Below are 56,298 nucleotides of genomic sequence, written 5' to 3'. Positions count from 1 at the left end.
CTTCGCCTCGACGCCCCCGGCCGGTCGCGGCGGGTGGGCCCGCGCGCTGGTCGACTCGGTCGGGTCCACGCACATCTCGCTGCGCAACCTGGTGGTGCCGACGCTGGTGATCGGCAGCCGCAAGGACCGGCTGCTGCCGATCAAGGCGTCGCGCCGGATCGCCGCCGACGCACCGAATCTCGCTGCCTTCGTGGAGCTTTCGGGTGGCCACTGCGCGAACTTGGAACGGCCGGGCGAGGTCAACGCCCAGCTGCGGTCGCTCGTCGAATCAGTCCGCGGCGAGAACCGCAGCATCTCCTAGGACTTGAGGAAGTCGGCGACCTCGCCCGCCGCGCGCTGCCCCGATCGGACCGCGCCGTCGAGGAAGCCCGTCCACGCGTCGGCGGTTTCGGTGCCGGCCCAGAAGATGCCGTCGATCGGCGTGCGCAACCAGCGCCCGTAGCGCGTCCAGGACCCCGGCGGCACCGCGGCCGTCGGCCCGCCGGGCGCGAATTCCTCAGCGCCCCAGCAGTGGTCGACGTAGTCGATCGGCTCCCGCGCGCGCTCGCCGAACAGGCCGGCGAAGCTCTCCAGCGCCTTGGTCCGGCGTTCGGCGGGTGGTAGCGGATCGAACGTCCGCGAATCGGTGAAGCCCAGCAGCACGCCCGGTCCGTCGTCGGGACTGACGTCGAACGTGATGAACACCGGGCCCTCGTCGGACAGCGCCTCGCCCGAACACCCGGCGGCGCGCCAGAACGGCGTGTCGTAGGCCGCGTACGCCTTGCTCAGATTGCCCAGCGGCCAGTGCTCGGCCAGCCGGCGGTAGTCGTCGGGCAGGCCGGGTTCGAACGTGATGGCGCTGCGGTGCTGCGGCGGTATCGCGATGACGGCGGCGCGGGCCCGCACCGCGCCGGCGTCGGTGTGCGCGGTGACGCCGCCGTCGCCGTGGGTGACGCGGGTGACGATCCGGCCGAGCCGAACCCGATCGCCGAGCGCGTCGGCCACGCGCAGCGCGATCGGCTGGGTGCCGTCGGGGAAGCGATCCTGCTGCGCCCCGCCCTTGACGTCGAGCATCGGCCCGATGCCGCCTGCGGCCTTCACGTAACGCACCGCGTGCAGCATCGACACCTCGTCGGGCTCGCAGCCCCATGTCACCCGCGCCATGATCGCCATCAGGTCGCGGGTCGAGGCGCCCGCGTGCACCGAGCGCAGCCACCCGTCCAGCGTGATCGCGTCGAGCTTGGGCGCGACCGACGCCGTCCACGGGTCGGCGAGCGGGACGTGCTTGCTCAGCCGCTCGAATCGCCACTGGATGCGGGACACGTCGACCAGTTCGATCATCGAGAGCTTGGGAATGGTGCTGCGGTACGCGCGCACCCGGCCGCGCCAGCGGATCAGGTTCCTGCCCTGGGTGTACGTCGGGACGGTCGGGCATCCGACGTCGGCCGCGAGCTTGTTCACCTCGGTCTGGGTGGGGCCGACGAACGTGGCCCCGAGGTCGATCGGCGCGCCGGCGATGGTCGTCGTGTGCGAGCGGCCGCCGACGCGGTCGCGGCCCTCGAGGACGACGACGTCGTGGCCCCTGCGGTCCAGTTCGCGGGCCGCGGTCAGACCGGCGAAACCCGCACCCACGACTACGACGTCCACAGACTCCACCCCACTAGGCTCTCACGCTGTGAAGGTCATGACAGCGTTGTTCGGCCCTGTGGATGCGATCGATCGGACCCGCGCCCTGCGCGATGCGGGTGCCAGCGGGGTGTTCACCTTCGAGGGCCCGCACGACGTGTTCGCGCCACTGACCCTGGCGTCGACGGTCGGCGGCCTGGATCTGATGACCAATGTGGCGATCGCGTTCCCACGCAACCCGATTCAGCTCGCGCACCAGGCGATCGACCACCAGATCCTGTCGCAGGGTCGCTTCACGCTCGGCCTCGGCACGCAGATCCGCACCCAGATCGAGAAGCGGTACGGCACCGACTTCGACAGGCCCGTCGCCCGGATGGTCGAGCTCGTCGGTGCGCTGCGGGCGATCTTCGCGACGTGGGAGAGCAACGGACTGGACCGCTTGAACTTCAAAGGTGAGTTCTACCGGCACACCCTGATGACCCCGACGTTCACGCCTCGCGACAACCCGTACGGGCCGCCGCCGATCTACGTCGGAGCGCTCGGGCCGCGGCTCACCCGCGCGACCGCCGAGGTGGCCGACGGGCTGCTGATCATGCCGTTCGGCTCGAAGCGCTTCCTGCAGGAGGCCACGCTGCCGATCGTCGACGAGGGGCTGGCCGCGTCGGGCCGGGATCGCGACTCGTTCGCGATCGTCCCGGAGATCATCGTGTCGGTCGGAGACGACCACACGGCCACTCGACAGCTGCTCGCGTTCTACGGCTCGACACCGGCGTATCGCCCGGTGCTCGAGGTGCACGGCTGGGGTGACCTGCAACCCGAGCTCAACGCGCTGTCGAAGCAGGGCCGCTGGCAGGAGATGGGGTCGCTCATCGACGACGACGTGCTGCACACCATCGCCGCCTGCGGCACACCCGCCGAGGTGGCCGACCACATCCGGGACCGGGTCGCCGACGTCGCCGATCAGGTGTGTGTCTACCAGCCCGGACCCATCGCGATCGATTCGCTCGCGCAGATCGTTGACGCACTGCGGACCTGAGCGCTTAGGGTGGGGCGGTACGCGACGGGACCAAGGAGCTTGCGGATTGGTCCGAGCGCTCAGCCAAGGAGGTTTCCATGGGCGAGTTTGAGCCCGAATTCACCGACGTCATCATCATCGGAGCGGGCATCTCGGGACTGGGTGCGGCGTACCGCATCCACGAGCGCAATCCGCGGCTGACCTACGCCATCCTGGAGCGTCGAGAGCGTATCGGCGGCACCTGGGACCTCTTCCGCTACCCCGGCATCCGCTCCGACAGCGACATCTTCACGCTGAGCTTCCCGTACGAACCGTGGACGCGGTCGGAGAACGTCGCGGAGGGCGCGAACATCCGCGAGTACCTCGACGCGACGGCGAGTAAGTACGGTCTCGACCGGCACATCCGGTTCGGCACGCACGTGACGTCCGCGGAGTGGGATTCGAGCACCGACACCTGGACCGTGCACACCGAGCAGGACGGTGCCCCGAAGTCGTATCGGAGCCGCTTCCTGTTCTTCGGCACCGGTTACTACAACTACGACGACGCGTACACCCCGGAGTTCCCCGGCATCGAGAACTTCACCGGCGACGTCGTCCACCCGCAGTTCTGGCCCGAGGAACTGGACTACGCCGGCAAGAAGATGGTGGTGATCGGCAGCGGCGCGACCGCCATCAGCCTGATCCCCGCGCTGGCGAAGACCGCGTCGAAGGTCACCATGCTGCAGCGCTCGCCGACGTACATGATGTCGATGCCGCAGCACGACCCGATGGTTCAGTTCATCCGGAAGATCATGCCGCGCAAGCTGTCTCACGCGGTGGTGCGCTTCCGCAACGCGTTCATCCACATCCTGACCTACGTGATGTTCCGTAAGCTGCCGAAGTTCGGCCGCTGGCTGGTGCGCAACCGCACGATCGCGGCGCTGCCCAGGGGCTACGACGTCGACGTGCACTTCAAGCCGAAGTACAACCCGTGGGATCAGCGCATGTGCCTGGTGCTCGACGGGGACATCTTCGCCGAGATCAGCTCCGGTCGCGCCGAGGTGGTGACGGGCCACATCGACCACGTCGACGCGACGGGCGTCGTGCTGACCTCGGGTGAACGCGTCGATGCCGACGTGATCGTCACGGCCACCGGGTTGCAGCTGCAGGCGCTCGGGGGGATCAAGATCGTCGTGGACGGTGAGGACGTCGATCCGACCGACCGGTTCGTCTACAAGGAGTTCCTCATCGAGGACGTGCCGAACATGGCGTGGTGCATCGGCTACACCAATGCGTCGTGGACGTTGCGCGCCGATATGACGGCCCGTGCGTTCGCGAAGTTGCTGGCGCACATGGACGCTCACGGCTACACGCACGCCTACCCGCATCTCGGTGGCGCGCCGATGAAGGAGAAGCCGACCTTCAACCTGGAGTCCGGATACGTGAAGCGGGCACCGCACGCGTTGCCGAAGTCCGGTGTGCACCGGCCGTGGCACGTCCGGCACAACTACGTGCTGGACGTCATCGATCACCGCTTCGACCGCATCGAGGAGTCCATGGTCTTCGGCCGGGTGAAGGCGCCCCTCGCCGAGGCGCCGCAGGAGCAGACCCAGACCGCCTAGTTGTAGTCGGTCAGCGGAATCCGCGCGACCTCCACCAGTTCACCCGACCCGCGCGGCTGTTCGAACACGACCTCGGCGCGGCGGCCCTGGAGGTTCAGCGCGGCGATGGTGTTCCCGAACAGCGGCCCGTTGAGGTTGCGCCAGCTGATCGGCAGCTCGGGGGAGCCGCGTCGCCGGGCCCACCGACGGGTCAGCCGCGCCGCCCGGGGTGACCACCCGAGCTTGAACACCGGTTTGACGAAACCCGGCACGTAGTTGTGCACCGGTGAGCAGACGAGTTGGTGGATGCGCGCGGTGTGGCGTCCGGGCACCTCGGCGCGCGCCGCGTAGCTGTGGTGCACGTCGCCGGACAACACGGTCACGGTCGCGGGGCCGTTGGCCGGCTCCGACGCGACGGCGACGATGAGCTCGGTCAGCCGCAGAAACGACTTCATGAACGCCGCCCAGTGCTCGAGATCGGCGGCCTGGCGCACCTTCTCGGCCAACGAGCCGCGCAGCCCCGATCGGTTGGCGGCGATCTCGTTGACCGTCTGGACGTCCCCGATCGCGGGTGGCAGCAGCCACGGCAGGCTGGAACCGAGGACGACGTGATCCAACTCGGTCACGTCACCGAGTTGATCCTCCAGCCAGCCGAACTCGCGCTCGCCGAGCATCATCCGTTCACCGCTGTCCAGGATGCGCGCGTTGCGCGAGTCGACCATGATGAACCGGCTGCGGCCCAGATCCCAGCGGAAGCTGAACCGCAGGCCCTTGTCGCCGTCGACCTCGCTGTCGGCGCGATCGGCCAGTTCGGCGAGGTGCGGCCAGCTGTCCCCGCCGGCGTCTCTGACCCGCCGGTAGTCGGGATCGTCAGCGAGTTCGGTCGGGCTGAGGTTGCCCAGGTGCTGGTAGACCCAGTAGGAGGCGAGCCCCGCCCGGATGCGGTCCCGCCACCACGGCTTCTCGTTGATCTCGGCGCGCCACACCGCCGAGGTGTTCCAGTCGTCGCGGATGTCGTGGTCGTCGAAGATCATCGCCGTCGGCAGCGTCGACAGGATCCAGCGAATCTCGGGGTCGCCCCAGGAGTGCCGGTAGAGCCCCTCGTACTCGGAGAAGCTGACGACCTCGTCGGGTGGACGCTGGCCGTGGCGGTTGCGGCGGCGGCCCGCGAGATGGCGGCGTACCTCCGGGGTCAACTCGTCGGCGTACACCTGGTCGCCGAGCAGGATGAGCGCGTCGGGCCACTCGGCGACGGGCAGATGGGTGAGACGGTCGGCGTAACAGTCGAGCGCGTCGAGGCCCAGCTTGTCGTCGATCTTCGCGTCGCCGGTCTTGGGGTAGCGGCAGGAGCCGAAGATGACGCGGTGCCGGTCGACCGAGGACGGCCCGCGGGTCTTGATGACGCTCGGCGGAAACGGCGAATCCGGTTCGGGCCACGCCCTGACGCCGTCGAGGTGAACCTGGTACTCGGTTGCGGTGTCCGGCTCGAGTCCGGCGACGGCGACGATCGCGTAGTGAAAGCCCTGCACCTCGAATGTCGTTGCCGAGCAGCCGAGGATCTCGACGGTGCCCGCGCTCTCGGTCTGCACCCAGACCTGTGCCGTTGTATCGCCGACGTGCCGCAGGACGGGACCGAGAACCAGACTCACCTTGTCGAGCCTAGGTCCGGGGGTGCCGGACCGCCCGACCGTTCACGGAATGCGGACGGTCACGCCGGTCGCCAGTAGCCGCGACGCGGTCAGCCCGAATGTCGCCTTGAACGAGTCCGACAGGTGGCTGGGGCTGGCGAAACCCGCATCGGCGGCCGCGGTGGTGAGGCTCTCGCCCGCACCGATCGCCGAGCCGGCGTGGATGAGCCGTACCCACAGGCGATAGCGGCGCAGGCTGGTCCCGACCTCGTGCCGGAACAGATGCAGGAAGCGGGATTCCGAGAGTCCGGCGTGCCCGGCCAGGACCGACGCCGGCACGCCGGCGGCTGGATCCGCGCGAATCAGCGTGGTCGCCCCGGCGATCCGCGGGTCGATCAGGTGCGAGGAGGCGGGCGCCGCCAGATTCAACCAGGCCTGCGCGGATTCGTCGTCGACGGGCGGCGTCGTCAGCGCGGCCCGGTGGTCGACGAGCAGTTCGCTGCGGGTCTCCCGGCACGCGTCGCGGCAGTTCGCCGCCCGGTCCGAGGTGGGGTCCAGGTAGCAGGAGACCAGCCGGCCGCCGTGCGTCGTCAGGTGGTGGGTCAGCCGCGGCGGGATCAGGACGCTGCGCGCCTCGACGCGGTCGGTGCCCGCGGTCACGGTCAGCGGCCCGTCGACGCCGACGGCCAGACACCACACCGAACCCGAGTGCGGCTCGAGCTCGAGGGCAGGCCCGCTGTACATCGCCTGGCCCGGCCACAGCCAGACCGCGGGGTAGCAGGTTCGTGGAAGCGCGGCGGCCGCGGACCGTGTCATGGTGACCTCCTACGTCGCCGAACTGGAGGTTAGCGTGCTCGTCATCATCGTCGCCGCGGTGTTCTTCGCGGCTATGGGGCTCTACGGCCTGGCCGCGCCCGCCCGGCTGGTCGCGCCGTTCGGCACCAGGCTCGACGGCGCCGCGGGCCGATCCGAGGTGCGTGCCGTGTACGGCGGCTTCGGCCTGGCCATCGCCGCGGTGCTGGGGTACGCGGCCGTCGACCCCGAGGTGCGCGCGGGCGTGCTGCTCACCGTCGCAGCGGCGCTCGCGGGGATGGCGGCCGGACGTCTGGCGTCGGCGTTCGACGGTCCGACGGCCTTCTACCCCAACTGGTTCTACTTCCTGGTCGAGGCGGTCGCGGCGGCGGCGCTGTTCGCTACGGCGCGACTGTGAGCCAGTCGGCGAAGCCCGACGGGTCGTGTCTACCGAGCGCACCGTGTTCGAACAGGCCCCAGCCCTCCGACGTCGTCGCGCCCTCGGTGCAGACCGCCCGGCCGACGTGGTCGATGACGCCGAAGGCCGCCCGCCCGATGATGGCCGGATCGGTCATGTCGTAGGTGAGCCGCTCGGTGAACTTCTCGCCCTTCCACATGCCGTGGATCCAGTCGGAGTCGCCACCGTAGCCGCCGCCGACGTGAATCGGCACGGGCAGTTTGGATTCCACGTCGAACCTGACGGGGGTGCCGTCCTGGGCGGTCGCCTCGATCGTCGCGCCGGTGGGGATGCGGGTGCCCGACGTGTAGTGGATCTTGACGCGCGGCCAGCCCATCTGCTCGACGCGACCGTCCTTCCAGATGCGCGTCACGTCGTTGAGCGAGCGGAAGCCGCTGGGCTCCTCCTGGATGATGAGCACGATCGAGAAGTCGTCGAACGCCATCGGGACGTACAGCCACCACATGCCCTCGAAGGGCGGATCCGCAGGCCGCCCTGCGGGTTCCGCCTCGCCGATGGGCCGGATCCCCCAGGACCGGTCACGCGATCCGATCCACACCGAGGGGTCGACGGTGATCTCCTCGCCGTCGATGCCGATGTGCCCGCTCCACGAACCGAGTTGCGCGAATCGCTGGGCGTCGAGCGTGATTCGGGTGCCGGTGCGCAGGAAGTGCCGCTGCTCCTGTACCACGTCGAACAGCCCGTTCCACGTGAGATCAAGTGCCACACCGTCGGTTTCGTCCATCATGATGCGCAGCGAGTGCAACGGATGGATGACCTCGACCCGGTAGTTCAGCACGTTCTGGTTGAGCCGGTCCTGATCGATGGCGTCCGACAGGTGCACGGCCGTCTGCACGTCTCCGCGCCGGACCAGGACGAAGGCGTCCTTGACGCCGAGGTTCGGGTAGTAGCCGATCCCCGAGATCAGGAAGATGTTCCCGGTGCGGTCGTGCGCGTTGAAGTAGGACCGGTCGTAGAAGTTGCGGTCCGACGATCCCGGCCACGCGATCGGGTGGGGGAGTTGGTGAACGGGGAACTCGTCCATCGGTCCGAGCATCAGCTGTCCTCTCCGAGCAGTCTCTTCAACAGGGTGGCGTGATAGAACAGCGTCTCGACGTCGTCGGGCTGCTCGACTTCGCCGAAGCGCACGCGGCGGGCCCCGGTGCGCATGAACACGCAGCACCAGATCACGCCGGAGTAGACGTAGAACCACCTCAGGTCGCCGAGGCGGACCCCGCTGAGCCGCTCGTAGGTCGCCCTGACGTCCTCTTCACGCATGACGTCGGGTAACCCCGGCATTCCGGCCAGGCCGGCCAGTTCCTGGAACACCATGTGAGCGAACACGATCCACGCGACGTCGAGTTCGCGGGGTCCGACGGTGGCCATCTCCCAGTCGAGCACCGCGACCGGCCGGAAATCTCGATACAGCACGTTGCCGATGCGCGAGTCGCCCCACGCCAGTACCGGTTCTCCTGCCGCGACGTCCTCGGGGAAGTTGTCCTCCAACCAGGCCAGCGCCCGTTCCACCAGGGGAGACCGGCCGATGTCGGGCACCGCGAAGTCGTACCAGTTCTTCAGCCAGCCGAAGTGCCTGTGCAGCGGGGTGGGCCCCTCCGGATCGATCTCCGAGAGGAATCCGAAGGTCTGCTGCGCGTTGGGGATCGCATGAAGTCGGGCCAGTATCTCGACGGTGGCGTCCTGCAGTTCGCGCTGCTTCTCCGCGGGAGCGTCGGCGAACCAGTTGTCGCCGAAGGTGTACGGCATGACATCGGGCGGCACGATGCCGTCGACGTGGTCCATGAGGAAGAACGGGGTGCCGAGCACCGTGCCGTCGTTGTCGATCCAGCGGACCAGGGGTACGGGCACCTCGGTCATCTCACCGACGAGGCGGATGACCTCGAACTGGTGGTCCAGTCGGTAGTGGTCGAAGACCGGCACGTCGGCTTCGGTGGGGGCGACTCGGGCCACCCACTTCTGCTCGACGGCCTCACCGTCCTGCTGCCAGCGGCCCGTGAGAACGATGGTCTCCGAGGACATTCCGTTGGAGTCGATACCGCTCTCCACCGTGATCTCAGGGGCGACGCCGCCCGGCATCACGGTCGACAGCCACGCCGAGATGGCCGCGGGCACGCTGGCCATGTCCCGGCTCGACCGCTGCATGTGGTCGACACTCTCGACGGCGGCTTCTCCTACGGATTCGTTCGCCAATGAACCGTTCCTTCCAGCGACGATTACGCTACTGTCGGTAGCGTTATGAAAGCAGACCGGCGCGACGAGCACAAGGGCACCTCCGGTGCCGGCCGGCCACGTGATCCACGCATCGACGCTGCCATAGTGGAGGCGGTCGCGGATCTGCTTGTCGGAATCGGGTATTCGAACCTGACGATGGCGGCCGTGGCCGAACGCGCGGGCACCACCAAGACCGCGCTCTACCGACGCTGGTCCAGCAAGGCCGAACTCGTCCACGAGGCGGCGTTTCCGGCCGCGCCCACCGCACTCGCGGCGCCGGAGGGTGACATCGGCGGCGATGTCCGGGCGATGATCGCGGCCGCACGCGACGTCTTCACCAGCCCCGTCGTCCGTGCCGCCCTACCGGGGCTGCTTGCCGACATGGCCGCCGACGCCGACCTCAACGCGCGGGTGATGGGCCGCTTCGCCGACGTGTTCGCTGCGCTGCGCGTACGACTCGAGCACGCGGTCGCGCGCGGTGAGGTGCACGCCGACGTCGACCCGGAACGGCTCATCGAGATCATCGGCGGCGCTACGCTGCTGAGGATGCTGCTGGCGCCGGACTCCGAACTCGACGAGACGTGGGTCGACCAGACCACGGCGATCATCGTGCACGGGGTGCGGGCGTGACACTGCAGCCGTTCCCCGACGACTGGGCGACCGCGCTGGTGCTGGTGCCCCACCCCGACGACCCCGAGTACGGTGTCGCCGCCGCCGTCGCGAAGTGGACGGCGGCGGGTCGCACCGTGGTCTACGCGCTCGCGAGCAGCGGTGAGCGCGGCATCGAGGGGATGGATCCGGAGCGGGCCGGACCACTTCGCGAGAGTGAACAGCGCCGGTCGGCTGTCATCGTCGGCGTCGACGACGTCCGATTCTGGGGCTTCCCCGACAGCGACATCCGCAATACCCCCGAACTGCGCGCCAGCATCGTCGCAACGCTCACCGAGTTGGCGCCCGATGTGGTCGTGTGCATCTACGGCGGGCCGGAATGGTCTCCGGGACAACCGAATCAGCGTGACCACGTGGAGTTCGCGGCGGCCGTGCTCGAGGCGTACGACGGTATGCCCGACCGCCGTGGTGGCTGTTCGAGTTCGGTCCCGACGCCACGCACGGCGAGCCGGTCGACGGGTTCGTCGACGCCGCGGTCGCGTCGCTGTCGGCGCACCGGGTGTACCTCGAAGTGCTCGATCCCGACACCCCGGTGCAGAAGCAGGCGCGAGCTCAGGTCGACGCGTCCACGGAGCCGCATCCCGACTTCGGCGGGCGGCGCACCGTCCAGTTCACCCTGTTACGCGCACGCTAGGTCAGCTGACTCCTGTTGCGCGCCGACACCTCGCCGAAGCGGGCGCCCAGGCCGGCCAGGTCGTGGGGCTGGTTGCCTGCGATGTCGTCCTCCGCGGCCAGTGCCGGATCGACCACCGTCGCCGAGCCGCGCACGTAGATCTCCTTGAGCCCCAGCATGATCGGGCCCGGTACCTCGGCGATCGCCGTCGCCAACTCCAGCGCGCGATGGTGCAGCCGGTCGTGCGGCACCACCTCGGTCACCAGCCCGATCCGTTCGGCGCGGGCGGCGTCGACGACCTCACCGGTCATGGACAGCCGGCGTGCCATGGCGGCGCCTACGACGTGCGGCAGCCGGGCCGTCATTCCGCCACCGGGCAGGATGCCCACGCGGGCGTGGGTGTCGGCGAACACGGCGCGCTCGGACGCGATCAGGAAGTCGCAGCCCAGTGCGATCTCCAGGCCGCCGGTGAACGTGGCACCGTTTATCGCGCCGATGATCGGCGTCCTCATCTCCGCGACGGCGGCGATGCAGCTGCCGTCTGTGAACTCCGCGAAGTACTTCAGCCCGTCGCGGGCCGCCTCCTTGAGGTCGACGCCCGCGCAGAACGCGGGATCGGCACCGGTCAGCACGACGGCGCGCACGGCTTCGTCGGCGTCGGCTTCCTTGAGGGCAGCGTAGAGGGCGCGAATCAAACTGCGGTTGAGGGCATTCCGCGACTCCGGTCGATTGAGCGTCAGCACCCGAACCGACCCGAGATCAGCTGTCAACACCACGTCGTCGCTCATGACCGCACGTTAGCGTACGAACACGTCGGCGTGATTCGCCAGGTCGAGCAGCGGTTGCGGCAGCGCGCCGAGTGCGAGCGTGATCGCCGCGGTCAGCGTGACGGTGGCCGTGCTCAACGCGGTCGGCACGATGACGGTCGGCGCGTCCTCCGGTGGATCGGTGAAGAACATCAGCACGATGACCCGCACGTAGAAGTACGCCGCCACGGCACTGGCGATCACGCCGACGATCACCAGTGGCGTGGCACCGCCCTCGGCCGCGGCCTTGAACACCGCGAACTTGCTCACGAACCCACTCGTCAGCGGAATGCCCGCGAAGGCGAGCAGGAACAGTGCGAACACCACTCCCACGAGGGGATGCCTGCGGCCCAGACCCGCCCAGCGCCGCATGTCGGTTTCCTCGTCGCCGTCGGCGTTGCGCACGACGCTCACGACGGCGAACGCCCCGAGCGTGCTGAAGCCGTAGGCGAACAGGTAGAACAGCGTCGCCGACAGGCCGCTCTCGTTGAGCGCGATGACACCGGTGAGGATGAACCCCGCGTGCGCGACCGACGAGTACGCCAGCATGCGCTTGACGTCGGTCTGCGACACGGCGGTGATCGTGCCGACGGCCATCGTGATGATCGCGATCGCCCACATCAGCGGACGCCAGTCGTGCGCGAGACCGGGCAGTGCGACGTAGAAGATCCGCAGCGCCGCGCCGAACGCCGCGATCTTGGTGGCCGCCGCCATGAACGCCGTCACCGGTGTGGGCGCCCCCTGGTACACGTCCGGAATCCACGAATGGAACGGCACCGCACCGACTTTGAACAGCACGCCGACCGACAGCAGGCCCACCCCGACCAGCGCCAGCGACGGGTTGCCCGCACCCGAGTCCACGGCGTCGGCGATGGCGGGCAGGCTCAGGCTTCCGGCGTAGCCGTACAGCAGTGCCATGCCGTACAGGAAGAACGCCGACGAGAACGCGCCGAGCAGGAAGTACTTGAGCGACGCCTCCTGAGACAGCAGCCTGCGCCTGCGCGCCAGCCCGCACATCAGGTAGAGCGGCAGCGAGAAGACCTCCAGCGCGATGAACATCGTCAGCAGGTCGTTGGCCGCGCCGAAGAGCATCATCCCGGCGACGGCGAACATCGTCAGCGGGAAGATCTCGGTCTGCGCGATACCCGCCTTGGTCGCGATCTTCTCGGCGACGCTGCCGGGGACGGCCGACGCCTGCGGGGTGAACGCCGCCAACCCGCCCGTCGACTCGTCGGCGGTCTCGGGGATCCGGCGCTCGGCCATCAGCAGGGTGCCCAGCAAGCCGACCAACAGCACCGTCGCCTGGAGGAACAGCGCGGGCCTGTCGACGGCGATCGAGCCCATGACGACGATCTCGCCGTTGGACTCATTCAGGCCGATCCACTCGCCGACGGTCGCCACCAGCGCGGCGGCCTGACCGCCGAGTGCCAGCACCAACTGCGTCGAATAGCGGGCCTTCCTGGGCAGGAACGCTTCGACGAGCACACCGAGGACGGCTGCGCCCAGCACGATGAGCATGGGGGAGACCAGACCGTATTCGACCGTCGGCGGCGTGATGTTCACTTCGCGGGTCCTCCGAACTGCTCGTCGCCGTCCGCGATTCGGGGCGCGGGATCCTGCACGCCGATCGTGGTGAGGGTGTGGTCGACCGACGGGTTGATGACGTCGAGCGCGGGCTTCGGGTAGACGCCGAGCACCAGCAGCAGGCCGATGAGCGGTGCGACGACCAGGAGTTCGCGGGGCACCAGGTCGCGCAGCTTGTCGTTCCCCGCGGTGACCGGTCCCGTCATCATGCGCTGGTAGGCCCACAGGATGTAGAGCGCCGACAGCACCAGGGCCAGTGCCGCGAACACGGCGAACGCCGGGTACCGAGTGAATGTTCCGATCAGGACCAGGAATTCGCTGATGAACGGCGCGAGGCCGGGGAGCGACAGCGTGGCGAGCCCGGCCACCAGGAACGTCCCGGCGAGCACCGGTGCCACCTTCTGCACGCCGCCGTAGTCGGCGATCATCCGGCTTCCCCTGCGCGACACCAGGAATCCGGCGATGAGGAACAGCGCCGCGGTCGAGATGCCGTGGTTCACCATGTACAGCGTCGATCCGGACTGGCCCTGGCTGGTCATGACGAAGATGCCGAGGATGATGAAGCCGAAGTGCGAGATCGACGTGTAGCTGATCAGCCGCATGACGTCGGTCTGACCGATCGCGACGATCGCGCCGTACACGATGCCGATGACCGCCAGCGTGATGATCAACGGCTGGAAGGTCTGCGACGCCTCGGGGAACAGTTGCAGGCAGTAGCGCAGCATGCCGAACGTGCCGACCTTGTCGACGACGGCCATCATCAGCACGGCGGTGGCGGGGGTGGATTCCACCGCCGCGTCGGGCAGCCAGCGGTGGAACGGCCAGAGCGGCGCCTTGATGGCGAACGCCAGCATGAAGCCGCCGAACAGCGCGTTGAGCACCGCCGGGCTGGCTCCGAGTTCACCTCCGGCGACGGCGTCGACGATGGCGCGGAAGTCGAAGGTGCCCGCCGTGAACGCGTCGCTCTGTGCCGTCACCACGTACAGGCCGATCACGGCGGCGAGCATGATCAGGCCGCCGAACAGGTTGTACAGCAGGAACTTCACCGCCGCCGCCGAACGGTTCCGTGCGTCCGACGATCCATACCCGCCTATGAGGAAGTACATCGGGATGAGCATGGCCTCGAAGAACACGTAGAACAGCAGGATGTCGAGCGCCACCAGTGAGATCAGCACCATGCCCTCGACCGCGAGCATCAGCGCGAAATACGTGTGCGTGGACCGTGGTTCGTCACCGCCGTCGTTCCAGCCCGCGACCAGCAGCAGCGGTACGAGCACCGCAGTCAGGACGACGAGCGCGAGCGCGATTCCGTCGAGACCGAGGATGTAGCCGGTCCCGAACGACGGGATCCAGTCGTGGTCCTCGACGAACTGGTACTGCTCGCCCCCGGGATCGAAGCCGACGGCGAGTCCGATCGTGATGGCGAGCACCGCCAGGGACAGCGCGAGTGCGAGGTACTTGGCGAGACCGCGCGCCGCCGAGGGCAGCAGGATCACCACGGCCGCGCCGACCATCGGCACCGCCCAGAGGATCGTCAACCACGGAGTAGTCACCAGAACCTCACCGCCAGGATCGCCGCCACCACGGCCGCCGCGCCGCCGAGCATCGACAGCGCGTACGAGCGCGCGAAGCCGGTCTGCAACAGGCCCAACCGATTCGACGCCGCACCCACGGCCGCGCCGAGGCCCCGCGAGACGCCGTCGACGGCGTCGTCGTCGATCTCGATCAGCCCGGCGGTGAGGGTCCGGCCCGGCCGCATCAACACGTCCTCGTTGAAGGCGTCACCGTAGAGGTCGCGGCGGGCGGCGACCGTGAGCGCGGACACGTTCTCCGGCGCGGTCTCCGGTACGGGCCGAGTGGCGTACATGCGGTACGCGATAACGACCCCCACCGCGATGACGGCCATGGTGATCGCCGTCATCACCCAGACCGGGATCGCGTGGTGGGCCTCCTCGTGCGTGCCGACGACCGGTTCCAGCCAGGTGGTCAGCGTGCCGCCGATCGCCAACGCACCACCGGCGCCGACGGATCCGATCGCCAGCACGATCATCGGCCACGTCATCACCGCGGGCGACTCGTGCGGATGCGGCTCTATCAGTTCTCCCGTCGCTTCGCTCGCCCTGGCCTTCCAGCGTTTCTCACCGAAGAACGTCAACAGCATCACCCTGGTCATGTAGAACGCGGTGATGCCCGCACCGAGCAGTGCCGCACCGCCGAGCAGTACGCCGCGGACTCCGCCTGCGGCGAAGGCGGTTTCGATGATCGGGTCCTTCGAGAAGAATCCCGACAGCGGGGGGACGCCGATGATCGCGAGGTAGCCGAGACCGAACGTCGCGAACGTGACGGGCATGTACGTGCGGAGGCCGCCGTAGCGCCGCATGTCGGTCTCGTCGTTCATGCCGTGCATCACCGACCCGGCACCGAGGAACAGGCCGGCCTTGAAGAAGCCGTGGGTGATCAGGTGCAGGATCGCGATCGCGTACCCCGCGGGCCCGAGGCCCGCGGCCAGCACCATGTAGCCGATCTGGCTCATCGTGGATGCGGCCAGCGCCTTCTTGATGTCGTCCTTCGCGCAACCGATCACGGCACCGAACAGCAGCGTCACAGCGCCGACGACGACGACGCCGGTGCGGGCATTCGGTGCGAGGTCGTAGATCGGACCGGAGCGCACGATCAGGTAGACACCCGCGGTGACCATGGTGGCGGCGTGGATGAGCGCCGACACGGGCGTCGGACCCTCCATCGCGTCGCCGAGCCAGGATTGCAGCGGCACCTGGGCGGACTTGCCGCACGCCGCGAGGAGCAGCAGCAGCCCGATCGCGGTGAGCGCGCTGTTCGACAGCTCACCCGCGGCGCCGAACACGCCCGCGTACGAGACGGTTCCGGTCTCGGCGAACATCACCATCAGCGCCAGCGCCAGGCCGATGTCGCCGACGCGGTTGACGACGAACGCCTTCTTGGCGGCGACGGCGGCCGACGGCTTGTGCGACCAGAAACCGATGAGCAGGTAGGACGCCAGTCCGACGCCCTCCCAGCCGACGTACAGCCCGAGGTAGTTGTCGGCGAGCACCAGCAGCAGCATCGCGGCGACGAAGAGGTTCAGGTAGGCGAAAAAACGGCGGCGACCGCTGTCCTCACGCATGTAACCCACCGAGTACACGTGGATCAGCGATCCGACCCCGGTGATCAGTAGCACGAAGCACACGGAGAGCGCGTCGAGTTGCAGGCCGAAGTCGAGTTGCAGGCTCCCGACCGGCACCCAGGAGAACAGCGTCTCGTGCAGGACGCGCTCCTCGGCGCCGCGGCCGAGCAGTCCGACGAACAGGACGACGGCGACGGCGAACGACGCGATGGCCGTGGCACAGCCGAGCAGGTGGCCCCACGCGTCGGTGGCGCGGCCGCCGAGCAGCAGCACGACGGCGCCGAGCAGGGGCAGGGCGATGAGCAACCACACGGGAAGATCCATGTCTCAGTGCTTCAGCAGGTTCGCCGCGTCGACCGAGGCCGACTGCCGGGCACGGAAGATGGTCATGATGATCGCCAATCCGATCACCACTTCGCAGGCCGCCACCACCATCGTGAAGAAGGCCACGACCTGTCCGTCGAGGTGGCCGTGCATCCGCGAGAAGGTGACGAACGCCAGGTTCGCCGCGTTGAGCATCAGTTCGACGCACATGAACATGACGATGGCGTTGCGCCGCAGCAGCACTCCCGCCGCTCCGATCGTGAAGAGCAGCGCGGACAGGTACAGGTAGTTGTCGGGATTAATCGTTCGCCCCGTTCTCGTTCGCCCCGTTCTTCGAGCCGTTACCGTGCACTGCCGTTGCGGTACGGCGCGGCAGGATCGCGCTCACCGAGACGTCGGCATCGGAGCCGTCGGGTAGCCGTGCGGGCACGTCGACGGCGTTGTGCCGTGCGTACACACCGGGATTCGGCAGCGGGGTGGGGTGCCCACCCGGCGCGAAGCGCTCGATGGCGAGTTCGCGCTGAGACTTGCGACGGTCGAAGCGCTCCCGGTGGGCCAGCACCATGGCGCCCAGCGCGGCGGTGATCAGCAGTGCGCTGGTGAGCTCGAACGCCCACAGGTAGCGGGTGAAGATCAGTGCCGCGATGCCCTCGACGTTGCCGCCGCTGTTCGCGTCGGTGAGTCCGGTGAAGCCGCTGGTGGAGACCGATCCGATGCCCGCGATGAGTAGGATGCCGAACGCCAGCCCCGCGCCGATCGCCGCGAACCGTTGTCCGCGAATGGTTTCCACCAGTGAGTCGGCCGAGTCGACGCCGATGAGCATCAGCACGAACAGGAACAGCATCATGACCGCGCCGGTGTAGACGACGATCTGGACGACACCCAGGAACACCGCGTCCTGGGCGATGTAGAGCATCGCCAGGCTGATCATCGTGGAGGCCAGGAACATCGCCGAGTACACCGCTTTCGGCGCGGCCACCATGCCGACGGCTCCCGCGACCGAGACGACGGCCAGCACCCAGAACAGCACCGCTTCGGTGGTCATGTCTCGACTCCTTCTCGTTCCGGTCCTCGCTCGTTCCTCGCTGCGATCCTCACTCGTCGTCGTCCTCGGTGGTCACCGTGCCGGCACCTTCGGGATGCCCAGTCCGGTGGCGGTGATGTTGCCCCGGTAGTAGTCCTCGTCGGTGCTGCCCTCGGCCATGGCGTGCGGCGGCGCTGTCATATCGGCCAGCAGCGGCGCGAGCAGCTTGTCCTTGCCGTAGATCAGATCCGACCGGTTGTCGTCGGCCATCTCGTAGTCGTTGGTCATCGTCAGCGCTCGGGTGGGGCAGGCCTCGATGCACAGCCCGCAGCCGATGCAGCGCAGGTAGTTGATCTGGTACACCCGGCCGTAGCGTTCGCCGGGCGAGAAGCGTTCGGCTTCGGTGTTATCCGCGCCCTCGACGAAGATCGCGTCGGCGGGGCACGCCCACGCGCACAGCTCGCAGCCGATGCACTTCTCCAGGCCGTCGGCGTAGCGGTTGAGCTGATGTCTCCCGTGATAGCGCAGCGCCGTGGGGCCCGGTTTCTCCGGATACTCCTCGGTGACGCGCTTCTTGAACATCGTCGAGAAGGTCACACCGAATCCGGCGATGGCGTCGAGGAACTTAGGCATGGGTGGTGTCCTTCGCGGGGATCGGCGGAATGGGGAACGCGCCCGTATCGGCTTGGGGAAGGTCCAGGCGGATCTGCTTGCGGCGCAACGTTCGCCAGAGGTAGAAGACCAGCGTGGCCCCCACTGCCGCGCTGGCGATGACGAGGAACGCCGCCCAGCCGCTGTAGCCCTCGGTGCGGAGCGTTCGCACCACGGCGACCGTCATGATCCAGGCCAGCGAGATCGGGATGAGTACCTTCCACCCGAGTCCCATGAACTGGTCGTAGCGCATCCGCGGCAGCGTGGCGCGCAGCCACATGAAGAAGAACAGGAACATCCACACCTTCGCCACAAACCAAAGAAGGGTCCACCAGCCGGAGTTGGAGGGTTCCCACAGGCTGATCGGCCACGGCGCCTGCCAGCCACCCAGGAACAGGGTGGTGGCCAGCGCCGACACGGTCGTCATGTTGACGTACTCCGCCAGCATGAAGATCGCGAAGCCCAGCGACGAGTACTCGGTGTGGAAGCCGCCGACGAGTTCGCCCTCTGCCTCGGGCAGATCGAATGGCGCCCGATTGGTTTCGCCGACCATCGACGTCACGTAGATCAGGAACGACGGAAGCAGCAGGAAGATGTACCAGAGGTCCTGCTGCTTGGCGACGATCTCGGATGTCGACATCGTGCCGGCGTACAGGAAGACCGCGGCGAAGCACAGCGCCATCGCGATCTCGTAGGAGATCACCTGGGCGCTCGAGCGCAGCCCGCCGAGCAGCGGATAGGTGGAACCGGACGCCCAGCCCGCCAGCACGATCCCGTAGACGCCGATGGACGTCACCGCGAGGATGTACAGCACGGCGACGGGGAGATCGGTCAGCTGCAGCGGCGTCTCGTGGCCGAACACGCTGACCATGCCGCCCATCGGGATCACCGCGAACGCCATGATCGCGGGGACCACCGAGATGATCGGCGCGAGAAGGTAGATGGGCTTGTCGACGCCCGCGGGGATCAGTCCCTCCTTGAGTGCCAGCTTGACGCCGTCGGCCAGGCTCTGCAGGAGTCCCCAGGGACCCACCCGGTTGGGTCCCGGCCGGAACTGCATCCAGCCGAGCACCTTTCGCTCGACCAGGATCGCCACCAGCACGGTGAGGAGGAGGAACACGAAGATGAACAGCGACTTGGCCAGCACCAGCCACCACGGGTCGTGACCGAAGTCCGTCAGGCTCGGGTAGGTCATGCGCGATCACCCGCTTCAATGGCGACCACGTCGCCGACCGACGCTCGCAGCGTGGCGTGCACCTGCGAGCCGGGGGAGTTCAGCGGCAGCCAGACGACGCGATCGGGCATGTCGGTCACCTCGAGTGGCAGCGTGATCGAGCCGTTCGGCGTGCGCACCGTGACGGGTTCGCCGTCGGCGGTGCCGATCTCGGCGGCCGTGCTCGCCGAGAGCCGGGCGATGACGGGTCGCGCCGTGCCCGCCAGGTGCGGCTCACCATCCTGCAGGCGACCCGAGTCGAGCAGCATCCGCCACCCCGCCAGCACCGCCTGGCCCGCTGCGGGGCTCGCGGGTTCCGGTGCGGCGACATCGGGTGCGGTGGCCGGAGCACCGCGCCACCCGCCGAGGCGGGCGTGCTCGCTACGCACCGTGGCCGCGTCGCGCAGCGCGACGTCGATGCCGAGTTCGTCGGCGAGAGCGGCCAGGACGCGGACGTCGGCGGTGGCGGTGGGAGGTAGTGCGGGTTCGAACGGGCGAACGCGCCCCTCCCAGTTGACGAACGTGCCCGCTTTCTCCGCCACCGGGGCGACGGGGAACACGACGTCGGCGCGTTCGGTCACGGCGCTGTGGCGCAGTTCGAGGCTCACCACGAAGCCGGCGGCGTCGAGCGCGGCGAGCGCACCGGCGGGGTCGGGCAGGTCGTCGATCTCCACTCCGCCGACGAGCAGTGCGCCGAGCGAGCCGTCGGCAGCCGCGGCGAGGATGCCCGAGGTGTCGCGTCCCGGTGTCGACGGCACGTCGTCGACATGCCAGGCCCGTGCGACCTCGGCCCGCGCCTCGGCGTCGTCGAGTGGACGCCCGCCGGGTAGGAGATTCGGCAGTGCACCGGCTTCCAGCGCACCCCGGTCGCCCGCACGCCGCGGCACCCAGCCGATTCTCGCTTCGGTCCGCGCCGCCAGCCGGAGTACGGCGGAGTACGCGCCGGGCGAGGTGGCCAGCCGCTCACCGACGAGGACGATCGTGCCCGGTGCGATGTCGTCGGCGTCGATCCCGTCGAGGGCGGCGGCCTCGCCACCGGGTGCTACCGGGACGAGGGTGCCGCCCAGCTTCGTGAGCCCGCGGCTGGCGAACGGCGCGAGAGAGCTGATCGGCAGCCCGCGCTTGCGGAACGTCTTGCGCAGGCGCAGGAAGACGATCGGCGATTCCTCCTCGGGCTCGAAGCCGATGAGCAGGACCGCGGGCGCCGTTTCCAGATCGGCGTAGGTGACCTCGAGCGCACGCCCGGCGACGGTGGCGGCGAGGAAGGCGGACTCCTCCTCGGAGTGCGGGCGACTGCGGAAGTCGATGTCGTTGGTGCCCAGCACGATCCGGGCGAACTTCGCGTAGGCGTAGGCGTCCTCGAGGGTGACGCGACCACCCACCAGGACGCCGGCCGTCGTGTCGGACCCGGTGAGGCCGCGCACGGCGACGGCGACGGCCTCCGACCAGGAGGCGGGCCGCTGGGTGCCGTCGGGGTCGCGCACAAGCGGTGTCGCGATGCGATCGCCCCTACTGCCGTACGCGAACGCCCAGCGACCCTTGTCGCAGTTCCACTCCTCGTTGACCTCGGGATCGTCACCGGCCAAGCGCCGCAGCACTTTTCCGCGGCGGTGATCGGTGCGCTGCGCACACCCCGACGCGCAGTGCTCGCAGACGCTCGGCGAGGACACCAGGTCGAACGGCCTGGCGCGGAAGCGGTAGGCGGTCCCGGTGAGGGCGCCGACCGGACAGATCTGCACGGTGTTGCCCGAGAAGTACGAGTCGAACGGGGTATCGGTGGCGATGCCGACCTGTTGCAGCGCACCGCGTTCCAGCAACTCGATGAACGGATCGCCGGCGATCTGGTTGGAGAAGCGCGTGCAGCGTGCGCACAGCACGCAGCGTTCGCGGTCCAGCAGCACCTGGGCGGAGAGGTTGATGGGCTTGGGGAAGGTCCGCTTGACGTCCTCGAACCGGGTTTCCGCCCGCCCGTTGGACATCGCCTGGTTCTGCAGCGGGCACTCGCCGCCCTTGTCGCACACCGGGCAGTCCAGCGGGTGGTTGATCAGCAGCAGTTCCATCACGCCGTGCTGCGCCTTGTCGGCGGACTCCGACGTGTGCTGGGTGCGCACCACCATGTCGGGGGTGACGGTGATGGTGCAGGACGCCATCGGTTTGCGCTGGCCTTCCACCTCGACGAGGCACTGCCTGCACGCGCCGACGGGGTCGAGCAGCGGGTGATCGCAGAACCTGGGGATCTGGATGCCCATCAGCTCGGCGGCGCGAATCACCAACGTGCCCTTCGGAACACTGATCCGATGGTCGTCGATGGTGAGCGACACCATCTCGACGTCGACCGGCGCCTGCTTGTCGGCCTTGTCTGCTCTGTCCTCCGCCGTGGTCACGCCATGGCCTCCTCAGCCGCGAACAGGGTCGACGCATGCGGGTCGAACGGGCAGCCGCCGTCGAGGTGGGCGAGATACTCGTCCCGGAAGTGCTTGATGGAGGACAGGATCGGGCTCGCGGCACCGTCGCCGAGTGCGCAGAACGACTTGCCGAAGATCGAGTCCGAGATGTCGAGCAGTTTCTGCACGTCGGCCTCGGCGGCGTTGCCCTCCTCGAGGCGGGCGTAGATCTGCGCCAGCCAGTAGGTGCCCTCGCGACACGGCGTGCACTTGCCGCACGATTCGTGCGCGTAGAACTGAGTCCAGCGGCGCACCGCACGTACGACGCAGGTGGTCTCGTCGAAGATCTGCAGCGCCTTGGTGCCCAGCATGGAGCCGACCTTGGCCATATTCTCGTAATCCAATGGCACATCGAGGTGTTCGGCGGTCAGCAGGGGTGTCGACGACCCGCCGGGCGTCCAGAACTTGAGCTCGTGGCCGGCCCGGACGCCGCCCGCGAGTTCGAGGAGTTCGCGCAGCGTGACGCCCAGCGGCGCCTCGTACTGGCCCGGCGTGGTGACGTGGCCCGACAGCGAGTACAGCGTGAAGCCCGGTGACTTCTCCGAACCCATCGACTTGAACCAGTCGATGCCGCCGCGCACCACCGCGGGCACGCTGGCGATCGATTCGACGTTGTTCACGACCGTGGGGCACGCGTAGAGACCGGCGACCGCGGGAAACGGCGGTCGCAGTCGAGGCTGGCCCCGCCTGCCCTCCAGCGAGTCCAGCAGCGCGGTCTCCTCGCCGCAGATGTAAGCGCCCGCCCCGGCGTGCACCACCAGGTCGACGCCGTTGCCGAGGTATCCGGCTTCGTACGCCTCGGCGACGGCGCCCTGGAGCCGGCGCAGCACCGGCACCACCTCGCCACGCACGTAGATGAACGCGTGCTTGGCCCGAATCGCGTAGGCGGCGATGATCGCACCCTCGACCAGCACGTGCGGATTAGCCATCATCAGCGGAATGTCCTTGCACGTACCGGGTTCCGACTCATCGGCGTTGATCACCAGGTACTTCGGCTTCGCCCCCGGCCCGTCGCCACCCTGCGGAATGAACGACCACTTCTGTCCGGTCGGAAAGCCCGCGCCGCCGCGCCCGCGCAGTCCGGAGTCCTTCACCAGGGCGATCAGATCGTCGGGGGTCATCGCGAGCGCCGCCTGCAGGGCCTGGTAGCCGCCGTGCCGCCGATAGCCGTCCAGCGTCCAGGAGTCGGCGTCGTCCCAGTGGGCGCTCAGGACGGGGGTCAGGGTCACGCGCGGTCCCCGTTCTTCGGAGGCAGGTCGGCCGACGGTGCCGGCGCGGGTTCGTTGCGGAGGGTCTCCTCGGTGATCTTCTCGTCGTCGGGGCCCGGTACTTCGGCCTGCTGTCCGACGTCCGGCGCGGTCATGCCGCGCTCGCGAGCGATCCGCAGACCCGCGAGCGTCGCATCGCCGGGCACCCCGTCGTTGGCGCCGGGGCGCTCGTCCGGGAAGCCGGCGAGGATCCGCGCGGTCTGCTTGAACGTGCACAGCGGCGCACCCCTGGTGGGTGTCACCGTCGCCCCTTCGCGCAATTCGTCGACGAGTTCCCTTGCGGTCGAGGGCGTCTGGTTGTCGAAGAACTCCCAGTTGACCATCACCACCGGCGCGTAGTCGCAGGCGGCGTTGCACTCGACGTGCTCGAGGGTGACCGTGCCGTCGGACGTGGTCCCGCCGGCGTGCACACCGAGGTGCTCCTCGAGCACCTCCAGGATGGCGTCGCCGCCCATGACCGCGCACAGCGTGTTGGTGCAGACCCCGACGAGGTACTCGCCGGTCGGCGTACGCCGGTACATCGAGTAGAACGTCGCGACGGCGGTGACCTCCGCGGGACTGAGGTTCAACTGCTCTGCGCAGAAGGCGATTCCGGCCGGGGTGAGGTAGCCGTCCTCGGACTGCACCAGGTGCAGCAGCGGCAGAAGTGCCGATCGCGCCTCCGGGTAGCGCGCGACGACGACGGCGGCGTCGGCAGCCAGTCGCGCTGATACGTCGGCCGGATACGACTGCGGGCCGGCACTGATGGGCGGCCCCGGTTCGTCCGGGCGAGGCCCCAGCCGCAGTTCAACCACAGTCACCTGTGCACTCTCCTCTTCGCGCAAGCGCTCATCGGTCAACGCCTCCCATCACCGGGTCGATCGACGCGATCGCGGAGATCGCATCGGCCACCATCGCGCCCTCGCACATGGCCGCCACCGCCTGCAGATTCGTGAACGACGGATCGCGGTAGTGCACGCGGTACGGCCGCGTGCCGCCGTCACTGACCATGTGCACGCCGAGTTCGCCTCGCGGCGACTCCACCGCGGTGTACACCTGCCCTGCGGGTACCCGGATGCCCTCGGTCACCAGTTTGAAGTGGTGGATCAGCGCCTCCATCGACGAACCCATGATCTTGGCGATGTGTTCGGGGGAGTTTCCCAGCCCGTCGGGGCCCAGCTTGAGGTCGGCGGGCCAGGCCAGCTTCTTGTCGGTGATCATCACCGGCCCCGGCCGCAGCCTGTCCATGCACTGCTCGACGATCTTCAGCGACTCCCTCATCTCGCCGACCCGGATCAGGTAGCGACCGTAGGCGTCACACTGATCGTCGGTGACGACGTCGAACTCGTAGTGCTCGTACCCGCAGTACGGTTGGGCCCGCCGCAGATCGTGCGGCAACCCCGTCGACCGCAGCACCGGACCGGTGATCCCGAGTGCCATGCACCCCGTCAGATCCAGGTAGCCGACGCCGACGGTGCGGGCCTTCCAGATGTAGTTCTCCCTGAGCAGCGACTCGAGGTCGTCGAGCTTCGTCGGCATGGTGCGCAGCAGTTCGCGCAGCAGCGGCATCGCCTCGTCGGGCAAGTCGGCCGCCAACCCGCCGGGCCGGATGTACGCGTGGTTCATCCGCAGCCCGGTGATGGTCTCGAACACCGAAAGAATCTGCTCGCGGCCCAGGAAGCCGAAGAACATCGCCGACATCGCGCCGAGTTCCATTCCGCCGGTGGCCAATGCGACGAGATGGCTGGAGATCCGGTTGAGCTCCATGAGCAGGACGCGGATGACGCTGGCGCGCTCGGGGATCTCGTCGGTGACGCCGAGCAGTTTCTCGACACCCAGGCAGTAGGCGGTCTCGTTGAAGAACGGCGACAGGTAGTCCATCCGGGTGACGAACGTGACGCCCTGAGTCCACGTCCGGTATTCGAGGTTCTTCTCGATTCCGGTGTGCAGATAGCCGATTCCGCAGCGGGCCTCGGTGATGGTCTCGCCCTCGATCTCGAGGATCAAGCGCAGCACGCCGTGCGTGGACGGGTGCTGCGGGCCCATGTTGACGACGATGCGCTCACCCGCGACGGAACTGTCCTGTGCGGCCTTGACCACGTCGTTCCAGTCCTCCCCGCCGACGGTTATCACGGTCTCGGGGGAGTGTTCCTGTCCGGTCATCAGTTGTAGGCCCTCCGCTCGTCGGGCGGCGGGATCTCGGCGCCGTGGTACGTCACCGGGATGCCGCCCAACGGATAGTCCTTGCGCTGCGGGTGTCCGACCCAGTCGTCAGGCATCTCGATCCGGGTGAGTGCGGGATGACCGTCGAAGAGGATGCCGAAGAAGTCGTAGGTCTCGCGCTCGTGCCAGTCGGTGGTGGGGTAGACCCGGAACAGCGAGGGGATGTGCGGGTCCGCATCGGGGACGGCGACCTCGACGCGAATCCGGCGGTTGTGGGTGATCGACATCAACGGGTAGACGGCGTGCAGTTCGCGACCGGCGTCAGTGGGATAGTGCACGCCCGAAACCCCGAGGCACAGTTCGAATCTCAGGGCGGGGTCGTCGCGCAACGTCTGGGCGACGGAGACGAGGTGCTCGCGGCGGACCTCGAGCGTCAGCTCGTCGCGGAAGACCACGACGCGCTCGACCGCCGCGGTGTAGGCGTCCTCACCCAGTGCGGTGATCATCGCGTCGACGACGTCGTCGAAGTAGCCGCCGTAGGGTCTCGGTGAGCTGCCGGGCAGTGAGACCTCGCGGACCAGCCTGCCGTAGCCGGACGTGTCACCGCTGCCGGTGACGCCGAACATGCCGCGGCGCGTACCGATCACTTCGCGGCCGGTGCCGTTGGCGCCGTTGCCGTTTCCGTTGCCGTCCGTCATGACCGCAGCAGCCCCTTGAGTTCGATCGTGGTGGGTGCGGCGAGGGCGGCCTGCTCGGCGGCGGCGATGGCCTCGGCGCGGTTGACGCCCAGCGGCATCTCCTGGATCTTGGCGTGCAGCTTCAGGATCGCGTTGAGGAGCATCTCCGGACGCGGCGGGCAGCCGGGCAGGTAGATGTCCACCGGGACGACGTGGTCGACGCCCTGTACGACGGCGTAGTTGTTGAACATTCCGCCCGAGGAGGCGCAGACGCCCATGGCCAGAACCCATTTCGGTTCCGCCATCTGGTCGTAGACCTGACGCAGCACCGGGGCCATCTTCTGGCTGACGCGACCCGCGACGATCATCAGGTCGGCCTGGCGCGGCGTTGCGGAGAACCGCTCCATGCCGAACCGCGCGATGTCGAAACGCGGCCCCGCCGTTGCCATCATCTCGATCGCGCAGCACGCCAGCCCGAACGTGGCGGGCCACAGCGAGCCCTTCCTGACGTATCCCGCGACCTTCTCGACCGTGGACAGCAGGATGCCGCCGGGCAACTGTTCTTCCAGTCCCATTCGTTCAGTCCCAACTCAGCCCGCCGCGCCGCCACACGTAGGCGTACGCGACGAAGACCGTCAGCATGAAGAGCACCATCTCGATCACGGCGAACAAGCCGAGCGAGTCGAAGGCGACAGCCCACGGGTAGAGGAACACGATCTCGATGTCGAACACGATGAACAGCATCGCCGTGAGGTAGTACTTCACCGGGAACCGCTGGCCGGTCGACTCGTGGCCGGCCGCCCCCATGGGTTCGATACCGCACTCGTAGGCCTCGAGCTTCGCGTGGTTGTACCGGCGCGGACCGATGAGCACGGCGATGCCCACCGAACCCACCGCGAACGCCGCCGCGATGATCCCGATGACCAGGATGGGTGTGTACGCGTTCATAGCTCCCTCGTTGGGCTGTCGATGTGAGCTATGACACAGCTTAGTCTTGTTAACCGTTCGGGTCACACTTTTCGATAGGATCGAAGACGTTATCTGGGCGTCAGTGCATCCCGTTCCGCAGCACGCGAAGAATGAACGGCCCCAGACGAATTCGTCTTGCTTAAGGCATTTCTAGTCGACCGCTGCGCGCAGCAGTCCCGCGACCGCCTCGCCGAGCGCGATGGGGTCGATCGGGTGCGGCACGGCGGCCTCGGCGCGTGACCACGACGCCAGCCAGGCGTCGTCGGGCCTGCCGGTCAGCACCAGGATCGGGGGGCACGTCGCGACCTCGTCCTTGAGTTGCTTGGCCAGCCCCATTCCGCCGGTCGGAGTGGCCTCGCCGTCGAGGATCGCCAGGTCGATGCCGCCCTCGTCGATTGTGGTCACGACGACGGGCGCGGTGGCGACGTCGAGATACGACAGCTCGGGCAGGTCGGGGTGGACGCGTTTGCCGAGCGCTGACCGGACCTTCTCGCGGGTGCGCGCGTTGTCGCTGTACACCAGGATCTTCAGGGGGTCGGCTGCCACGCAGCCGATGCTACGACTGCTTGACGAACACCGCGGTCGCTTCGACGTCGGTCGTGTCGGCCATCATTCCCAGCAGATTCCCGTCGACACCGAAGTCGCGGCGGTTCAGCCTGGTCGACGTCGCCAGTCGAACGGCGCCGTCGTCGAGGGTCGTCACCCGCACGGGCAGGTCGAGCAGTTTCGGCACCCCCTTGATCGTGACCTGAACGTGCAGGTGCACCGTGTCGGTGTCGCTGAGGCCGGCCGACGTGACGTCCACGGTGATGACGGGGTGCTCGCCGACGTCGAAGAAGTCAGCGGACCGCAGGTGCTCGTCGCGCTTCCCGATGCCGGTGCTGATGGACGCCGCCGTAATCTCGAGGTGGCCGCTGATCTGATTCGCCGCCGCCGCCTCGCCCGTTCCCTCGACCTCGCCGAACCGGCCCTTGACCTTAGCCAGCCCCCAGAAGGTGGGGCTGCGAAACGTCACGTCGGTGCGTTTCGGATCCAACGTCCAGTTGCCGAGCCAGTCCTGCACTGCCATCGCGCGCTCCTCACGTCATCAGGGGAGCCATGTCGGCCGGGTCGAAGTACTCGTCGATCCGGGTGATCTTGTCGTCGGCTCCCACCTTGATCACAATGCATACCCGCAAGGCGATCGATTCACCTGACGTTCCGTCGGCGTGCAGGATGTGCTGCTGCACGAACCCGCCGTCGAAGGCCTGGCGGTCGAGGATCTCGTAGCGCCGCGTGGTGGTCCTGCGCATGAACCATCGGATCACCTTGAGGGCTCGTACGCGGTCGTTGTCCTCCGCGTCTCCGGAGTGCCACACCAGCACGTCGTCCGCCCACATGGCGGCGACGGTGTCGTAATCGCCGGCCTCGATGGACGTGAACAGCCGTTCTGCGACGTCGTTACTCACTCGATCCTCCTCGGGTTGACCTCAAGTCGACTTCAGGTTGCACACTGGCGACATGACTACTCCACCTCGCGAACGGTTCAACCAGGCGTACGAAACACACACCGCCCCTTGGGTGATCGGCGAACCGCAGCCGGCGGTGATCGCTCTCGAGCGGACCGGCCGGATTCGCGGCAGGGTGCTGGACGCGGGCTGCGGACTGGGTGAGCACACGATCATGCTCGCCGGGCTCGGCTACGACGTCCTCGGAATCGACTACGCGCCCAGTGCCGTCGAGCAGGCCCGCGAGAACGCCGCAGCGAAGGGCGTGGCGGCCCGGTTCGGGGTCGCCGACGCCACGGACCTGCCCGCCGACGGTGGCTACGACACGGTGCTGGACAGCGCGCTGTTCCACGTCTTCGGCGACGACGACCGGCCGCGGTACGTGGCGAGCCTGCACGGTGCGCTGACGCCGGGTGGCTACGCGCACGTGCTCGCGCTGTCCGACGCGGGCCGCGGATTCGGGCCCGAGGTGAGCGAGGCGCAGGTGCGTGCGGCGTTCGCCGACGGTTGGGAACTCGAGGCGCTCGACACCGTGACGTACCGGGGCGTCGTCACGCCGACGGTGGCCGACGGTGTGGGCCTGGAGGTGGGCACGGTGGTCGACGAACCCGCCTGGTTGGCGCGCGCCAGGCGGTTGTGAGCCGCTACTCGCGCTCATAGCCGGGGTGCGAGACCGCGAGCCGGTGCAGCACGATGCCGCGCAGCACGGGCAGGACGTCGGACTCCCGGTCGTCGAACTCACCGCGTCGGATCGCGGCGGCGAGGCCGGCCTCGTCGGGGTAGCCCAGCAGGTCGGGGTCGGCGCGGTCGTCGAGCAGCTCGCGCTCGACGGTGCGCAGCACGTTGGCGGCGACGCGGGAGTGGAAGTTGACCGCACCGATCGTGCCGGCTTTGACGTCGGTTTCCAGGAACTCGGCGACGGCGGCGACGAGTTCGGCCGCGGTGGGGCGTCCGTAGGTCATCGCGCCCCCTCCAGCAGAGTGAGCAGGTCGAATTCGGTCTCGTGCACGCGCCGTCCGATCGCGGCGAGCTCGACCGACCGGGTCTGCCCCGACAGGTGTCGCTCGGCCTGATAGCGGCAGATGACGCCCCAGCGCAGCGTGGAGAGCACCAGCCACCAGTGCATCGCCGCTCGGTCCAGGGTCAGTCCCGACGCCGACTCGTAGGCGCGCAGGAAATCCTCGATGGAGCCCAGCGCGCCGGCTCCCAGAGCGGGCTGCGCGCCGAATCTCCACGCCCTGATGCAGAACCAGGACAGGTCCTCGTACACCTCGCCGGCGTGGGTGAGTTCCCAGTCCAGCACCGCGGCCAGTTTCGCGGGGTGCGAATCGGTGTCGATGATCAGGTTGCCCATCCGGAAGTCACCGTGCACCAGCACATTCGGCGAGGGAGCGGGGCGGTTGGCCGCCAGCCAGCGGAACGCCCACTCGAAGGTCGCCGTGGTGTCACCCATCTCGTCGAGTTGGGCGTGCCACTCGTCGAGCGGCTCGGAGCGGGGGAGTCCGATGCCGTCGGGATCGGCCCGGTGGATCGCGGCCAGCGCCTGGGCGCACTGGGTCAGCAGGCTGGCCCGCGATTCGTCGTCGAGTGCGCGCAGGATCCTGCGGACGATGGTCTCGCCGGCGATGAAGTCGCAGACCAGGAACGGGTTGCCCAGGGCGGCAACTGAATCCTGTGCGACCAGCACACGCGGAACCGGGGCCCCGGTCGCCGCGGCACGGGTCAGGGCAGCGGCCTCCAACTCCATCGAGGCGTGGATCTCATCGGGCGGGCCGATGCGCAGGATCAGTGCGTGGGCGTCCGCGTCGAACGCCCACGTCTGCCTGCTGGCGCCGCCGGTGAGCACCCGGAGGTTCTCGACGCGCGTGGCGCCGATGACGGTCGCGAGCGCCTCGGCGTCGATCATTTTCGCGACCCGAACTTCAGCATCCGCTGCGCCACCCGGCGAATCTGAATCTCCTCGGCGCCCTCGGTGATCCGGTACCGGCGGTGGTGCCGGTAGATGTGTTCGAAGGGCTGGTGCCTGCTGTACCCCAGACCACCGTGGATCTGCATGGCCCGGTCGGCGGCCTCGCACACCAACCGGTTCGCCCGGTAGTTGGCCATCGACACCTTGTCGCTGACCTCCATGTGGTGATCACGGTCCAGATGCCAGGCGGCGTAGTACACCAGCAGCCGCACCATCTGCGCCTCGGTCTGCAATTCGGCCAGCGGCCACTGCACCGCCTGGTTGACCGACAGCGGTTTGCCGAAGACGATGCGCGCGCCCGCGTACTCGGCGGCCCGGTCGATGCAGAACTGGGCGGCGCCGAGGCTGCTGGCCGCCTGCCGAATCCTGTTCTCGTGCAGGAACGTCTGGCCGACCTCCAGGCCGTGGTCGACCTCGCCGAGCACCGCGTCGGACGGCACGCGGACGTCGGAGAGTTCGACCTCGCCGTGGTCGGTCGGCATGTTGAAGGTCCACCAGTAGAACGGGACCGTGAAGCCGGGGGCGTCACACGGCACCAGGAAGGCGGTGATGCCGGTGGCCGACCCGGCATCGCCCGAGGTGCGGGCGAACACCAGGTCGTGGGTGGCGCGATGCACGCCGGTGTTCCAGCGCTTCGTCCCGTTGATCACCCAGTCGTCCCCGTCGCGAACGGCTGTGGTCTCCAGCCAGGTCGCGTCGGAGCCGTGATCGGGTTCGGACAACCCGAAGGCCATCGACCGCGTGCCGGTGAGCATGGCCTCGATCCACTCGGCCTTCTGCGCCTCGGTGCCGAACCGCTCCATCATGATGACCTGGGGAAAGTTCCCCACGATGGACGACTCGTCCTGCAGGTCGTTGTGCAGCCCGAGGCCCTTGTGCGCCAGGTGTTCCCGGATGACGGCCATGTCGAGGTTGGTGCCGCCGCGCCCGCCGAACCGCGTCGGCAGACCGTACCGCAGCCAGCCCGCCGCGTCGGCGCGTCGGCGCATCTCGTCGAGCAACTCCTCCCAGGCGTGTTGCGGAACCCCACCGTTCTCCCAGTCGGTGCGGGCGTATTCGCGTCGGTGGTCGAAGTACTGCATGTGTTCGGCTTCCAGCGGCTTGATCTCCGCCTCGATGAACGCGTCCATCTCGGCGAGCAGGCCCGGAAGGTGTTCGGGCAGAGCGAAATCCACGGTGATTCCTCTTCCTATTTGTCAGTACCCGTACAGCGTTTTCTTCCAGATGGTGGACAGTGTGGCGATGGCGTCCGCGTCGTCGATCGCCAGGTCCAGGCCCGAGGGCCGCAGGAGCACGGCGGTGAAGTTCTCGAACAGCAGCGCGATCGCCGCCCCGGTGTGCGCCGGATTGAGGTCCGTGCCGTAACCCTGCTCCTGAGCGCGCCGCACCGACGCTGCGACGATGTCCATCCCGAACCGCCGGAACTCGTTCTGTACCTCGGCGAAGCGGGGCTTGGTGTCGGCGAGTTGACCCACGGCCACCATGATGCCGATGTTCTGTTTGAACATGTTCCAGTACCCCGTCACCACCGAGGTGAAGAACTGGGTGTCGTCCGGCGACTCCGGCAGGTGCACGCTCAGGCCCGACGGCATCACGACCTCGTGCAGGAACGACTCCGCCAGGGTGGCCAGCAGGTCCTCCTTATCGCTGTAGTAGCGGTAGAAGACGGCCGGTGATCTTCCCGCGGCCGACGTGATGTCCGACAGGGTGGTGCCGTGGAAACCTCGCTCGGCGAACAGCTTCCGCGCGGCCAGCTCGATGGATTCGCGCGTCTGCCTGCCCTTGGCGGTGAGGCCTGTCGACGTGTCGGCGGACATGGCGGTCAGGCCAGCAGGCGATCGCCGGCGCGCAGGAGTGCGCTCGGCAGTTCGTGGCCGACGGCCTTCTGGGCCACGCCCGCTGCGTGGATCGCGGCCTGGAGGTCGACGTCGACGTCGACGTCGCTGTCGCGCAGCAGGTACACCAGATCCTCGGTGGCGATGTTGCCGCTCGCGCCGGGGGCGAAGGGGCAGCCGCCGAGTCCGCCGACCGAGGAGTCGAGGCGAGTGACTCCGGCGACGACCGCGGCGTAGGCGCTGGCCAAGCCGGTGCCCCTGGTGTTGTGGAAGTGCGCGCCGAGCGGGAGGTCGCCGATGACCGGTCGGACTCGGTTGACGAGGCCGGTGACGCGGCCCGGCGTCGTGGTGCCTATGGTGTCGGCGATCGCGATGCGGTCCGCGCCGAGTTCGTATGCAGCGGTGGCGATGTCCACGACACGGCCGGGATCGGTCGGCCCGTCGAACGGGCAGTCCCACGCGGTCGCGATGATGACCTCGATGGACGCGTCGTTCTCGTGGGCGATGCGGGTGATGTCGGCGATCAGGTGTGTGGAGTCGGCGGTGGATCGGCCGACGTTGGCGTGGCTGTGCCCGTCGGCGGCGGACACGACGTACTCCAGCGAGCTCATGCCCGCTGCAACGGCGCGACCTGCGCCGCCGGGCCCCGCGACCAGCGCGGAGAACTCCACGCCGTGCGCCTCCCGGAACCGGGGGAGTTCCGCGGCGAGCGCTGCCGCGTCGGCGAGTGCCGGCACCTTGGACGGTGAGACGAACGCGGTGGCCTCGACCTCGCGCACCCCGGTCGCGACCACGGCCTCCAGCAGTTCGAGCTTGGCGGACAACGGGATCGGATCCTCGATCTGAAGGCCGTCGCGCAGGCAGACCTCGCGAATCGTCACGTGGGTCACAGGACTCCCTCCTGGCGTAGCACGTCCAATTCCTCGGCGCTGCGGCCGAGCAGGTCGCTGTACACCTCGCCGTTGTGCTGACCCGGCGCCGCCGAGCCGGCGTAGCGGATGGTGCCGGGCGTCTCCGAGAGCACGGGCACGACGCCGGGCCCCTTCACGTTCCGTTCGATCCGGTCGTCCCAGTGATCGGCGATCATGCCGCGGGCGATCAGCTGCGGATCGGTGACGACCTCGGCGACGGTGTTGATGGGCCCGCTGATCACACCCGCCTCCGAGAGCGTCGAGATGATGTCGGCAGGCTGACGTTCGGCGGCCCAATCGCCGATGATCTTGTCGATCTCATCCTGATTACGGCCACGAGCAACGTGATTCACGAACCGCTCGTCGGTGGCGAGCTCCGGCTGCCCCATCGCGGCGCACAGCCTGCGGAACACCGTGTCCTGATTCGCTGCGATGACGACCCAGCTGCCGTCGGCGGTCGGGTAGATGTTCGAGGGGGCGATGCCCTCGAGCCGGGTGCCGGAGGGGCCGCGTACGACGCCGGCCACGTCGTAGTCCGGAATCGTGGACTCCTGCACCGCCAGACACGATTCGGTGAGCGCCGCGTCGACGATCTGCCCGTCGCCGGTCACCGTTCGGCGGTACAGCGCCGCCAGCGCACCCTGCGCGGCGAACATCCCCGCCAGGCTGTCGCCCAGTGACAGCGCCAGCCGCGGCGGAGGGCCACCCGGAAAGCCGTTCATGTGCCGCAGCCCGCTGGCCGCTTCGGCGACCGAGGCGTAGCCGGCCTTGTGCGCCTCCGGCCCCGTCTGGCCGTAGCCGGAGACGCGCACCAGAATGATGCCCCGATTGCGTTCGCGCAGCACGTCGTAACCGAGGTCCCACTTCTCGAGGGTGCCCGGCCGGAAGTTCTCGACGATGATGTCGGACCGGGCGACGAGGTCCAGGAACAGCTCGCGGCCCTTGGCCTCGCGCAGGTTGAGCGTCACCGCCTTCTTGTTGCGCGCGTGCACGGTCCAGAAGAAGTGGTGCCCGTCGAGTTCGGCCTGCCCCCAGGTGCGCAGCGGGTCGGGCGCACCCGGCGGCTCGATCTTGATCACCTCGGCGCCCATGTCGCCGAGCAGTCGGCCCGCGAACGGTCCCGAGATCAGCGTGCCGACCTCGATGACCCGAATGCCGTCGAGCGGGCCGGACACCTTCCCCGTCATACCGACAACCCGTGCCGGTGCAGCCAGTCCGTCACCACACCCACCGCCGCCCGCAGCGTGTCCCGCTGGTCCGGGCCCGCGTAGTAGTGATTCGCGCCGGGGATCTCGTGCATCTCCTTGTCGGGATGCCCGATGGCCTCGAACAGCCTGCGGGTGTGGCTCGGGGTGCAGGCGTCGTCGGCGAGGTTGCCGATCACCAGGGCGGGTACGGCGATGTCCGGGCCCGCCTTGACGGCGTCGCCGTTGGCGTCGTCGTAGCTCCACTGCGACAGCCAACTGCGCAGCGTGCAGAACCGTGCCAGCCCGACCGGGGAGTTGTTCACCACCTGCGGGTCACCCAGATAGCAGGTGCCGGGGGCACGGTCGTTGGGGTCGACCGTCGGGTCGAGCCAGCGCGGGTCGGCCATGGTGCCGTGCACGACGAAGGCGTACTCGTCATCGGGTCGCCCCGCGTCCTTCAACTCGGCCAGTTTGTCCTTGACCCAGGCGGTGATTCGGCGGTTCCGAGCGATCTGGGCCTGGTGGTAGCGCTCCAGGTACTCGGGCGTGTACGGCGGCTGGTTGGGGTTGTCGGGGTTGTACAGATCCAACTCGGGATCGCGCTTCGACGGATCGTTCTCGTCGAGGATCGACGCGTCCATCCACTCCGTCATCGTGCCGTGCCTGCTGATGTGTGCGGCGAGCAGCATGATGGCGTCGGCGGGGATGAGGCCGAGCTTGGTCAGGTCGGGACCGTCGCCCGACGGGCTCGCGGTCACGGTCGGGTGCTGCGCCTGCTGCTGGTAGAACACCGACAGCGAGCCGCCGCCGCTCCACCCGGCGAGCACCACCTTCGAGTAGCCGAGCCGGTTCTTGGCGTCCTTGATGCACTCGCCGAGATCCTCGACGACCTTCTCCATCAGCAGCGCCGAGTCGGTTCCGCGAAATCGGCTGTTGCAGTAGATGACGTGATGGCCCGCGCGTGCGAGGCCGTTGATCATCGGCAGGTAGGCGCCGCCGCCGATGGGGTGCATGAAGACCAGCACGGTATCGCCGGGCTTGTCCTTCGGCTTGAGCAGGTAGCTCTCCAGCACCACGAGCTCGGCCACGCCGCCGTAGACGTCGCGCACACTCGAGGTGTTCTGATAGGCAACGAGATACGGGATGCGCTCGTAGTCGAATTTCACGGGCTTCTCAGTGGTGGTCATCTCTAGTGCTGCCCCAGATCGTTCGCGAGGATGTCGGCCGACGGCACCAGCCGCCGCCGCGTGTCGATGGCGATGACCGACCAGTCCACTCGGTCGTAGTCGTCGAACTTGCGGCGAGCCCGTTCCCGCGCCTTCTCCGGTGCGCCGTGGTGAACCCCTTGCGGCGCATGGGAAACCAGGCCGGGTGGCATCGGGATCCCGTACAGCGAACCCGAGTGGAAGAAGGCTATCTCGTCGAAGTCGACGTTGCGGTGATACCACGGGGTGCGCTCGGTACCCGGTACGCTCTCGGCGGGCTTGGGCAGGAAGTTCATCACGTAGACACCGGTCGCCTGCATGAAGAGGTGCACGGTCGGCGGCAGGTGCACGCTCTCCGAGGTGATGACCGTGTAGTCCTCGATGTTGAAGGTGAACGGGAAGTTGTCGCCGCGCCAGCCCTCCACGTCAAGCGGATTGTGTTCGTAGAACAAAGATGTGGAGCCCGCCCCCTGAATCTCCGAGTGGATGAGGCGGACCTCGTACTCGGCCCTGCCGTCGTCGTCGATCGGTGCCGGTTCGGGAATCGTCACCTGCGCCGGATCGAACGGGAAGTGCCTGCCCAGAATGCCGGCGGGCGGGACGCGGAAGTCGTCGGTCGACTGGATCATCAGCCACGTGCTCTCGTGATCGGGCACCTGGCGGAACGTGCACGCCTTCGGAAGATAGATCCAGTCGCCTTCGCGGTAGCGCAGCGGACCGAATTCCGTCTCCAGGAGGCCGGCGCCCTTGTGTACGAAGATCAGCAGATCCCCGTCGACGTAGCGCACGAAGAAGGGCATCTCCTCGGTCCGTCGGGACAGCAGGACCAGGCAGTCGTCGTTGGAGAACATGAGCAGCGGTCCGCCGTGCGCGTCGGTGGCGTCGCTCGGTTTGAGCTCGGAGGACAGCACGTCCGTCGGCCGCAGTGGTCCGACGGTGCGGTACGCGGTCGGATCGTTTCGCCGGTACATGTTCGCCGTGCGGCCGACGAATCCGCCGCGGCCGAGTTCGTCGTCTTTGAGCCCGTCGAGATCGGCGTGCACGCGCTTCGGGGTCCTGCCTTTGCGCAGGTGGACGAACGACTCCATGGGTTGACCTCTTTCCCGAACTCGAACTGAAAGTGACATTAGTTTTACTTTTCGACGGGTGTCAAGAGGATCGCGCCGGGAGAACCGTCAGCTGTCCAGGTCCACCCGAATGGTCAGCAGGTCGGTCCCGAACGTCCGCACCCCGAAGCTGTTGAACCGGGGGAGTCGTCGAAGGCGTGCGTGTGGGTCGTCGTCGGGCACCAGGTGCGCGGTTCCGCTGCGCCAGCGTCCGCGCAGCCGCACCCGCACCCGCGGATCGGCGTGGATGTTGCGCACGTACTGGGACGACTCGCCGAACTCCGAGACGAACCAGAACTCGTCGCCGATGAGCTTGCCGCCCAACGGAGTACGGCGCGGAACGCCGGACTTGCGCCCGGTGGTTTCCAGAAGCGTCTGAAACGGCATCCGCCGCACGAGCGGATTGGCGATCCGCTTCTGGAAGAACTCGGTCACTGCCGGCCTGGCCATGGGTGTCATTCCATCAGACCATCGCCGTCCTGGGGATCTTCATGCCCAGCGCCAACGCGCCCGCGAGTTCGCGCGCGGTGTCGTAGTCGAACACCACGTGGCCCGAGAGCACGTCGACATCGCGCTTGAACCGCTGCATCGGGCTGTCGAGGAAGTGCACGCTGGCCCCGGACGCCTCGAACAGCAGGCCGATGACGGCACGGGATTCGGCGACGATGTGCGCCGCCGCGAGCCGGGCTTCGCCGCGCGCTGCGCGGGTGACCTCGTCGCCGGCGGCCACGACACCCTGGATCTCGTCGACGGTGTCCGCCAGCAGACCGTGTAGGGCCCGCAACCGAACGCGCGCCTCTGCGAGCCGCGCCTGGGCGATGGGCTTGTCCTTCTGCATCACGCCCTCGTAGGCCAGCAGTCTGCCCGCCAATCGGTCGGCGTAGAGCTCGGTGACGCGTTCGGCACTGCCGAGGGCGGGCATGGCCGCGAGCAGCGCCAGCGCGGGGACCATCGGCCACCGGTAGGTCGCCGCGTCGTGCAGGGCGGCGCCCGGCGCCGTGCCGCCGTAGATGTCGGTGACGCGCACCAGGCGGTGCTCGGGCACGAAGGCGTCGGTGATGACCACGTCGTTGGAGCCGGTGGCCCGCATGCCGTCGGTGTGCCACACGTCGACGATCTCGATGTCGTCGGCGGGCAACAGCGCCAGCGCCGGATAGAGCTTCTCGTCCGAGCCGCAGAGCGCGCCGACGATGATCCAGTTGCCGTCCATCACGCCGGTGGCCCAGGACCAGCGCCCGGTCAGCCGGATGCCGCCGTCGGCGGGCATGCCGCGACCGGTCGGGGCCAGCGGGGCGGGCGCGAGGAACGGCCGCGTGCCGAACGCCTCCTGCTGCGCCTGCTCGCCGAAGAGAGCCAGCATCCAGTTGTGCAGTGCGTAGAAGCCGATGGTCCACGCGCTCGACGTGCAGCCGTGCGCCATCCGCCGCACCGGGTCCAGCAGCGCCGGGAAGTCCGCCTGCTCACCGCCGAAGCGGGCGGGCACCAGAAGCTCGGTGAATCCCGAGGCGGCGAGGTCGGCGACGGTCGCATCGGGCAGTCGGCGGATGTTCTCAGCGGTGGCCGCGCGGTCGGCGAGGGCCGCCACGAACTCGTCGGTGATGCCCGGTATCGCTGTGAGAGACGGCATGCGGGCGACGCTACCATACTTTTTAGTATGGAAATCTAGCGGGCCAGCATCAACTCAAGGAAGCGGTCGCCGCGAGCGGCCTCCCGTGGGCTCGGTGTGGGGCCGGAGAGGTGGAGGAAGCCGATTCCCGCCGCGAACGTCGCGTTCGCACGCAGATCGGCCTCCTCGGTGTCGAAGCCGTAGTCGAGGAACGCCTGCCGAACGGCGGCCACGACACGCCGATCGGATTCCCGGACACTGTCCTCGACGGCGGGGTCCGATCGCGCCCACTCGCGCATGGCCCGCTCGAGCGTCCAGTGCCGGGGGCTCATCAGCGACGACATCATTGCCGCCAGCCTTTCGCGCGGCGACAGGTCGCCCATGTCGTCGAAATCGAGTCGATCCTCGTCACGCAGGTCCGCCCAGGCGGCGATGAGGGCCGACCGATAACTCGGCATCCCGTCGAAGTGCCAGTAGAAGCTGCCCTTCGTCACGCCCAGGCGCTCGCAAAGGCGGTCGATCTTGAGCGCCTTGATGCCCTCCTCGGCGAGAATCGCGTAGCCCGCCCGGATCCAGTCGTCGACGCCGACACGGTGTGAGATTCGTTTGCCGGCGGAACCGCGGGTGCTCGCCATACCCGGCAGCCTACGGGGCCGCGGACCTGGGCCGATGGCGACGTCCGCGGTTTCGGCGAGTGTGAGTAAACGGTGAATTCGGCTGCTCTCGGGTTTCTCCCGGGCGCGTGACCGTGTTTTACTCACCGGTGAAACAACTGAATCTCTGGTCCGCCCAAACGTCGGGGTGTCGGGCGGGCGTGGTTGGATGGTGCATACCGTCCGCCGCATGTGCGATCACCGATCGTGGACGTGACAAGGGATACGTAACCGGAACTGAATGGGATTTTGATTGATGTTCGTTGACAGAATTCGCGGCCGCTGGGCGCGCCGAATCATGGGTGCGACGCTGGCGACGCTCCTGCTGCCGGGCCTTATCGGCCTGTTCGGCGGAAGTGCGACCGCGGGGGCGTTCTCTCGCCCCGGTCTGCCGGTCGAGTATCTGATGGTGCCGTCGCCCTCCATGGGCCGTGACATCAAGGTGCAGTTCCAGAGCGGCGGCCCCGACTCGCCCGCCGTCTACCTGCTCGACGGCCTCCGGGCCCGCGACGACTTCAACGGCTGGGACATCGAGACCCAGGCGTTCGAGTGGTACCTCGACTCGGGCCTGTCCGTCGTGATGCCCGTCGGTGGCCAGTCCAGCTTCTACGCCAACTGGTACAAGCCGGCATGCGGCAAGGCCGGCTGCCTCACCTACAACTGGGAGACCTTCCTGACTCAGGAACTCCCGAGCTACCTGGCGGCCAACAACGGCGTCAAGTCCACGGGCAGCGCCGCCATCGGTCTGTCGATGGCCGGCGGCTCGGCGCTGACGCTGGCGGCACACCACCCCGGTCAGTTCATCTACGCGGGCTCCATGTCCGGCTTCCTCAACCCCTCCGAGGGTTGGTGGCCCTTCCTGATCAACATCTCGATGGGTGACGCCGGTGGCTACAAGGCCAACGACATGTGGGGCCCGGCCGAGACCGACCCGGCGTGGAAGTACAACGACGCCATGGTCCAGATCCCGCAGCTGGTCGCCAACAACACCCGCCTCTGGGTGTACTGCGGTAACGGCAAGCCCAGCGAACTCGGTGGCGGCGACGTCCCGGCCAAGTTCCTCGAGGGCCTGACCATCCGCACCAACCGGACGTTCCAGGACAACTACATCGCCGCTGGTGGTAAGAACGGCGTGTTCAACTTCCCGGACAACGGAACCCACGCGTGGGCCTACTGGGGCGCTCAGCTCCAGCAGATGAAGCCCGACCTGCAGCGGGTTCTGATCGGCTAGTAGCGGCTGCACCAACATGCACCGCATAGGAGCCCCCGACACCCCGGTGTCGGGGGCTTCTGCCGTCCTGCCCTAGAACCCGCCGGCGACGCGGACCACGGCGCGGCCGTGGTAGTTGCCCGCCCGCACCTCGTCGATCACCGATGCGACGTCCTTGACGTCGACGTCGTGGATCACGCTGCCGAGTCGCTTGGGGCGCATCGGTCCTGCGAGTTCGCTCCACAGCGCGCGCCGCCGCTCGATGGGCAGCAGTACCGAGTCCATGCCCAGCAGGCCCACCCCGCGCAGGATGAACGGCATCACCGTGGTCTGCAGTGCGACCCCACCCGTGAGACCGCTCGCCGCCACCGCACCGCCGTAGTGGAGCGTGCTGAGCACGTCGGCCAGCGTCGCCCCGCCGACGCAGTCGATCGCCGCCGCCCAGCGGGACCTGCCCAGCGGCCGCGGCGTGGCGTCGGGATCCTCGGGCAGTCGGCCGATGACGTCGCGCGCGCCCAGCGCCCTGAGCGCCTCGGCGACGTGCGCCTTACCGGTCGAGGCGACGGCGAGGTAGCCGGCGGCGTCCAGCAGGTCGATGCTCGCCGACCCGACGCCACCGGTGGCCCCCGTGACCACGATGGGGCCGTCGTCGGGCTGAACGCCCCAGTCCAGCAACGCCTTAACGCTCATGGCCGCGGTGAACCCGGCGGTGCCGATGCCCATGGCGTCGCGCGTGCTGAGCGAGCCCGCGGCAACCACCTGATCGGACGGTAGGCGCGCGTACTCGGCGTAGCCGCCGTGTTTACCCGTGCCGATGTCGTAGCCGTGTGCGATGACCTTGTCGCCCACCGCGAAGTCCGGCGAACTCGACTCGACGACCTCACCGGCCAGGTCGATGCCGGGCACGATCGGGTAGTCGCGCACGACGCCGCCCTTCGGCGTGACCGCGAGCGCGTCCTTGTAGTTGACGCTCGAGTACTCGACGCGGACCGTCACGTCGCCGGGCGGCAGGTCCGAAGCACGCAGTGTCTCCACGGCGGTGGTGATGCCGTCGTCGTGCCGTCGTGCGACCAGTGCCTGAAAGGAGTCCATGTCCCGACGCTAGCGCGTCGGGAAGCGTCGGTGCCCTACTTCAGCTCGGCTGAGGACAGACCCAGCAGGCGGCGTGCGATGACGAGTTGCTGAATCTGCTGCGTGCCCTCGAAGATGTCGAGGATCTTGCTGTCGCGGGCCCACTTCTCCAGCAGCGTGTTCTCGGAATAGCCGGTGGTACCGGCGATCTCGACGGCTTTGAGCGTGATGTCGCTGGCGACTCTGGCCGCCTTGGCCTTGCCCATCGACGCTTCCTTGGAGTTGGGGATCTTGTTGTCCGACTGCCACGCCGAGCGCACCGTCAGAAGGTAGCTCGACTCCCAGTCGGCCTCCATGCGCAGGAACTCCGCGGCCGGGGCGCTCTGGGCGTGAGCGGGTTTGTCGTAGGAGATCTCGATGCCGGCGTCGGTGAGGATGGTGCGCAGTTCCTCGAGCGCGGCGCGAGCCACGCCCACGGCCATCCCGGCGACGAGCGGCCGGGTGTTGTCGAACGTCTGCATGACGCCCGCGAAGCCCTTGTCGGTCTGGATCTCCGGGCTACCGAGCAGATTCTCCTTGGGAATCCGGACGTTGTCGAAGCGGATGGCCGCGGTGTCGGAGGCCTTGATGCCGAGCTTGTGCTCGAGGCGCTCGATGGTGACGCCGGGGTGCTCGCGCGGCACCACGAAGGACTTGATGGCCGCCCGCCCCTGCGCCTTGTCCAGCGTCGCCCACACCACGATGTGAGTGGCCCGCGAACCGGCGGTGACGTAGATCTTCTCGCCGTTGATGACGTACTCGTCGCCCTCCAGCTTGGCCGTGGTGGACACCGCTGCCGAGTCGGAGCCGAAGCCGGGCTCGGTGATCGCCATGGCGGCCCACACCTTGCCGAACCGCTCGAGCTGCTCCTTGGTGGCGACACTCGAGATGGCCGCGTTGCCCAACCCCTGATAGGGGACCGACAGCAGGAGCGCGACGTCACCCCAGCTGATCTCGACCGCGTTCAGCAGCGCGGACATGTTGGAGCCGTTGACATTCGACTTCTTGTCGTTGTCGTCGCCGCCGTGGAAGGCGTCGGCCCCGGCGAACGAGATCGTCTTGGCCTCCGAGATGCCCTCGAACAGGGTGGACAGCGTGTCGAGTTCGACGGGGTAGGCGTGCTCGGCCAGGTCGTACTTGCGCGATATCGGCCGGATCATCTCGGCCGCGCCCTGGTGGCCCTTCTCGATGACGGCCTGCAGCTTCTTGGGTATTTCCAGATTGATTGCCATGACTGGGTTTTCCGTTCTCAGAAGTATTCGGCGGGTTCGTGGACGCCGTTAGAGGACGACGACGCCTTCGGCGACGCCGAGCGCGCGCAGATCGCGGTACCAGCGTTCGACGGGGTGTTCCTTGGTGTAGCCGTGGCCGCCGACCAACTGCACGCCGTCGAGGCCGATGCGCATGCCCTTGTCGGAGGCCAGCCGCTTGGCCAGCGCGGCCTCGCGGGCGAACGTCAAGCCCTGCTCGGCGCGCGCGGCGCCGCGCCAGGTGACCAGGCGCAGGCCGTCGAGTTCGGTGGCGATATCGGCGCACATGAACGCGACGGCCTGGCGACGGGCCACCGGCTCGCCGAACGCCTCGCGCTCCTTGACGTACGGGACGACGTAGTCGAGCACTGCGTGCGCCGTGCCGACAGCCATTGCGGCCCAACCCAATCGGGCCAGGGCGATGGCTTCCGAATAATCCAGGTCGGTGGCCTCGTCCTCGCCGAGCCGGTTGTGCAGCGGCACCGCGACGTTGTCGAACGTGACGCGGCCGAGCGCGGCGGCGCGGATGCCCATGCTGGGATCGGCGGTGACGGAGATGCCCTCGGAAGCGGACTCGACGATGAACAGCGCCGGTTTCCCGTTGAGTTGTGCTGCGACGACGAAGATCTCGGCGTCCGCGGCGGCCGGCACCAGGGACTTCTCACCGGTGATGCGGTAGCCGCTCGGCGTGCGCACGGCGGTGGTGCGCAGAGCGGTCGGGTCGAACAGCGCGTGCGGTTCGGCGATCGCGACGCAGGCCTGGGGGACCCGTTCGCTCGCGAAGGCGGGCAGGTAGGTGGCCTGCTGGCTCGCGCTGCCCCAGTGGGTGAGCGCGGAGGCGACGCCGCCGGGCGCGAGGATCGGCAGCGCCAGGCCCATGTCGCCGTACGCGACTGCCTCGGCGACGAGGGCGTTGGTGACCGTCGAACGGTGTTCGGCGATGCCGTCGAAGTCCTCGGGGACGTTGATGGCGGTGATGCCGAGTTCCGCGGCCTTGCCGATCAGGTCGGGGGAGTAGGTCGCCTCGTTGTCGGCGTCGTGGGCGGCCGGTCGCAGGATCTCCTCGGCGAACTCCTCGACGGTCTCGACGATCATCTTCTGGTCGTCGTCGGGCGTCAGGTCGAAGTAGTCGGCTCCGCTGGCCTTGAGTCGGGTGGCGGGCTTGCCGAGGCTCTGCACGCGCTTGAACTGACGCGTGGTGGCGCCCACGGTGGAGAACGCCGTCTTGACGCCGTAGCGCAGGCCCTTGTTCAGCGGGTCGCGCAGGCCGTAGCGGTCGAGGAACTCCTGGCCGACGATGGGCGTGATCAGCGCCAAACCGATGTCGGTCGCCGTCCGCTTGTGCTTCTGCAGTCCGACGGCGCTCTCGTGTCCGGAGCGTCGCGGGCGCCGCGTCGATTCGTTCTTCGACGGCAGGGTGTTGGTCATGTTCGCAGCCTCGAGTCGTTGGGGCAGTGCCTCACGACCGTATCTTACTCTGGAGTAAGGTTCTGCGATCCTGTTGCGAACGTCACATTCGCGTTACGCGCGCTACTACGCCAGACGGGCCAGCACCGCGTCGTGCAGCAAACCGTTCGTGGCCACCGCGTTACCGCCGTGTGGGCCGGGTTCGCCCGCCAGGTTGGTGAACCGGCCGCCCGCCTCGCGCACCAGGACGTCGAGCGGGGCCATGTCCCACACCTTCAGTTCGGGCTCGACGGCGATGTCGACGGCGCCCTCTGCGACGAGGCAGTAGGACCAGAACTCCCCGTACGCGCGCACCCGCCAGACGGCGTCGGTGAGGTCGAGGAACGCATCGCGGCGGTCGTCCCACCCAGTGGTCAGGTCGGCGAAAGACAAGCTGGCGGAACCGAGTTCGTTTACCGCGGAAACGGAGATGCGCCGGGTCGACCCGCCGAACGACGTGAACGCACCCTCGCCGTTTCCAGCCCACCACCGGCGGCCGAGCGCGGGCGCGCTGACGACGCCGACCCGGGGGACGCCGTCGTCGAGTAAGGCGATGAGCGTGGCCCACACCGGAACGCCGCGCACGAAGTTCTTCGTGCCGTCGATGGGGTCGAGCACCCACTGCCGGCCGGCGAAAACGGCTGAGCCACCGAACTCCTCGCCCAGCAACGCGTCGCCCGGCCGATGCTCCGACAGGGTGGTGCGCAGCGCGTCCTCGGTGGCCTGGTCGGCGTCCGTGACCGGGGTCAGGTCCGGCTTCGTTTCGACGCGCAGGTCCAGGGCGCCGTACCGCTCCATCGTGACGGCATCGGCCTGGTCGGCGAGTCGCAGGGCAAGCGCTAGATCGTCGGAGACGGGGGTGCTCATGGCCCAATCTCTACCATGGACTGCGTGGAGTTCTTCTTGGTGTTGCTGCTCGTCGGTGGCCTGGTCCTGCTGCTTGCCCCGCGGTTCCGAAAGGGCGGTCCCCGTGGCGAACGCGCACAGGGCACGTTGTTGATCACCGGCATCAGCCCCAAGCCCGACGAGGTGGGCGAGCAGTTCGTCACGATCAGCGGCGTCATCACCGGGCCGACGGTCAACGAGCACCACGTCTACGCGCGGATGGCGATCGACGTCAGTCAGTGGCCGTCGATGGGCGATCTGATTCCCGTCGTCTACTCGCCGAAGAACCCCGACAACTGGAACTTCGCGCCGCCCGAAGCGCCCCCGATGGACGCTCCGCCGCCACCCCCGCCGCCGTACTCGTAACCCGGCGCGAGCGTAGACGGGCCGTCAGCCGTGGCCGATCCGCAATAGCTCCGCCACGCTGGTCAACTTCACGCGTGGACGACCGTGCGGCTCGCCGGTCGACCGTTCGTGCGCGTCGATCAGCTTCCAGTGGTCGTCGGTGACCAGCTTGGGCTGACGGGACAGCAGCCACTCGACCAGTGCCTCCGAGTGGTAGTCGGCCAGGTCGACGAGCTCGCGTCCCTCGAGGTCCGCGAGCAGCGTGGCGACGGTGTCGGCCGAGTCCTTCTTGTTGCTGCCGATCACGCCCGACGGTCCGCGTTTGATCCAGCCGACGACGTACTCGTTGGCGCTGCCCTCGACGCGCCCGTCGGTGTGCGGGATGGTGCCCGACCGGTCGTCGAACGGCAGACCCGGCGTCGGGATGCCCCGGTAGCCGACGGCCCGCACGATCAGCTGGGCGGGCAGCTCCTCGCGCTCGCCGGTGTCCTTGGCGACGATGCGGCCGCCGTCGTCGACGAGTTCGTTGCGGCCGAGCACCACCGACTCGACACGCCCGTCGCCCTTGATCTCCACCGGAGAGGTCTGAAAGCGGAACACGATGCGGCGCTTGGCTCCTCGCGGTTCCGTCTCCGCATAGCCGCGCATCACCTTGACGTTCTGCTTCACCGTCTTGCCCGCGGCGTCGAGCTGTTCGTCGGTGATGGCGTCGAAGTCCGCGCGGTCGACGACGACGTCGACGTCCGCCATGGCCTCGAGGTCGCCCAACTCGCGCAGTTCGAGCGTGGTGAACGTGGCCTGCAGCGGTCCGCGGCGGCCGATCACGACGACCTCTTCAACCCCCTCTGAGTGCAGGGCCTCCAATGCGTGGTTCGCGATGTCGGACTTCGCGAGTTCGCGGGGATCGCTGACGAGGATGCGCGCGACGTCCAGGGCGACGTTGCCGTTGCCCACCACGATGGCGCGGCCGGTCGACAGGTCGGGCGCCATCTCCTCGAAGTGCGGGTGCGCGTTGTACCAACCGACGAAGTCGACGGCGGCGACGCTGCCGTCGAGATCCTCGCCGGGTATGCCGAGCGGGCGGTCCGACTGCGCGCCGATCGCGTACACCACGGCGTCGTAGCGCTGCGCCAGTTCCTCGGCCTGCACGTGCTCGCCGATCCGGATGTTGCCGAAGAACCGGAACCGGTCATCGTGCGAGATCTTGTCGAACTGCGCGCTGATGGTCTTGATCTTCGGATGGTCGGGGGCCACGCCGGACCGCACCAGACCCCACGGAGTCGGCAGCATCTCCAGCATGTCGATGCGAACGTCGCGGCCCCCTTCGGAATCCGCGTGTTTGAGCAACGATGCCGCTGCGAAGTAGCCAGAAGGGCCGGAACCGACGATCGCCACGTGATATGGGCGCAATTGATTCGCTTTCTGTCGCTGCCCGGCCACGCGCAAGGGGCTGTCGCGACGAGATCCGGGCTGTTTAACAAGCCGATGCTAGACCGCTCAGGCGGAGCCGAGCATGGGATTCCGTGGCTGTCGGTAACCTGAACTCCCGTGGATCCCGACCTGCAAGCCGACATCGCCGCCCTCGACACCACCCTGACGACAGTGGAGCGGGTGCTGGACATCGATGCCCTGCGGGAGAAGATCGGCACGCTGGAGCAGGAGGCGTCCGATCCCAAGCTCTGGGACGACCAGGCCAACGCCCAGAAGGTCACCAGCTCCCTGTCGCACGCCCAGAACGAACTGCGTCGCGTCGAGGAGTTGCGCCAGCGGCTCGACGACCTTCCGGTGCTCTACGAGATGGCCGCCGAGGAGGACGGAGCCGGCGGGGACGAGGCCAAGGCCGAGGCCGACGCCGAGCGGGCCAAACTGCGCGAGGACATCGAGGCGATGGAGGTCCGGACCCTCCTGTCGGGGGAGTACGACGAGCGGGAGGCCGTCGTCACCATCCGGTCCGGCGCGGGCGGGGTGGACGCCGCCGACTGGGCGGAGATGCTCATGCGGATGTACATCCGGTGGGCCGAGCAGCACGACTACGGCGTCGAGGTGTTCGACACCTCCTACGCCGAGGAGGCGGGGATCAAGAGCGCGACGTTCGCCGTCCACGCGCCGTACGCCTACGGCACGCTGTCGGTCGAGCAGGGCACCCACCGGCTGGTGCGCATCAGCCCCTTCGACAACCAGAGCCGACGACAGACGTCGTTCGCCGACGTCGAGGTGCTGCCCGTCGTCGAGACCGTCGACCACATCGAGATCCCGGAGGGCGATCTGCGCGTCGACGTCTACCGGTCGAGCGGTCCCGGTGGGCAGTCGGTCAACACGACCGACTCCGCGGTGCGGCTCACGCACATCCCGACGGGCATCGTGGTGACGTGCCAGAACGAGAAGTCGCAGCTGCAGAACAAGGTGTCCGCGATGCGCGTGCTGCAGGCCAAGCTGCTCGAGCGCAAACGGCAGGAGGAGCGCGCTGAGCTCGACGCCCTGAAGGGAGACGGGGGCAGCTCGTGGGGCAATCAGATGCGCTCCTACGTGCTGCACCCGTATCAGATGGTGAAGGATCTGCGGAACGACTACGAAGTCGGCAATCCGACCGCTGTCCTCGACGGAGACATCGACGGCTTCCTGGAAGCGGGAATCCGTTGGCGTAATAGGAAAGATGACGAGTAACACGACGAAGTACGTGGCCATCGAGTGGGCACAGGGCTGGCACGACTTCTGGCGCGGTGACATCGGCGAGTGGATCATCACCCGCGGACTGCGCATCGTCATGCTCATTCTGGGCGCGATGCTGGTGGCGCGCTTCATCAACTGGGCTGCGCAGCGGATCACCCGGCGCATCGACGCGGAGTACCGCGAGAGCGATCAGCTGGTGCGCAGTGAGAGCACCAAACACCGCCAGGCGGTGGCGTCGGTCATCTCCTGGGTGTCCATCGCGGTGCTGTTCGTCGTCGTGATCGTGGAGATCACCGACATCATCGCGATCCCCGTCGGGTCGCTCGTCGCGCCCGCGGCGGTGCTCGGCGCCGCACTCGGCTTCGGTGCGCAGCGCATCGTGCAGGACCTGCTTGCCGGCTTCTTCATCATCACCGAGAAGCAGTACGGCTTCGGCGATCTGGTGGCGCTGACGGTGGCGGGCATCGCCGCTCCCGCCGAGGGGACGGTCGAGGACGTCACGCTGCGCGTGACGAAGTTGCGCTCGAGCGAGGGCGAGGTCTTCACGATCCCCAACGGGCAGATCGTCAAGACGGTCAACCTGTCCAAGGACTGGGCGCGCGCCGTCGTCGACATCCCCGTGCCGTCGGCGGCGGATCTGAACAAGGTCAACGACCTGCTGCACGAGGTGTGCGACCACGCGATGGACGATCCGCAGATGAGTGCGCTGCTGTTGGACGCGCCGCAGCTGATGGGTGTCGAGTCCATCGAACTCGACACGGTGAACCTGCGGATGGTGGCGCGCACCCTGCCGGGCAAGCAGTTCGAGGTCGGCAGGCGCCTGCGCATTCTCGTCATCCGAGCGCTGCGGCGTGCGGGCATCGTGGCGCCCGGTGAGTCGATCCCCACGGTCAACGCGCTGCCGCGCTCAGGCGAGACGACCAGCGGCCCCGAGTCACCCGAGCAGGGGAGCGACAAGTGAAGTTCACCCTGCGCCGAGAGGGCGAGAACCGCGGCTGGCCGCAGTACCTGTTCTGGGGCCGCATGCGCACCTCGACGGTGGCGCTCATCGTCGCGTTCTTCGCGGTGTGGTGGCTCTACGCGACGTATCAGCCGCCGCCGGTGGTTACCCCCGCCGATCAACCGGGCCAGGTCGTGCCACCCGGTTACGTGCCGGACCCCGAGTACACCTGGGTGCCGCGGACAAACGTTCAGGAGACGACGCGCACGACGCCCACCACGACGACGACCACCACGACGACCACGACGCCGGACGACGGCGCGACGACGACCACGACGCCGGACGACGGTTTGCCGACGACGGTCGTCGATCCGGACGGGCCGGGTCCGATCCCGCCGAGCACGGTGTCCCCGTCGCCGACGACGACGCCCGGCCAGACGCCGACCACGCTCCCGACGACGCCGACGACGACCGTGCCGGGGCCGCTCGCGCCCCTGCGGTAGCCGGTTTGCGGGGTCGATCCGGCTACACTGGCGTGCCGTGATGATCACCCTCGACCACGTGAGCAAGCAGTACAAGTCATCGGCTCGCCCCGCGTTGGACAACATCTCGCTCAAGATCGACAAGGGTGAGTTCGTCTTCCTCATCGGACCGTCCGGTTCGGGCAAGTCGACGTTCATGCGTCTGCTGCTCGCGGAGGAGCAGCCCACGCACGGCGATATCCGGGTGTCGAAGTTCCACGTCAACAAGCTCGCCAATCGACACATCCCGAGCCTGCGACAGGTGCTGGGGTGCGTGTTCCAGGACTTCCGGTTGCTGCAGCAGAAGACCGTGTTCGAGAACGTGGCCTTCGCGCTCGAGGTCATCGGCAAGCGCGCGGACGTCATCAACCGCGTGGTACCCGACGTGCTGGAGATGGTCGGGCTCTCCGGGAAGGCCAACCGGCTGCCCTCCGAGCTCTCCGGTGGGGAGCAGCAGCGCGTCGCCATCGCGCGTGCGTTCGTCAACCGGCCGCTTCTGCTGCTGGCCGACGAGCCGACCGGAAACCTCGATCCGGACACCAGTAGGGACATCATGGATCTGCTCGAGCGCATCAATCGCACGGGAACGACGGTGCTGATGGCGACCCACGACCATCACATCGTCGACTCGATGCGCCAGCGCGTCCTCGAACTCGAACTCGGCCGCCTCATTCGCGATGAGCAGCGCGGCATCTATGGAATGGATCGATAAGTGCGCTTCGGCTTTCTGGTCAACGAGGTCCTCACGGGCCTGCGTCGCAACGTCACGATGACGGTGGCGATGATCTTGACGACCGCCATCTCGTTGGGCCTGCTGGGCGGCGGTCTGCTGGTGGTGCGCCTGGCGGATCAATCCCGGCAGATCTATCTGGACCGGGTGGAGAGTCAGGTCTTCCTGACCGACGACGTCTCGGCCAACGATCCGACGTGCGACGGCGACGCGTGCAAGGCGCTGCGTCAGATCCTCGACGACCGCGACGACGTGAAGTCGGTGACGTTCCTGAACCGGGAGGACGCCTACAACGACGCGATCCGCAAGGTCCCGCAGTTCAAGGACGTCGCGACCAAGGACGCGTTCCCGGCCTCGTTCGTGGTCAAGCTCGCAGACCCCGAAGGTCACCAGGCATTCGACGACGCCCTGCGCGGGCAACCCGGCGTGCTGAACGTGACGAACCAGAAGGACCTCGTCGACCGGTTGTTCGCGGTCCTCGACGGATTGCGCAACGCCGCCTTCGCGGTGGCCCTGGTGCAGGCGGTCGGCGCGATCCTGTTGATCGCCAACATGGTTCAAGTCGCGGCGTACACCCGGCGCACCGAAGTGGGCATCATGCGACTGGTGGGTGCCAGTCGCTGGTACACCCAGTTGCCGTTCCTGGTGGAGGCCATGCTCGCCGCGCTGATCGGTGTGCTGATATCGATCCTCGGGTTGATCGTGGTGCGGGCGTTCATTCTCGAGGACGCGCTGGATCAGTTCTATTCGGCGAACCTGATCGCCAAGGTCGACTACGCGGACATCCTCGTCTTCATCGCTCCGGTACTGCTGTTCGTCGGCGTGGCGATGGCCGGTGTCACGGCGTACGCGACGCTGCGCCTGTACGTACGGCGTTAACGGTGGCCAAGAAGAAAGAGGACGAGGCGGTTCGTCGCAACAACCAGACGGTTGCGACGAATCGTAAAGCGCGCCACAACTATTCGATTCTCGAGACGTTCGAGGCCGGGGTGGCGCTGATGGGCACCGAGGTCAAGAGTCTGCGCGACGGCACCGCTTCGCTCGCCGACGCCTTCGCCACGGTCGACGACGGTGAGATCTGGCTGCGCAACCTGCACATCCCCGAGTATCACCACGGCAGCTGGACGAACCACGCGCCGCGACGCAACCGCAAGCTGCTGCTGCATCGCAGTCAGATCGACACGCTGATCGGCAAGCTGCGCGACGGCAACATGACGCTGGTGCCGCTGAAGCTGTACTTCGTCGACGGCAAGGTCAAGGTGGAGTTGGCCCTGGCGCGCGGCAAGGAGGCCCGCGACAAACGCCAGGACCTCGCCCGGCGGGATGCCGACCGGGAGATCGCCAGAGAGATGGGTCGGCGCGCCAAGGGCAGGACCTGAGCTAGGTCGGAATTTGCCGGGACGTCGTGGGGCCGGCCGATTCGTCGCCTGATGATTGGTTCTTGCTGGGATTAAGCAGGTAAAGTGCGGTTCCATGATCCTTCGCTGGATCGCACGGGGGACGGTGATCCGGGGCGATCGCGTGCACGTCGCGTTGCTCGCGGCGATCGCGTCTGCGGTCGCGCTGAACGCACTGCGCCCGCTGGGGTCGACGCACTCCGCATGGGCTGACCCCGCTCTGCAATCGGCCGCGGCCGCCGTCGCGATCTGCTGTGGGACGTACTTCGCGTCGAGGGAGGCCGGCCCGGCCCGAGTCTGGCGCCTGCTGGTCGTCGTCGCGACGGGGTGCTGGGTGGCTGCGCCGCTTGCCCGGTGGTACGCCACGCTGGTGTCGCCCGGCGAATCGACCCCGCGCTGGATCGACACCGGCGACTCGGCGTTCGCGCTGCTGGCGTCGGCCGCCCTGGTGGTGCTGGCGTGGTCGGGACGGACCGACCCGGCGGAGCACGACCGAGCGCCGCGCACTCCCACCTCGATCACCGTGCCGATTCTCGACGCCCTGGTCGCGGCCGCGTCATTCGCGGTTCTGGTGTGGACATCCGGCACCGGCGGCGACAGCGTGTTCCACCTGATCGCGGTGCTCATCCTGGTGGCGGTGGCGGTATCGCTCTCGGTCGCATACGGCGCCGCTCGTCGGTTCCGGGCCAACTTTCAACTGCTCGCCGCGGGCGTCCTCACCGTCATCGCGTCCGACCGGCTCGTCGCCTATCTGACCGGAGTGGAGATGTACGACGCAACCCTCTGGGTCAGCGGGGGTTTCGTTCTCGGTCTGATCCTGATCGCCTACGCCACCGCCGGTCTGCGCGACGTTCCGTCCGGCCGGCGGACCGAACAGCTCATGGCGTGGTCGCAGCTGCTCATGCCGCACATCGCCGCGTGTGGGATGACGCTGTTCCTGGCTTTCCACGTCATCGCGGGCCAACCCGTGGACACCGTGCAGGTCGGATTCAGCGTCAGCATCGTGCTCCTGTTGATCACGCGCCAGGTGGTGGCCATTCGCGAGAACCGCCTGCTGATGAACCGTGTGCTGACCGCGCAGCGTCGGCTGATCCACCAGATCAACCACGACGTCCTGACCGGTCTCCCGAACCGCCTGCTGTTCGCCGAACGGCTGGACGCGGCGGTGAGCAGCGGCGAGCCGTTCATCCTGGTCTACGTCGACCTGGATGACTTCAAGGACGTCAACGACCAGTACGGTCACGCGGCCGGGGACCGACTGCTCCGGACCGTGGGGCACCGGCTCAGCGGCTGTACGCGCGCCACCGACACCGTCGCGCGCATCGGCGGCGACGAGTTCGGCATGCTCGTCATGGGCGAGCTCGGCCCGCCCGAGGAGTTCGCCGACCGAGTTCGCGATGCGCTCCGGCCGCCGTTCGCGGTGCACGGCCATTCCGTGCAGATGCACGCCAGCATGGGTTTGGTCACCCCGGATTCGACGACGCCGCGAGCATCGGCCGACGAGTTCCTGCGCCGCGCCGACTTCTCGATGTACGAGGGCAAGCGACAGGGCAAGAACTCGGCGGTCGTGTATCGGCAGTCGGCAACCGCGGCGGTGGACTTCGCCACGGCGCTGCGGGTCGCAGACGGCACCCTCCCGCGGGATTTTCGCATCGTCTATCAGCCGATCGTCCGCCTGCCCGACGCGACGCCCGTGGCGCTCGAGGCGCTCGCGAGGTGGACCGCGCCGAACGGCGCCCAGATCTCACCGGAGACGTTCGTCGCGACTGCTGAGGCGGCGGGCCTCGGCACCTCGTTCGACCTTCTGGTCCTGGACCACGTGTGCTCCGAAATCGCTTCGGCGGAAATCGATCTGGCGATCCATGTGAACATCGGCGCCGCGCGACTGGGTGACCGGACATTCGAACGCTGCGTCGCCGAGACCCTGCGGACTCACGGCATCGCGCCCAACCAGGTGGTGCTCGAGATCACCGAGTCGTTGCCCATCGTCGACCTCGCGGACGGCGCGGCCGCGATCGAACGGCTGAAAGCCGACGGGGTGAGGGTGGCGCTCGACGACTTCGGCGCGGGGTACAACACGCTCACCTACCTGCACGCTTTGCCGGTCGACGTCGTCAAACTCGACCGCGGGCTGACGATCGGGATCGAACCCGGACACGACGCGGTGCTCTACCGGTCGGTGGTCGGCATCTGCGAGCAGCTCGGGCTGGATGTGATCGCCGAGGGAATCGAGACCGCCGCGCAGGCCGACACGATCCTGTCGGCGGGTTGCACTGTCGCGCAGGGCTACCGATTCGGCAGGCCGGTGCCGATCGCAGAGGTACGGTCTCAGCGTGACCAGCCCATCACGTCCGCTAACGCTGCTCGATAAGGCCACGGTCCTCGACGGGCTGTTCGCCTCCTGGGACGACATCGACCGTCTGCTCGGCGCGCTGCCCGAGGAGTCCTGGACGGCGGCGACGCCGCTGCCGGGGTGGTGCGTCGGCGATGTCGTCGCCCACATCATCGGCACCGAGTCGATGCTGCAGGGCGTGCCGACGCCCGAGGGTGACGTTTCGGGACTCGACCACGTGCGCAACCCGATCGGTGAGATGAACGAGTGCTGGATCCGATCGATGCGCGGCGAGTCGACCGCCGCCGTGCTGGAGCGCTACCGCGGGATCACCGCCGAGCGCCGCGCGGTGCTGTCGGCGATGGGCGACGACGAGTGGAATGCGCAGAGTGTCACGCCGGCGGGCCCTGACACCTACGGCCGTTTCATGCGCATCAGGACCTTCGACTGCTGGATGCACGAGCAGGACATCCGCGATGCACTGTCCCAACCCCCGACCGATGCCGACCTGCGCGGTCCCGCGGCCGGTCTGGCGCTCGACGAGATGACCACCAGCATGGGTTTCGTGGTCGGCAAGAAGGGTGGGGCGCCCGAGGGGTCGCGTGTCGCGATCGAGCTGACGGGCCCGCTGGACCGCGTCATCCGCGATGCGGTGGACGGCCGGGCGGCGGTGGTCGACGACTTCGGCGGTGCCGAACCGACGACGGTGATCCGCCTCGACGGGCTGCAGTTCACCAAGCTGGCCGGCGGCCGGGCGTCCGCATCGGCCGAGGTCGAGTACGCGGGCGACGCCGAAGTGGGCAGGCGCATCGTCGACAATCTGGCCTACGTGATCTGACCGGAATAACCAATGGCTGGTCTTTGTCGTATACCTCGGTAAACTAGGAGATCCTGCCGAAGGTCGGCGGGGGTGCGAGGGGCTGAACGGCTTCGACATCGCGCATCGAATCCAGGGAAGCGTGCCGGTGCAGGCAAGAGACCACCGTAAGCGTCGTTGCAACCAATTAAGCGCCGATTCCAATCAGCGCGACTACGCTCTCGCTGCCTAAGCGACAGCTGGTCCGTTAGCCCGGGAGCGCCCTCGGCCCGGTTCCTAACGTCATCTAGAGGGACCCACCCATACGTCCGGTCGCGGGATGTACGGGGACATCAAACAGCGACTGGGATCGTCATCCTGACTTGTTCGCGTGATCAGGAGATCCGAGTAGAGGCCTAGCGAACTGCGCACGGAGAAGCCTAGAGGGAATGCCGTTGGACCCGGGTTCGATTCCCGGCAGCTCCACCGGATTGAGAGCGGGCCAGAGTGACAGCTCTGGCCCGCTTCTCGTTTCTCTGGGTGCGCGGTTCTCGAACTTCGCTGGAAAGTTCATGATCTGTCGCCGATGGTGCATTTCTCCTGGCGAAGAGATAGATTCGGCTCATGCTTCCTCAATGCGGGCGTAGCTCGCAGGCGACGAACAGGCGGTCGGCGGGTCGCTGGGTCGGCCGCAGCGCTGCCGTGCTGACCATCGTCGCCGTTCAGCTCGTGACTCCGAACGCGGTGCCGGTCGCGTCCGCCGCCGACTGCGCCGACGCCGAGGTGATTTTCGCGCGCGGCACGGACGAACCCGAGGGGATGGGGGCGGTCGGCGACGCCTTCGCGGACTCACTGCGTAAGCAGGCCGTCGGCCTGAACATCGCGACCTACGCGGTGGACTACGACGCGGGCAAGCTGCAGCTGGGCAGCGGAGACGGCGCCAAGGACGCGATCAAGCGCATCAAGGCAACCGCGGCGTCGTGCCCGGAGACCAAGATCGTGTTGGGCGGATACTCGCAGGGCGCGAACGTCGTCAACATCGTCGCAGGCAATCCCATCGTCGGAATCGCATGGGGCGCGTCTCTGCCTTCGTCGTTCGCCGCCAATGTGGCGGCGATCGCCACCTTCGGGAACGTCGCGAACCGCTCGGGTACCAAGCTGCCTTCGCAGTCCGCGATGTTCGCCGGGAAGGGGATCGACCTCTGCAACCCCGCCGATCCGATCTGTCATGCGGGGCCCGGCAACGAATGGAGCGGGCACACCGACGGCTACGTCCCCTCGTACACCACGCAGGCAGCCGCTTTCGTGGCCTCCAAGTTGTCGGCGGGCACGGGCCAGGCGGTGCCCGGCGTAGGGCCGTCGACGGGTTACGGACAGCTGCCGGGGCCCGCTTCTGAGGCGCCTGTCTACGCCTCGCCGCCGCTGGGCTCCGATCACATGCCGCCGGGGTGGGACGCGTCGGCGTCGACTCGTGGTTCACAGGCGCCGGGGTACGGGCAGCCGCCCGGCTCCGCCGCCGGCCAGGGGATCGACCCGTCGATCTTGACCGGCCTGCCGTGAGTTCGGCGTGGTGAGACCTCGCTTCGAGGAACTCGACTGGTCCGAAACGCCCATGGGGGTCATCAGCCTGCGCAGGCGCGTCGAGCCGACCCTGAAGATCGACGTGTACGAGGTCAAGCTCGGCGATGAGTTCCTGATGTCGAGCCTGTTCACCGCGGGCGAGGTGGCGCTCGCGCGGCTGGGCCTGGCCAGGGCCGCCGGTGCCGACCTGGACGTCGTCGTCGGGGGACTGGGGCTCGGCTACACCGCGCAGGCGGCGCTCGGCGACCCCCGCGTGCAGTCGCTCGTCGTGGTGGAGGCGCTCGGCGAGGTGAT

General features: G+C 68.1%; 57 protein-coding genes, 1 other RNA gene and 1 pseudogene (2 of these 59 running past the window's edge). 20 read left to right on the top strand and 39 right to left on the bottom strand.

The features are described 5' to 3' along the window. A protein-coding gene (locus NM203_RS20765) for an alpha/beta fold hydrolase (RefSeq protein ID WP_255062236.1) crosses the window boundary here: on the top strand, positions 1–301 show its 3' end. The gene continues 650 nt to the left of window position 1, outside the view; 301 of the gene's 951 nt are visible here — the last part of the coding sequence; its start codon lies off the left edge, out of view; the stop codon is at positions 299–301. On the opposite strand, the gene NM203_RS20760 is transcribed toward NM203_RS20765, so the two are convergent. Further along, positions 298–1,635: a flavin monoamine oxidase family protein gene (locus tag NM203_RS20760; RefSeq protein ID WP_408633384.1), complete on the bottom strand. Its 1,338-nt coding sequence runs from the start codon at positions 1,633–1,635 to the stop codon at positions 298–300. The genes NM203_RS20765 and NM203_RS20760 overlap by 4 nt on opposite strands. 28 nt (positions 1,636–1,663) lie before the next feature. Between NM203_RS20760 and NM203_RS20755 the strand changes: the two genes are divergently transcribed. Continuing rightward, on the top strand, positions 1,664–2,641 hold the full coding sequence (locus tag NM203_RS20755) for a TIGR03617 family F420-dependent LLM class oxidoreductase (RefSeq protein WP_255062306.1): 978 nt from the start codon (positions 1,664–1,666) through the stop codon (positions 2,639–2,641). 77 nt (positions 2,642–2,718) lie between these two features. Next, positions 2,719–4,221 carry a flavin-containing monooxygenase gene (locus NM203_RS20750; RefSeq protein ID WP_255062235.1) on the top strand — a complete coding sequence of 501 codons (1,503 nt, stop codon included), beginning with the start codon at positions 2,719–2,721 and terminating at the stop codon, positions 4,219–4,221. Here the strand turns inward: NM203_RS20750 and NM203_RS20745 are convergent. Further along, positions 4,218–5,849 (bottom strand): alkaline phosphatase D family protein, encoded by a 1,632-nt coding sequence (locus NM203_RS20745; protein WP_255062233.1) that lies wholly within the window; start codon positions 5,847–5,849, stop codon positions 4,218–4,220. The genes NM203_RS20750 and NM203_RS20745 overlap by 4 nt on opposite strands. A gap of 42 nt (positions 5,850–5,891) precedes the next feature. Then, a complete protein-coding gene (locus NM203_RS20740; RefSeq protein WP_255062231.1) occupies positions 5,892–6,644 on the bottom strand; it encodes an AraC family transcriptional regulator in 753 nt (250 codons plus the stop codon). Between NM203_RS20740 and NM203_RS20735 the strand changes: the two genes are divergently transcribed. Further along, a complete protein-coding gene (locus NM203_RS20735; RefSeq protein ID WP_255062229.1) occupies positions 6,643–7,038 on the top strand; it encodes a DUF4345 domain-containing protein in 396 nt (131 codons plus the stop codon). The two genes, NM203_RS20740 and NM203_RS20735, sit on opposite strands and share 2 nt — an antisense overlap. Here the strand turns inward: NM203_RS20735 and NM203_RS20730 are convergent. After that, positions 7,022–8,134, bottom strand: a complete 1,113-nt coding sequence (locus NM203_RS20730; RefSeq protein ID WP_255062228.1) for an Rv3169 family protein — start codon at positions 8,132–8,134, stop codon at positions 7,022–7,024. The genes NM203_RS20735 and NM203_RS20730 overlap by 17 nt on opposite strands. Next, complete coding sequence (locus NM203_RS20725) at positions 8,134–9,237, bottom strand: phosphotransferase family protein (protein WP_255062304.1); 1,104 nt, start codon at positions 9,235–9,237, stop codon at positions 8,134–8,136. Before NM203_RS20725 ends, NM203_RS20730 begins: the two co-directional genes overlap by 1 nt. Positions 9,238–9,330: 93 nt before the next feature. On the opposite strand from NM203_RS20725, the gene NM203_RS20720 reads away from it, so the two are divergent. After that, the gene (locus NM203_RS20720; RefSeq protein WP_255062227.1) at positions 9,331–9,936 is read left to right on the top strand and encodes a TetR/AcrR family transcriptional regulator; all 606 of its coding nucleotides are present in this window, start codon (positions 9,331–9,333) and stop codon (positions 9,934–9,936) included. Continuing rightward, positions 9,933–10,609 (top strand): annotated as a pseudogene (locus tag NM203_RS20715) (PIG-L deacetylase family protein). The gene NM203_RS20720 and the pseudogene NM203_RS20715 overlap by 4 nt, the downstream one beginning before the upstream one ends. On the opposite strand, the gene NM203_RS20710 reads toward NM203_RS20715, so the two are convergent. From NM203_RS20710 to NM203_RS20625, 18 genes are all read right to left on the bottom strand, one after another. Further along, positions 10,606–11,376 carry an enoyl-CoA hydratase gene (locus NM203_RS20710; RefSeq protein ID WP_255062226.1) on the bottom strand — a complete coding sequence of 257 codons (771 nt, stop codon included), beginning with the start codon at positions 11,374–11,376 and terminating at the stop codon, positions 10,606–10,608. The pseudogene NM203_RS20715 and the gene NM203_RS20710 overlap by 4 nt on opposite strands. A gap of 9 nt (positions 11,377–11,385) precedes the next feature. After that, positions 11,386–12,912: an NADH-quinone oxidoreductase subunit NuoN gene (gene nuoN, locus NM203_RS20705; protein WP_303624978.1), complete on the bottom strand. Its 1,527-nt coding sequence runs from the start codon at positions 12,910–12,912 to the stop codon at positions 11,386–11,388. A 41-nt stretch (positions 12,913–12,953) separates the two neighbouring features. Continuing rightward, complete coding sequence (locus NM203_RS20700; protein WP_408633383.1) at positions 12,954–14,531, bottom strand: NADH-quinone oxidoreductase subunit M; 1,578 nt, start codon at positions 14,529–14,531, stop codon at positions 12,954–12,956. Next, entirely contained in the window at positions 14,528–16,444 is a 1,917-nt protein-coding gene (nuoL, locus tag NM203_RS20695) for an NADH-quinone oxidoreductase subunit L (RefSeq protein ID WP_255062224.1), read from the bottom strand. The genes NM203_RS20700 and nuoL overlap by 4 nt, the downstream gene beginning before the upstream one ends. Before the next feature lie 3 nt (positions 16,445–16,447). Next, the gene (gene nuoK, locus NM203_RS20690; RefSeq protein WP_255062302.1) at positions 16,448–16,747 is read right to left on the bottom strand and encodes an NADH-quinone oxidoreductase subunit NuoK; all 300 of its coding nucleotides are present in this window, start codon (positions 16,745–16,747) and stop codon (positions 16,448–16,450) included. Further along, positions 16,743–17,489, bottom strand: coding sequence for an NADH-quinone oxidoreductase subunit J (locus NM203_RS20685; RefSeq protein WP_255062223.1), 747 nt, complete (start codon positions 17,487–17,489; stop codon positions 16,743–16,745). Before NM203_RS20685 ends, nuoK begins: the two co-directional genes overlap by 5 nt. Positions 17,490–17,561: 72 nt before the next feature. Beyond that, positions 17,562–18,101: an NADH-quinone oxidoreductase subunit NuoI gene (gene nuoI / locus NM203_RS20680; RefSeq protein ID WP_255062222.1), complete on the bottom strand. Its 540-nt coding sequence runs from the start codon at positions 18,099–18,101 to the stop codon at positions 17,562–17,564. Beyond that, entirely contained in the window at positions 18,094–19,314 is a 1,221-nt protein-coding gene (gene nuoH / locus NM203_RS20675) for an NADH-quinone oxidoreductase subunit NuoH (protein WP_255062220.1), read from the bottom strand. The genes nuoI and nuoH overlap by 8 nt, the downstream gene beginning before the upstream one ends. After that, entirely contained in the window at positions 19,311–21,716 is a 2,406-nt protein-coding gene (locus NM203_RS20670) for an NADH-quinone oxidoreductase subunit G (RefSeq protein WP_255062219.1), read from the bottom strand. The genes nuoH and NM203_RS20670 overlap by 4 nt, the downstream gene beginning before the upstream one ends. Beyond that, on the bottom strand, positions 21,713–23,005 hold the full coding sequence (gene nuoF, locus NM203_RS20665) for an NADH-quinone oxidoreductase subunit NuoF (RefSeq protein ID WP_255062216.1): 1,293 nt from the start codon (positions 23,003–23,005) through the stop codon (positions 21,713–21,715). The genes NM203_RS20670 and nuoF overlap by 4 nt, the downstream gene beginning before the upstream one ends. Next, the gene (gene nuoE / locus NM203_RS20660) at positions 23,002–23,868 is read right to left on the bottom strand and encodes an NADH-quinone oxidoreductase subunit NuoE (RefSeq protein WP_255062301.1); all 867 of its coding nucleotides are present in this window, start codon (positions 23,866–23,868) and stop codon (positions 23,002–23,004) included. The genes nuoF and nuoE overlap by 4 nt, the downstream gene beginning before the upstream one ends. Positions 23,869–23,872: 4 nt before the next feature. Then, complete coding sequence (nuoD, locus tag NM203_RS20655) at positions 23,873–25,186, bottom strand: NADH dehydrogenase (quinone) subunit D (RefSeq protein ID WP_255062214.1); 1,314 nt, start codon at positions 25,184–25,186, stop codon at positions 23,873–23,875. Further along, on the bottom strand, positions 25,186–25,884 hold the full coding sequence (locus tag NM203_RS20650; protein ID WP_255062213.1) for an NADH-quinone oxidoreductase subunit C: 699 nt from the start codon (positions 25,882–25,884) through the stop codon (positions 25,186–25,188). Before NM203_RS20650 ends, nuoD begins: the two co-directional genes overlap by 1 nt. Beyond that, the gene (locus NM203_RS20645; protein WP_255062212.1) at positions 25,881–26,438 is read right to left on the bottom strand and encodes a NuoB/complex I 20 kDa subunit family protein; all 558 of its coding nucleotides are present in this window, start codon (positions 26,436–26,438) and stop codon (positions 25,881–25,883) included. Before NM203_RS20645 ends, NM203_RS20650 begins: the two co-directional genes overlap by 4 nt. Before the next feature lie 4 nt (positions 26,439–26,442). Continuing rightward, positions 26,443–26,811, bottom strand: coding sequence for an NADH-quinone oxidoreductase subunit A (locus NM203_RS20640; protein ID WP_255062211.1), 369 nt, complete (start codon positions 26,809–26,811; stop codon positions 26,443–26,445). A 171-nt stretch (positions 26,812–26,982) separates the two neighbouring features. Continuing rightward, positions 26,983–27,378, bottom strand: coding sequence for an Rv3143 family two-component system response regulator (locus NM203_RS20635; RefSeq protein WP_255062210.1), 396 nt, complete (start codon positions 27,376–27,378; stop codon positions 26,983–26,985). 10 nt (positions 27,379–27,388) lie between these two features. Then, positions 27,389–27,901: a YceI family protein gene (locus NM203_RS20630; protein ID WP_255062209.1), complete on the bottom strand. Its 513-nt coding sequence runs from the start codon at positions 27,899–27,901 to the stop codon at positions 27,389–27,391. A gap of 10 nt (positions 27,902–27,911) precedes the next feature. After that, complete coding sequence (locus tag NM203_RS20625; RefSeq protein ID WP_255062208.1) at positions 27,912–28,280, bottom strand: nuclear transport factor 2 family protein; 369 nt, start codon at positions 28,278–28,280, stop codon at positions 27,912–27,914. A gap of 52 nt (positions 28,281–28,332) precedes the next feature. Between NM203_RS20625 and NM203_RS20620 the strand changes: the two genes are divergently transcribed. Continuing rightward, positions 28,333–28,959, top strand: coding sequence for a class I SAM-dependent methyltransferase (locus NM203_RS20620; RefSeq protein WP_255062207.1), 627 nt, complete (start codon positions 28,333–28,335; stop codon positions 28,957–28,959). A gap of 4 nt (positions 28,960–28,963) precedes the next feature. Here NM203_RS20620 and NM203_RS20615 read toward each other — a convergent pair whose 3' ends face one another. The 11 genes from NM203_RS20615 to NM203_RS20565 form a co-directional block, all read right to left on the bottom strand. Beyond that, complete coding sequence (locus NM203_RS20615) at positions 28,964–29,281, bottom strand: DUF6285 domain-containing protein (RefSeq protein WP_255062205.1); 318 nt, start codon at positions 29,279–29,281, stop codon at positions 28,964–28,966. Further along, positions 29,278–30,225, bottom strand: a complete 948-nt coding sequence (locus NM203_RS20610) for a phosphotransferase family protein (RefSeq protein ID WP_255062204.1) — start codon at positions 30,223–30,225, stop codon at positions 29,278–29,280. The genes NM203_RS20615 and NM203_RS20610 overlap by 4 nt, the downstream gene beginning before the upstream one ends. After that, positions 30,222–31,463, bottom strand: a complete 1,242-nt coding sequence (locus tag NM203_RS20605) for an acyl-CoA dehydrogenase family protein (protein ID WP_255062203.1) — start codon at positions 31,461–31,463, stop codon at positions 30,222–30,224. The genes NM203_RS20610 and NM203_RS20605 overlap by 4 nt, the downstream gene beginning before the upstream one ends. Before the next feature lie 21 nt (positions 31,464–31,484). Beyond that, positions 31,485–32,105 (bottom strand): TetR/AcrR family transcriptional regulator, encoded by a 621-nt coding sequence (locus NM203_RS20600; RefSeq protein ID WP_255062201.1) that lies wholly within the window; start codon positions 32,103–32,105, stop codon positions 31,485–31,487. 5 nt (positions 32,106–32,110) lie between these two features. After that, positions 32,111–33,013 (bottom strand): hydroxymethylglutaryl-CoA lyase, encoded by a 903-nt coding sequence (locus tag NM203_RS20595; protein WP_255062200.1) that lies wholly within the window; start codon positions 33,011–33,013, stop codon positions 32,111–32,113. After that, complete coding sequence (locus NM203_RS20590; RefSeq protein ID WP_255062199.1) at positions 33,010–34,221, bottom strand: CaiB/BaiF CoA transferase family protein; 1,212 nt, start codon at positions 34,219–34,221, stop codon at positions 33,010–33,012. Before NM203_RS20590 ends, NM203_RS20595 begins: the two co-directional genes overlap by 4 nt. After that, positions 34,218–35,408, bottom strand: a complete 1,191-nt coding sequence (locus tag NM203_RS20585; RefSeq protein WP_255062198.1) for an alpha/beta hydrolase family protein — start codon at positions 35,406–35,408, stop codon at positions 34,218–34,220. The genes NM203_RS20590 and NM203_RS20585 overlap by 4 nt, the downstream gene beginning before the upstream one ends. 2 nt (positions 35,409–35,410) lie before the next feature. Further along, the gene (locus NM203_RS20580) at positions 35,411–36,514 is read right to left on the bottom strand and encodes a homogentisate 1,2-dioxygenase (RefSeq protein WP_255062197.1); all 1,104 of its coding nucleotides are present in this window, start codon (positions 36,512–36,514) and stop codon (positions 35,411–35,413) included. A gap of 87 nt (positions 36,515–36,601) precedes the next feature. Further along, positions 36,602–36,991, bottom strand: coding sequence for a nitroreductase/quinone reductase family protein (locus NM203_RS20575; protein ID WP_408633382.1), 390 nt, complete (start codon positions 36,989–36,991; stop codon positions 36,602–36,604). A gap of 4 nt (positions 36,992–36,995) precedes the next feature. Further along, complete coding sequence (locus NM203_RS20570; protein ID WP_255062195.1) at positions 36,996–38,159, bottom strand: acyl-CoA dehydrogenase family protein; 1,164 nt, start codon at positions 38,157–38,159, stop codon at positions 36,996–36,998. A 35-nt stretch (positions 38,160–38,194) separates the two neighbouring features. After that, the gene (locus NM203_RS20565) at positions 38,195–38,773 is read right to left on the bottom strand and encodes a TetR/AcrR family transcriptional regulator (RefSeq protein WP_255062194.1); all 579 of its coding nucleotides are present in this window, start codon (positions 38,771–38,773) and stop codon (positions 38,195–38,197) included. Positions 38,774–39,044: 271 nt separating this feature from the next. Between NM203_RS20565 and NM203_RS20560 the strand changes: the two genes are divergently transcribed. Next, positions 39,045–40,022 (top strand): esterase family protein, encoded by a 978-nt coding sequence (locus tag NM203_RS20560; protein ID WP_303624917.1) that lies wholly within the window; start codon positions 39,045–39,047, stop codon positions 40,020–40,022. A 72-nt stretch (positions 40,023–40,094) separates the two neighbouring features. Here the strand turns inward: NM203_RS20560 and NM203_RS20555 are convergent, their stop codons facing one another. From NM203_RS20555 to hisN, 4 genes are all read right to left on the bottom strand, one after another. After that, on the bottom strand, positions 40,095–41,093 hold the full coding sequence (locus NM203_RS20555; RefSeq protein WP_255062191.1) for an acrylyl-CoA reductase family protein: 999 nt from the start codon (positions 41,091–41,093) through the stop codon (positions 40,095–40,097). Positions 41,094–41,128: 35 nt separating this feature from the next. Beyond that, on the bottom strand, positions 41,129–42,343 hold the full coding sequence (locus NM203_RS20550; RefSeq protein WP_255062189.1) for an acyl-CoA dehydrogenase family protein: 1,215 nt from the start codon (positions 42,341–42,343) through the stop codon (positions 41,129–41,131). Between the two features lie 48 nt (positions 42,344–42,391). Then, positions 42,392–43,789: an acyl-CoA dehydrogenase family protein gene (locus NM203_RS20545; RefSeq protein ID WP_255062188.1), complete on the bottom strand. Its 1,398-nt coding sequence runs from the start codon at positions 43,787–43,789 to the stop codon at positions 42,392–42,394. 105 nt (positions 43,790–43,894) lie between these two features. Next, positions 43,895–44,674, bottom strand: coding sequence for a histidinol-phosphatase (gene hisN / locus NM203_RS20540; protein WP_255062186.1), 780 nt, complete (start codon positions 44,672–44,674; stop codon positions 43,895–43,897). A gap of 24 nt (positions 44,675–44,698) precedes the next feature. On the opposite strand from hisN, the gene NM203_RS20535 reads away from it, so the two are divergent. After that, positions 44,699–45,058, top strand: a complete 360-nt coding sequence (locus NM203_RS20535; protein ID WP_255062184.1) for a hypothetical protein — start codon at positions 44,699–44,701, stop codon at positions 45,056–45,058. Between the two features lie 24 nt (positions 45,059–45,082). On the opposite strand, the gene NM203_RS20530 is transcribed toward NM203_RS20535, so the two are convergent. After that, positions 45,083–46,447 (bottom strand): FAD-dependent oxidoreductase, encoded by a 1,365-nt coding sequence (locus NM203_RS20530; protein WP_255062182.1) that lies wholly within the window; start codon positions 46,445–46,447, stop codon positions 45,083–45,085. Positions 46,448–46,585: 138 nt separating this feature from the next. Between NM203_RS20530 and prfB the strand changes: the two genes are divergently transcribed. From prfB to NM203_RS20475, 11 genes are all read left to right on the top strand, one after another. Next, positions 46,586–47,701, top strand: coding sequence for a peptide chain release factor 2 (gene prfB / locus NM203_RS20525; RefSeq protein WP_255062180.1), 1,116 nt, complete (start codon positions 46,586–46,588; stop codon positions 47,699–47,701). Beyond that, positions 47,691–48,668, top strand: a complete 978-nt coding sequence (locus NM203_RS20520; RefSeq protein WP_255062179.1) for a mechanosensitive ion channel family protein — start codon at positions 47,691–47,693, stop codon at positions 48,666–48,668. Before prfB ends, NM203_RS20520 begins: the two co-directional genes overlap by 11 nt. Continuing rightward, positions 48,665–49,150 (top strand): Rv3103c family proline-rich protein, encoded by a 486-nt coding sequence (locus NM203_RS20515; RefSeq protein WP_408633381.1) that lies wholly within the window; start codon positions 48,665–48,667, stop codon positions 49,148–49,150. The genes NM203_RS20520 and NM203_RS20515 overlap by 4 nt, the downstream gene beginning before the upstream one ends. 40 nt (positions 49,151–49,190) lie before the next feature. Further along, positions 49,191–49,880, top strand: a complete 690-nt coding sequence (gene ftsE / locus NM203_RS20510; RefSeq protein WP_255062299.1) for a cell division ATP-binding protein FtsE — start codon at positions 49,191–49,193, stop codon at positions 49,878–49,880. Beyond that, positions 49,881–50,777 carry a permease-like cell division protein FtsX gene (ftsX, locus tag NM203_RS20505; protein ID WP_255062177.1) on the top strand — a complete coding sequence of 299 codons (897 nt, stop codon included), beginning with the start codon at positions 49,881–49,883 and terminating at the stop codon, positions 50,775–50,777. It begins immediately after the preceding gene. A 2-nt stretch (positions 50,778–50,779) separates the two neighbouring features. Continuing rightward, positions 50,780–51,277 (top strand): SsrA-binding protein SmpB, encoded by a 498-nt coding sequence (smpB, locus tag NM203_RS20500; RefSeq protein ID WP_255062176.1) that lies wholly within the window; start codon positions 50,780–50,782, stop codon positions 51,275–51,277. Positions 51,278–51,371: 94 nt separating this feature from the next. Further along, complete coding sequence (locus tag NM203_RS20495) at positions 51,372–53,666, top strand: putative bifunctional diguanylate cyclase/phosphodiesterase (protein ID WP_255062174.1); 2,295 nt, start codon at positions 51,372–51,374, stop codon at positions 53,664–53,666. Next, positions 53,629–54,465, top strand: a complete 837-nt coding sequence (locus NM203_RS20490; RefSeq protein ID WP_255062173.1) for a maleylpyruvate isomerase family mycothiol-dependent enzyme — start codon at positions 53,629–53,631, stop codon at positions 54,463–54,465. Before NM203_RS20495 ends, NM203_RS20490 begins: the two co-directional genes overlap by 38 nt. Before the next feature lie 78 nt (positions 54,466–54,543). Continuing rightward, positions 54,544–54,912, top strand: a transfer-messenger RNA (tmRNA) gene (gene ssrA / locus NM203_RS20485). A 135-nt stretch (positions 54,913–55,047) separates the two neighbouring features. Continuing rightward, on the top strand, positions 55,048–55,983 hold the full coding sequence (locus NM203_RS20480) for a cutinase family protein (RefSeq protein WP_255062172.1): 936 nt from the start codon (positions 55,048–55,050) through the stop codon (positions 55,981–55,983). Positions 55,984–55,990: 7 nt separating this feature from the next. Then, positions 55,991–56,298 carry the start of a polyamine aminopropyltransferase gene (locus tag NM203_RS20475; protein ID WP_255062168.1) on the top strand. The gene runs 406 nt beyond the window's last position, so the window shows 308 of its 714 coding nt (coding positions 1–308); the start codon lies at positions 55,991–55,993; the stop codon falls past the right edge of the window.

The sequence above is a fragment of the Mycolicibacterium arenosum genome (genome assembly GCF_024320865.1).
Lineage (GTDB): Bacteria > Actinomycetota > Actinomycetes > Mycobacteriales > Mycobacteriaceae > Mycobacterium > Mycobacterium arenosum.
This window is presented reverse-complemented; position numbering and strand designations above follow the sequence as displayed.

Coding starts and splice junctions, on each gene's coding strand:
- NM203_RS20755 (WP_255062306.1), top strand. CDS start 1,664: ATGACAGCGTTGTTCGGCCCTGTGGATGCGATCGATCGGACCCGCGCC.
- NM203_RS20750 (WP_255062235.1), top strand. CDS start 2,719: ATGGGCGAGTTTGAGCCCGAATTCACCGACGTCATCATCATCGGAGCG.
- NM203_RS20735 (WP_255062229.1), top strand. CDS start 6,643: ATGGTGACCTCCTACGTCGCCGAACTGGAGGTTAGCGTGCTCGTCATC.
- NM203_RS20740 (WP_255062231.1), bottom strand. CDS start 6,644: ATGACACGGTCCGCGGCCGCCGCGCTTCCACGAACCTGCTACCCCGCG.
- NM203_RS20730 (WP_255062228.1), bottom strand. CDS start 8,134: ATGCTCGGACCGATGGACGAGTTCCCCGTTCACCAACTCCCCCACCCG.
- NM203_RS20725 (WP_255062304.1), bottom strand. CDS start 9,237: ATGCAGCGGTCGAGCCGGGACATGGCCAGCGTGCCCGCGGCCATCTCG.
- NM203_RS20720 (WP_255062227.1), top strand. CDS start 9,331: ATGAAAGCAGACCGGCGCGACGAGCACAAGGGCACCTCCGGTGCCGGC.
- NM203_RS20710 (WP_255062226.1), bottom strand. CDS start 11,376: ATGAGCGACGACGTGGTGTTGACAGCTGATCTCGGGTCGGTTCGGGTG.
- nuoN (WP_303624978.1), bottom strand. CDS start 12,912: ATGCTCATCGTGCTGGGCGCAGCCGTCCTCGGTGTGCTCGTCGAAGCG.
- nuoL (WP_255062224.1), bottom strand. CDS start 16,444: ATGGATCTTCCCGTGTGGTTGCTCATCGCCCTGCCCCTGCTCGGCGCC.
- NM203_RS20685 (WP_255062223.1), bottom strand. CDS start 17,489: ATGACCACCGAAGCGGTGCTGTTCTGGGTGCTGGCCGTCGTCTCGGTC.
- nuoI (WP_255062222.1), bottom strand. CDS start 18,101: ATGCCTAAGTTCCTCGACGCCATCGCCGGATTCGGTGTGACCTTCTCG.
- nuoH (WP_255062220.1), bottom strand. CDS start 19,314: ATGACCTACCCGAGCCTGACGGACTTCGGTCACGACCCGTGGTGGCTG.
- nuoD (WP_255062214.1), bottom strand. CDS start 25,186: ATGACCGGACAGGAACACTCCCCCGAGACCGTGATAACCGTCGGCGGG.
- NM203_RS20650 (WP_255062213.1), bottom strand. CDS start 25,884: ATGACGGACGGCAACGGAAACGGCAACGGCGCCAACGGCACCGGCCGC.
- NM203_RS20645 (WP_255062212.1), bottom strand. CDS start 26,438: ATGGGACTGGAAGAACAGTTGCCCGGCGGCATCCTGCTGTCCACGGTC.
- NM203_RS20640 (WP_255062211.1), bottom strand. CDS start 26,811: ATGAACGCGTACACACCCATCCTGGTCATCGGGATCATCGCGGCGGCG.
- NM203_RS20630 (WP_255062209.1), bottom strand. CDS start 27,901: ATGGCAGTGCAGGACTGGCTCGGCAACTGGACGTTGGATCCGAAACGC.
- NM203_RS20620 (WP_255062207.1), top strand. CDS start 28,333: ATGACTACTCCACCTCGCGAACGGTTCAACCAGGCGTACGAAACACAC.
- NM203_RS20615 (WP_255062205.1), bottom strand. CDS start 29,281: ATGACCTACGGACGCCCCACCGCGGCCGAACTCGTCGCCGCCGTCGCC.
- NM203_RS20610 (WP_255062204.1), bottom strand. CDS start 30,225: ATGATCGACGCCGAGGCGCTCGCGACCGTCATCGGCGCCACGCGCGTC.
- NM203_RS20600 (WP_255062201.1), bottom strand. CDS start 32,105: ATGTCCGCCGACACGTCGACAGGCCTCACCGCCAAGGGCAGGCAGACG.
- NM203_RS20590 (WP_255062199.1), bottom strand. CDS start 34,221: ATGACGGGGAAGGTGTCCGGCCCGCTCGACGGCATTCGGGTCATCGAG.
- NM203_RS20585 (WP_255062198.1), bottom strand. CDS start 35,408: ATGACCACCACTGAGAAGCCCGTGAAATTCGACTACGAGCGCATCCCG.
- NM203_RS20580 (WP_255062197.1), bottom strand. CDS start 36,514: ATGGAGTCGTTCGTCCACCTGCGCAAAGGCAGGACCCCGAAGCGCGTG.
- NM203_RS20575 (WP_408633382.1), bottom strand. CDS start 36,991: ATGACACCCATGGCCAGGCCGGCAGTGACCGAGTTCTTCCAGAAGCGG.
- NM203_RS20570 (WP_255062195.1), bottom strand. CDS start 38,159: ATGCCGTCTCTCACAGCGATACCGGGCATCACCGACGAGTTCGTGGCG.
- NM203_RS20565 (WP_255062194.1), bottom strand. CDS start 38,773: ATGGCGAGCACCCGCGGTTCCGCCGGCAAACGAATCTCACACCGTGTC.
- NM203_RS20555 (WP_255062191.1), bottom strand. CDS start 41,093: ATGGACTCCTTTCAGGCACTGGTCGCACGACGGCACGACGACGGCATC.
- NM203_RS20550 (WP_255062189.1), bottom strand. CDS start 42,343: ATGGCAATCAATCTGGAAATACCCAAGAAGCTGCAGGCCGTCATCGAG.
- NM203_RS20545 (WP_255062188.1), bottom strand. CDS start 43,789: ATGACCAACACCCTGCCGTCGAAGAACGAATCGACGCGGCGCCCGCGA.
- hisN (WP_255062186.1), bottom strand. CDS start 44,674: ATGAGCACCCCCGTCTCCGACGATCTAGCGCTTGCCCTGCGACTCGCC.
- NM203_RS20520 (WP_255062179.1), top strand. CDS start 47,691: ATGACGAGTAACACGACGAAGTACGTGGCCATCGAGTGGGCACAGGGC.
- ftsE (WP_255062299.1), top strand. CDS start 49,191: ATGATCACCCTCGACCACGTGAGCAAGCAGTACAAGTCATCGGCTCGC.
- NM203_RS20495 (WP_255062174.1), top strand. CDS start 51,372: ATGATCCTTCGCTGGATCGCACGGGGGACGGTGATCCGGGGCGATCGC.
- NM203_RS20480 (WP_255062172.1), top strand. CDS start 55,048: ATGCTTCCTCAATGCGGGCGTAGCTCGCAGGCGACGAACAGGCGGTCG.